At 56.9% G+C, this 49,058-nt stretch carries 41 protein-coding genes and 3 tRNA genes (1 of these 44 only partly in view); 21 read left to right on the top strand and 23 right to left on the bottom strand.

All coding sequences use genetic code 11. The features are described from left to right. Positions 1–264 precede the first annotated feature (264 nt). Positions 265–816, bottom strand: a complete 552-nt coding sequence (locus tag EYB53_RS11775) for a GNAT family N-acetyltransferase (protein ID WP_135478375.1) — start codon at positions 814–816, stop codon at positions 265–267. A gap of 385 nt (positions 817–1,201) precedes the next feature. On the opposite strand from EYB53_RS11775, the gene EYB53_RS11770 reads away from it, so the two are divergent. After that, on the top strand, positions 1,202–2,389 hold the full coding sequence (locus EYB53_RS11770) for an acetyl-CoA C-acyltransferase family protein (RefSeq protein WP_135478374.1): 1,188 nt from the start codon (positions 1,202–1,204) through the stop codon (positions 2,387–2,389). Between the two features lie 186 nt (positions 2,390–2,575). Then, positions 2,576–3,319: a 3-oxoacyl-ACP reductase family protein gene (locus EYB53_RS11765; RefSeq protein ID WP_135478373.1), complete on the top strand. Its 744-nt coding sequence runs from the start codon at positions 2,576–2,578 to the stop codon at positions 3,317–3,319. 73 nt (positions 3,320–3,392) lie between these two features. Here the strand turns inward: EYB53_RS11765 and EYB53_RS11760 are convergent, their stop codons facing one another. Further along, positions 3,393–3,692 carry a hypothetical protein gene (locus tag EYB53_RS11760; RefSeq protein WP_135478372.1) on the bottom strand — a complete coding sequence of 100 codons (300 nt, stop codon included), beginning with the start codon at positions 3,690–3,692 and terminating at the stop codon, positions 3,393–3,395. Positions 3,693–3,787: 95 nt separating this feature from the next. Here EYB53_RS11760 and EYB53_RS11755 point away from each other — a divergent pair, with 95 nt between their 5' ends. Beyond that, positions 3,788–7,078: an AfsR/SARP family transcriptional regulator gene (locus EYB53_RS11755; RefSeq protein ID WP_135478371.1), complete on the top strand. Its 3,291-nt coding sequence runs from the start codon at positions 3,788–3,790 to the stop codon at positions 7,076–7,078. A gap of 371 nt (positions 7,079–7,449) precedes the next feature. Further along, on the top strand, positions 7,450–7,848 hold the full coding sequence (locus EYB53_RS11750; RefSeq protein ID WP_135478370.1) for a hypothetical protein: 399 nt from the start codon (positions 7,450–7,452) through the stop codon (positions 7,846–7,848). Positions 7,849–7,881: 33 nt separating this feature from the next. Here the strand turns inward: EYB53_RS11750 and EYB53_RS11745 are convergent, their stop codons facing one another. Further along, on the bottom strand, positions 7,882–8,634 hold the full coding sequence (locus tag EYB53_RS11745) for a LamB/YcsF family protein (protein WP_135478369.1): 753 nt from the start codon (positions 8,632–8,634) through the stop codon (positions 7,882–7,884). Between the two features lie 391 nt (positions 8,635–9,025). On the opposite strand from EYB53_RS11745, the gene EYB53_RS11740 reads away from it, so the two are divergent. The 3 genes from EYB53_RS11740 to EYB53_RS11730 all read left to right on the top strand — a co-directional run bounded on the left by EYB53_RS11740 (position 9,026) and on the right by EYB53_RS11730 (position 13,186). Beyond that, positions 9,026–10,864, top strand: a complete 1,839-nt coding sequence (locus EYB53_RS11740; RefSeq protein ID WP_135478368.1) for a phosphoenolpyruvate carboxykinase (GTP) — start codon at positions 9,026–9,028, stop codon at positions 10,862–10,864. A 230-nt stretch (positions 10,865–11,094) separates the two neighbouring features. Next, the gene (locus EYB53_RS11735) at positions 11,095–11,757 is read left to right on the top strand and encodes a TRAP transporter small permease subunit (protein ID WP_216863633.1); all 663 of its coding nucleotides are present in this window, start codon (positions 11,095–11,097) and stop codon (positions 11,755–11,757) included. Positions 11,758–11,848: 91 nt separating this feature from the next. Then, the gene (locus tag EYB53_RS11730; protein ID WP_135478367.1) at positions 11,849–13,186 is read left to right on the top strand and encodes a TRAP transporter large permease; all 1,338 of its coding nucleotides are present in this window, start codon (positions 11,849–11,851) and stop codon (positions 13,184–13,186) included. A gap of 99 nt (positions 13,187–13,285) precedes the next feature. Here EYB53_RS11730 and gyrA read toward each other — a convergent pair whose 3' ends face one another. Continuing rightward, positions 13,286–16,354 carry a DNA gyrase subunit A gene (gene gyrA / locus EYB53_RS11725; RefSeq protein ID WP_135478366.1) on the bottom strand — a complete coding sequence of 1,023 codons (3,069 nt, stop codon included), beginning with the start codon at positions 16,352–16,354 and terminating at the stop codon, positions 13,286–13,288. Between the two features lie 163 nt (positions 16,355–16,517). On the opposite strand from gyrA, the gene pxpB reads away from it, so the two are divergent. Further along, entirely contained in the window at positions 16,518–17,207 is a 690-nt protein-coding gene (gene pxpB / locus EYB53_RS11720) for a 5-oxoprolinase subunit PxpB (RefSeq protein WP_254151033.1), read from the top strand. Beyond that, positions 17,204–18,199 (top strand): 5-oxoprolinase subunit C family protein, encoded by a 996-nt coding sequence (locus EYB53_RS11715; protein ID WP_135478365.1) that lies wholly within the window; start codon positions 17,204–17,206, stop codon positions 18,197–18,199. Before pxpB ends, EYB53_RS11715 begins: the two co-directional genes overlap by 4 nt. 101 nt (positions 18,200–18,300) lie before the next feature. On the opposite strand, the gene EYB53_RS11710 is transcribed toward EYB53_RS11715, so the two are convergent. Together EYB53_RS11710 and EYB53_RS11705 are read right to left on the bottom strand one after the other, a co-directional pair. Beyond that, positions 18,301–19,014, bottom strand: a complete 714-nt coding sequence (locus EYB53_RS11710; protein ID WP_135478364.1) for a metallophosphoesterase — start codon at positions 19,012–19,014, stop codon at positions 18,301–18,303. 85 nt (positions 19,015–19,099) lie between these two features. Continuing rightward, positions 19,100–19,174: transfer RNA gene (locus EYB53_RS11705), tRNA-Lys, on the bottom strand. 57 nt (positions 19,175–19,231) lie between these two features. Here EYB53_RS11705 and EYB53_RS11700 point away from each other — a divergent pair. Both EYB53_RS11700 and EYB53_RS11695 read left to right on the top strand, forming a co-directional pair. Further along, the gene (locus tag EYB53_RS11700) at positions 19,232–21,154 is read left to right on the top strand and encodes a VanW family protein (RefSeq protein WP_135478363.1); all 1,923 of its coding nucleotides are present in this window, start codon (positions 19,232–19,234) and stop codon (positions 21,152–21,154) included. A gap of 52 nt (positions 21,155–21,206) precedes the next feature. Next, entirely contained in the window at positions 21,207–23,771 is a 2,565-nt protein-coding gene (locus tag EYB53_RS11695; protein ID WP_135478362.1) for a WD40 repeat domain-containing serine/threonine-protein kinase, read from the top strand. A gap of 155 nt (positions 23,772–23,926) precedes the next feature. Here EYB53_RS11695 and EYB53_RS11690 read toward each other — a convergent pair whose 3' ends face one another. After that, entirely contained in the window at positions 23,927–24,544 is a 618-nt protein-coding gene (locus EYB53_RS11690; RefSeq protein ID WP_135478361.1) for an SH3 domain-containing protein, read from the bottom strand. 53 nt (positions 24,545–24,597) lie between these two features. Then, the gene (locus EYB53_RS11685; RefSeq protein WP_254151032.1) at positions 24,598–26,313 is read right to left on the bottom strand and encodes a M14 family metallopeptidase; all 1,716 of its coding nucleotides are present in this window, start codon (positions 26,311–26,313) and stop codon (positions 24,598–24,600) included. A 79-nt stretch (positions 26,314–26,392) separates the two neighbouring features. Here EYB53_RS11685 and EYB53_RS11680 point away from each other — a divergent pair, with 79 nt between their 5' ends. From EYB53_RS11680 to EYB53_RS11670, 3 genes are all read left to right on the top strand, one after another. Beyond that, entirely contained in the window at positions 26,393–27,028 is a 636-nt protein-coding gene (locus EYB53_RS11680) for a uracil-DNA glycosylase (RefSeq protein ID WP_135478360.1), read from the top strand. Positions 27,029–27,038: 10 nt separating this feature from the next. Beyond that, complete coding sequence (locus EYB53_RS11675) at positions 27,039–27,614, top strand: hypothetical protein (RefSeq protein ID WP_135478359.1); 576 nt, start codon at positions 27,039–27,041, stop codon at positions 27,612–27,614. A 269-nt stretch (positions 27,615–27,883) separates the two neighbouring features. Next, entirely contained in the window at positions 27,884–29,560 is a 1,677-nt protein-coding gene (locus EYB53_RS11670; RefSeq protein WP_135478358.1) for a ribonuclease J, read from the top strand. Between the two features lie 140 nt (positions 29,561–29,700). On the opposite strand, the gene EYB53_RS11665 is transcribed toward EYB53_RS11670, so the two are convergent. Both EYB53_RS11665 and EYB53_RS11660 read right to left on the bottom strand, forming a co-directional pair. Then, entirely contained in the window at positions 29,701–30,588 is an 888-nt protein-coding gene (locus tag EYB53_RS11665) for a bile acid:sodium symporter family protein (protein WP_135478357.1), read from the bottom strand. Further along, positions 30,581–32,329, bottom strand: coding sequence for an AMP-binding protein (locus EYB53_RS11660; RefSeq protein ID WP_205712638.1), 1,749 nt, complete (start codon positions 32,327–32,329; stop codon positions 30,581–30,583). Before EYB53_RS11660 ends, EYB53_RS11665 begins: the two co-directional genes overlap by 8 nt. Positions 32,330–32,702: 373 nt before the next feature. On the opposite strand from EYB53_RS11660, the gene dcd reads away from it, so the two are divergent. Further along, positions 32,703–33,269, top strand: a complete 567-nt coding sequence (gene dcd, locus EYB53_RS11655) for a dCTP deaminase (RefSeq protein WP_135478356.1) — start codon at positions 32,703–32,705, stop codon at positions 33,267–33,269. A 58-nt stretch (positions 33,270–33,327) separates the two neighbouring features. Here dcd and EYB53_RS11650 read toward each other — a convergent pair whose 3' ends face one another. The 11 genes from EYB53_RS11650 to hisC form a co-directional block, all read right to left on the bottom strand. Then, positions 33,328–33,762: an NUDIX hydrolase gene (locus EYB53_RS11650; protein ID WP_135478355.1), complete on the bottom strand. Its 435-nt coding sequence runs from the start codon at positions 33,760–33,762 to the stop codon at positions 33,328–33,330. After that, positions 33,759–34,688, bottom strand: a complete 930-nt coding sequence (locus tag EYB53_RS11645; protein ID WP_135478354.1) for a cytochrome c biogenesis CcdA family protein — start codon at positions 34,686–34,688, stop codon at positions 33,759–33,761. Before EYB53_RS11645 ends, EYB53_RS11650 begins: the two co-directional genes overlap by 4 nt. Before the next feature lie 18 nt (positions 34,689–34,706). After that, positions 34,707–35,006, bottom strand: a complete 300-nt coding sequence (locus tag EYB53_RS11640; RefSeq protein ID WP_245860812.1) for a hypothetical protein — start codon at positions 35,004–35,006, stop codon at positions 34,707–34,709. Positions 35,007–35,039: 33 nt separating this feature from the next. Further along, positions 35,040–35,684 (bottom strand): PAP2 family protein, encoded by a 645-nt coding sequence (locus tag EYB53_RS11635; RefSeq protein WP_135478353.1) that lies wholly within the window; start codon positions 35,682–35,684, stop codon positions 35,040–35,042. Between the two features lie 9 nt (positions 35,685–35,693). Next, positions 35,694–36,851: a glycosyltransferase family 4 protein gene (locus tag EYB53_RS11630; protein ID WP_135478352.1), complete on the bottom strand. Its 1,158-nt coding sequence runs from the start codon at positions 36,849–36,851 to the stop codon at positions 35,694–35,696. A 138-nt stretch (positions 36,852–36,989) separates the two neighbouring features. After that, positions 36,990–37,466, bottom strand: a complete 477-nt coding sequence (locus tag EYB53_RS11625) for a zinc ribbon domain-containing protein (RefSeq protein WP_135478351.1) — start codon at positions 37,464–37,466, stop codon at positions 36,990–36,992. A gap of 89 nt (positions 37,467–37,555) precedes the next feature. Further along, a complete protein-coding gene (locus EYB53_RS11620) occupies positions 37,556–38,533 on the bottom strand; it encodes a PrsW family intramembrane metalloprotease (RefSeq protein WP_135478350.1) in 978 nt (325 codons plus the stop codon). Next, positions 38,533–39,126 carry an imidazoleglycerol-phosphate dehydratase HisB gene (gene hisB, locus EYB53_RS11615; RefSeq protein WP_167857360.1) on the bottom strand — a complete coding sequence of 198 codons (594 nt, stop codon included), beginning with the start codon at positions 39,124–39,126 and terminating at the stop codon, positions 38,533–38,535. Before hisB ends, EYB53_RS11620 begins: the two co-directional genes overlap by 1 nt. Positions 39,127–39,130: 4 nt before the next feature. Continuing rightward, positions 39,131–39,457, bottom strand: a complete 327-nt coding sequence (locus EYB53_RS11610) for a nucleoside triphosphate pyrophosphohydrolase family protein (protein ID WP_129673146.1) — start codon at positions 39,455–39,457, stop codon at positions 39,131–39,133. After that, complete coding sequence (locus tag EYB53_RS11605; protein WP_135478348.1) at positions 39,457–40,227, bottom strand: inositol monophosphatase family protein; 771 nt, start codon at positions 40,225–40,227, stop codon at positions 39,457–39,459. Before EYB53_RS11605 ends, EYB53_RS11610 begins: the two co-directional genes overlap by 1 nt. A 153-nt stretch (positions 40,228–40,380) precedes the next feature. Then, a complete protein-coding gene (gene hisC / locus EYB53_RS11600) occupies positions 40,381–41,472 on the bottom strand; it encodes a histidinol-phosphate transaminase (RefSeq protein ID WP_135478347.1) in 1,092 nt (363 codons plus the stop codon). A 201-nt stretch (positions 41,473–41,673) separates the two neighbouring features. Between hisC and EYB53_RS11595 the strand changes: the two genes are divergently transcribed. From EYB53_RS11595 to EYB53_RS11585, 3 genes are all read left to right on the top strand, one after another. After that, positions 41,674–41,750, top strand: a tRNA-Pro gene (locus EYB53_RS11595). 78 nt (positions 41,751–41,828) lie between these two features. Continuing rightward, complete coding sequence (locus EYB53_RS11590) at positions 41,829–42,530, top strand: response regulator transcription factor (protein WP_135478346.1); 702 nt, start codon at positions 41,829–41,831, stop codon at positions 42,528–42,530. After that, positions 42,527–43,771, top strand: coding sequence for a sensor histidine kinase (locus tag EYB53_RS11585; RefSeq protein WP_135478345.1), 1,245 nt, complete (start codon positions 42,527–42,529; stop codon positions 43,769–43,771). Before EYB53_RS11590 ends, EYB53_RS11585 begins: the two co-directional genes overlap by 4 nt. On the opposite strand, the gene EYB53_RS11580 is transcribed toward EYB53_RS11585, so the two are convergent. Next, complete coding sequence (locus EYB53_RS11580) at positions 43,752–45,635, bottom strand: GAF domain-containing SpoIIE family protein phosphatase (protein ID WP_135478344.1); 1,884 nt, start codon at positions 45,633–45,635, stop codon at positions 43,752–43,754. The genes EYB53_RS11585 and EYB53_RS11580 overlap by 20 nt on opposite strands. A gap of 16 nt (positions 45,636–45,651) precedes the next feature. Then, entirely contained in the window at positions 45,652–46,302 is a 651-nt protein-coding gene (locus tag EYB53_RS11575) for an O-methyltransferase (protein WP_135478343.1), read from the bottom strand. A 297-nt stretch (positions 46,303–46,599) separates the two neighbouring features. Here EYB53_RS11575 and EYB53_RS11570 point away from each other — a divergent pair. The 3 genes from EYB53_RS11570 to EYB53_RS11560 all read left to right on the top strand — a co-directional run. Next, positions 46,600–46,673: transfer RNA gene (locus EYB53_RS11570), tRNA-Gln, on the top strand. A gap of 173 nt (positions 46,674–46,846) precedes the next feature. Further along, a complete protein-coding gene (locus EYB53_RS11565) occupies positions 46,847–47,785 on the top strand; it encodes a ribose-phosphate diphosphokinase (RefSeq protein ID WP_135478342.1) in 939 nt (312 codons plus the stop codon). Between the two features lie 117 nt (positions 47,786–47,902). Then, positions 47,903–49,058 carry the 5' portion of a hemolysin family protein gene (locus EYB53_RS11560; protein ID WP_254151031.1) on the top strand. It continues 251 nt past the right edge of the window, so the window shows 1,156 of its 1,407 coding nt (coding positions 1–1,156); its start codon is at positions 47,903–47,905; its stop codon lies beyond the right edge, outside the window.

Below are 49,058 nucleotides of genomic sequence, written 5' to 3'. Positions count from 1 at the left end.
GCCAGGGCAATCAAGGCCAGGGCAATCAAGGCCAGGGCAATCAAGGCCAGGGCAATCAAGGCCAGGGCAAGGAGCGACACGGGCAACGATAACAACAGACGAACTGAGTACGGCACAGCATAGGGAACAGAACATGCAGATACATCAAACCTTTGCGTCTCTGCGCCTTTGCGTCAAATACCCCGCCCCACGACAAAGAGCGCCAGCAATGCTGGCGCTCGGTTGTGGGTAAACAGCAACTAGCCCGAACGTCTGCTACGCCCCTCAGACGCGCACAAACGCCGACATAATCACAATATCGTGCAAATTGCCATCGCGGTCAATCGCGTGGCGAGCAAGCTGGCCTTCAACGGCAAAACCGAGGCGACTAAAGATCGCCTGACCCGCCGTGAGCGCGGCAAGCATATCAACCGTGACCTTGGTAGCACCGAGGTCACGCGCATCCTCAACAATCGCCTGAGCGAGATGCATGCCAAGGCCAGTGCGCCGATAGCTCGGCAATACAATCAAGCGAATATTCGCCACATGATGCGACCAACCGGGAAGGCGCAGCGCAGCAGCATAACCCGCAATCTCATTTTCTGGAGTGACAGCAATCACTTGGCGCCAATTCTCGGCGTGTGCTGCATTCGCCAGACGGGTAATGATTTCGGGATGGGTAAAATCATCCTCAAGGTAGAGCAAATCATTTTTCGGAAGAGCCTGACCAAATCGCGATAGTGCTAACTTATCGTTCTCAATAAGGTTACGGATGGCAACATGACGACCATCCTTCAATGCTACGTTGCTGCTTGCCGCTTCAGTGCGTTGGGCCATGCCCTGCCTCCTTTATATGCTCACACTCAGTGGATTTATATAGGGCCGCCAAGTAATGGAATGAACTATAACATGAATAGTTACAACGTGGTTACTTTAGTTAAAAAATATCTTCGGTATGGAATGATTTCTCTACAGGACATTCGGCATACGCAACGGTTGCGCCAACACACTTAAGTGGAGAGAACGCGCTACAAAAGCAGATAGACCCCAGTTACGCCAAGCAAATGCCGGTAGACATCCCAAAACAGAAGCAGGATTAGCCTGAACAACCCGGCAGAAGGGATGTTTTGCTGTTATAATGTCTCCCATCCTAACGGCCCCAATGAAGATCATACGCCCGTGAGAGTTGAGAACTCAAGGGTGACAAGGAGGTCATGTCGCGATGAGCAACCAGCGAGAGGTAGTGGTACTCAGCGGAGTTCGCACAGCTATTGGCGGATACAATGGTAGTCTGAAAGATCAGGCACCAACCGAGCTTGCAGCGGCAGTAGTGCGTGAAGCAATTGCCAGGGCCGGGATCGAAGGCAAAGAGATCGAGCACGTTGCGTTCGGCCATGTCATCAACACCGAACCACACGATATGTATCTTGGTCGATACGCGGCAGTGAAGGGTGGCGTTCCCGTTGAAGCACCAGCGATGACCCTCAACCGACTGTGTGGGAGCGGGTTGCAGGCGATTGTTTCGATGGCCCAGGCAATCCAACTGGGCGATGCTGACGCGGCTATTGGCGGTGGCGCTGAGGTAATGAGCCGCAGCCCCTACAGTTTGCCAGGGATGCGCTGGGGTGCTCGGATGGGCGACGGCAAAGCCGTGGATATGATGGTTGGAGCGCTGTCAGATCCATTTGACGATGTGCACATGGGTATCACCGCCGAGAATGTAGCCGAAAAGTGGGGCATTACGCGTGAAGCACAGGATGCCCTGGCGGTCATTAGCCACCAGCGTGCCGCCGCTGCCATTGCCGATGGCCGTTTCAAATCGCAGATCATGCCAGTCGAACTGAAGGCCAAGGGCGGTATCCAGATTTTCGACACAGATGAGAATCCCCGTGCCGACACGGCCATCGAGAGGCTTGCCAAACTGCGTCCGGTCTTTAAGAAAGATGGGAGCGTAACCGCAGGCAATGCGTCGAGCATCAATGATGCGGCGGCGGCGGTCGTATTGATGGAACGGGCCACTGCCGAACGGCGTGGGTACAAGCCGATGGCACGGTTGGTCGGCTATGCGCACGCGGGCGTTGAGCCGAAATATATGGGCATAGGACCAGTGCCCGCCGTCCACCGCTTGCTCGAGCGCACCGGGGTGAGTCTCGGCGAGATTGATATTTTCGAAGTCAATGAGGCGTTCGCGGCCCAGGCCCTTGCGGTCTGCAACGATCTGGGCTTGCCCGAAGAAAAGACCAATCCGAATGGCAGTGGCATCTCGCTCGGTCACCCAATCGGGGCCACTGGCGCTATTTTGACGGTCAAGGCAGTGCATGAACTGCATCGTGTTGGGGCACGCTATGCCCTGGTGACAATGTGTATCGGCGGTGGTCAGGGAATTGCAGCGCTCTTTGAGCGGATGTAGCACCAGAACCGGCTCGCTGTTGAACGGGAGAGTCGCACTCCGTGCAGGGAGTGCCGACTTCAGTCGGCTACTGGTTTAGCCGACTGAAGTCGGCACTCCAGTAGGGTCGATTGCATATTTCAGAACGATCTTAGGTGCGACTCGGCGTAAGGTGTGATCTACAACGATAATCAAGGAGGTATGCTGATGGGGCGTCTTGATGGCAGGACGGCACTGGTAACCGGTGCTTCACGGGGAATTGGCCGAGGGATCGCGATTGAACTTGCCCGCGAGGGGGCAAAGGTCGCCATTAATTTTCAGAATAGTCAGGCCCGGGCTGAAGAAGTCGCCGAAGAGATTCGTTCTTTTGGTGGCGAATGTATGCTCGATCAGGCCGACGTGGCCCACCCTGAAGAAGCTCGCGAGATGGTCAAACGGGTCGTTGACACCTGGGGCCGCATTGACGTCCTGGTCAATAATGCAGGCATCACCCGCGATAAATCGATCCGCAAAATGACGGATCAGGACTGGCTCGAAGTCATCCAGACAAACCTCAATGCGGTCTTTTTCTGCACGACCGCAGCGATGCAGCCAATGATTGAGCAGAAGTTCGGGCGGATTATTAACATTAGCTCGATGAATGGGCAGACCGCTGCCTTTGGCCAGGCCAACTATGGTGCCAGTAAAGGCGGTATTATTGCCTTTACCAAAACAGCCGCGCTTGAGCTAGCCAAGTTCAATATCACGGTCAATGCGATCGCACCGGGCTTTACGCTCACCGATATGCTGTCGAAGGTACCCGAAGACGTACAAAACCAGATCAAGACCCGTATTCCGATGGGGCGATTTGGTACGCCTGAGGAGATCGCACGGGCAGTGATTTTCCTGGCTGCTGACGGTGATTATGTCACGGGTACGCAGATCAATGTCAACGGTGGCGCGTACATGTAGAACCGCGCTGCGCTGCCAAGAGAGTGAGCAATGAGCAGGGTATGGGGCCAGATAGCTCATTGCTCACTCTCGCTTAGGCCTTGGTGCTTCGTTCGAGAATCTCTTTGATTTCGCTCGAATAGCCTTCCCAAACCTGGAGCATTTCTTTGTTCATGCGCTGCTGGAGTTTGATGGCATCGGCAATGGCCTGTTCGGCTGAGCCTCGCATGCTGCGGCTGTAGTCCCAGTTTTTGAGCACCACATCAAAGGCAAGATCAGTGCTAGCTGTCATCAATTCATTCCATGCCCGCATCGAACGCATCACTATTTCGGTGGTATCAGTGTATTGTTGGCGCATACGTTCTTGAAGCTGCTCTACCTCATTACTTGCCATGGGGGTTCCTCCGGTGTATACTACGCATAACGCGCTGCGTCAAATTCTAATATGACTAACGCGTTTTCATACGATCTAGATTGCTAATCAAGACGATGGTATCACCGACAGTTACAGGTCAGTTCGGTGACGAAACCAGCCACGATGGGCTTTTGCTCACGAGGCTAACTCCACCTGCACAACAAACACGCCTCTTACGCCGCCAACGGGTAGAGACAACCCTCTCGGCAGCCCTTGATTATCCTATCTGTCTGGTGGTTGCGCCTGCAGGAAGCGGGAAGACGACCGCGATGGCCGCTCTGGCAACCTATGGTGGATGGCCTGCGGCGTGGTGTCGTGCCCGAGCTTCTGATGATCCCGCCCTTTTGCTCCGCCATCTTGCCGCAGCCTTTCGGCCTATTGCCGCACTCGACGAAGGCCATATCGCAACGGCCTTACAGCGTGCAACGGATGATCCACTGGGTGCGGGGATTGATACGTTCGTCAATGAACTGGCAGCTGCGCTTGATGATGATACGCTGCTTGTGGTTGATGATTATCATGTCATCGATCAGAACCCGAACTTACAGGCTATCTTTGACCGCCTCCTGGCGATTCAACCCCTCCGCTTGCATTTAGCTCTCGTCACCCGTGTTGAACCTCATCTCATGGCGGTTGAGACGGCGCGGATCCGCGGGGAACTCTTGAGTATTGATGAGCGTGATCTGGCGTTTACCACTGATGAAGCACGCGCGCTCGCCGTCCTGCTCGGGACAAAGATTCCCTCTGATCTGGACGAGTTGATTCGCGTAACCCGCGGGTGGCCGCTGGGGGTACAGGCTGGTCTGGCGGCTGATAGTTGGCCGGTCGCGCTGGGCTTGCGTGGCTCGGCACCACTTGACACCTATCTCAAGCGTGAAGTGTTCGATCCGCTTGCACCGGATCTGCAGCGCTTTCTGTTGCAAACGGCCGGCTTACGCCAGCTTGAACCCGATCTCTGTGCCTTGCTGGTGGACGATCAACTGGCCGGGCGTCAGCTTGCGCACCTGGAACGAAAACGGCTCTTTATTGAACGCGATGCCGAAGGGGTTGCCCGGATCCAGCCCGTGTTTCGATCGTTTCTGGCACGGGTCGCCGAGCAGGAACTGACGACCTGGCCGCTCTTACACCAGCATGCCGCAACCTATTATCACGAACGCGGTGACAGGGAAGGTGTGATGCACCATCTGTTGCTCGCAGGGGATCATGATGCGGCAACGGCACGCTTGATCGAGGGGGCCACCACGCTACTTGATACCGGACATGCCGAGCAGGTGCTGACCTGGGCCGTGCGTCTGATCCAGACCCATGGTGATCGGCCCGAGTTGCGCGAGATCCAGGCGGCGGCACTGCGCCGCCTGGGGCATTATGAAGAGGCCCTCCAAGCTTATGCTGCCGCTAGCAACGCCTTTGCCGCTGTCGATGATCTCGAAGGCCAGGTACGCTCGCTCCATGGGCAGGCAGCGGTCTATCTTGATACGGTGCAACCGGCCCACGCAACCGACCTGCTCAAGCAAGCCTTTCGCCTCTTGCCCCCTGAACGCACCGTCGAACGGGCTGATTTGCTCCGCATGCAAGCCGAAAATTGGGCCAATCGAGGACGTGCCGATGTGGCGCTGATTCTTGAACAGGCCGCCCGCCGCCAGGAACATGGCAATCAGCGGCGGAACAATGATGAGGCAAAACAACGCCAAGCAAACGGCCCACCGCGCGATCTCTTGCCACCCCGCTTGTTGTTGCGCGCCGGACGCCTCGACGAGGCACGCCAGCAACTTGAAGCCCAGCTCTGGGCAGAAGCAGCTATTTCATCCGATGGGGCGAGACTCTCAGCCCATCGTGAGCCATTACTCTTGCTGGCCTTGATCTATGGCATGCTTGGCAGTGGCACCCGTGCGCTCGCAATGGCGCAACGCGGCCTCGTTGAGGCGCAACAGGTTGGGTCACGTCTGACCGAAGCCATCGCGCTGTTGCGCGTTGGACACGCCTATCAACTGGTGAGCCCGAATGATATGCAACCGGTGATCCAGCGCTATACCGAGGCAATGAACCTCATTCAGTCAGTCGGCGTCACCCGTACCCGCGCCGAGGGCTACATGGGCTTGACGTTGCTCTATGGGCATGCGGGTGACCTGCCTCACGCCGAGGCCGATGCCCGCGAGGGCTTGCAGATTGCTGCGGCCGCCGGTGATGAGTGGACGGCAGCGTTGATTCTGTTGGCCCTCGGTGGGGCCGCCGTTGCCGGTGGCGATCACCGCGCCGGCGAATGGCTCGAACAGGCACGCCAGCGCTTTGCGCGTGGTGGTGATGCGTACGGCCTCGCGGTGACCACCCTCTGGCGCGCCATTGCGGCCTGGCGTGCCGGTGATATGAAAGTCGCCGATCAGGCTATTTCTGAAGTGCTGCACGCCGCCGCCGAGCGTCGCTATGTCGGTATTTTGATGGGGCCAAGCCTCTTTGGGCCGCGTGATATGGCGTCACTGGTGCCGCTCTTGCTGCGGGGTCGGTCGCTGAATGGGCACGCCGAACTCGCCCGGTTGCTGTTGCGCCAAGGCTTTCCGACGATTGCCGCTGATGATACCGTCGAGGATTATCATCCCGGCTATACGCTGCGTGTGCAGATGCTCGGCACGTTCCGCGTCTGGCGCGGTTCCCAGGAGATCCAGGCCCGCGAGTGGCAACGTGAGAAGGCACGGCAACTCTTTCAATTGCTGCTGACCTATCGCGGGCACTGGGTTCAGCGTGAGCAGATCTGTGCGTGGCTCTGGCCTGAGGCCGATCTTGAAGCGGCGGAACGCCAGTTCAAGGTAACCCTCAATGCACTCAATGCCGCTCTGGAACCGGCGCGTCCACCGCGGGTCGCCCCCTTCTTTGTCCGTCGCCAGGGGCTCGCCTATAGCTTTGCCCCGTCGTATGGGGTCTGGATTGATGTCGATGAGTTTGAGTTGCGCGCCGCTGCCGCCTTTGCCAGTGATGATGCCGATTTTGCCCGGCGCAGTGCCCAGATCGCCGTTGGCCTCTATCGCGGTGATTATCTGGCCGAGTCACTCTATGATCCCTGGACAACCGAAGAACGCGAGCGTTTGACGGCGCGCTTTCTGGCAATTGCAGTGCGTTATGCAACCCGGTTGAGCAACGAAGGCGATCAGGCCCGAGCCATTCAGCTCTGTGAACAGGTGTTGCGCCGTGACCGCTGTTATGAAGAGGCCTATCAGGTCTTGATGCGTGCCCACGCCCGTACCGGTAGTCGCTCGCAGGCCTTGCGAAGCTATAATCGGTGTGTCCAGTCCCTCCGCGATGAACTGGGCATGGATGCGCTGCCAGAGACCGAGGCGCTCTATGAGGCGCTCAAACGGAATGAGGCGGTGTAACCGCAATGCTTTGCACCTAAGGTTGGCCCCTGTTTGACACAAAGGCGCAAAGGCGCGAAGCTTAGGGCGATTGCATCTTCCGTGCATGCACCCCACCAGGGCACCCGCAAGGGGTGCCCGTACACCGGGCCCGGCCCCCGGGCCTGTAGGGGCACCCGCAAGGGGTGCCCCTACAGGCCCGGGGGCCGCCGTTTGCGCCGCTGGTTGCATGCACATGCTGCCACATAGGGCGTATTTTTTATCCGATTTCGTATGATGCAATCTCCCTAGCGCGAAGCTTCGGTAGTATGGTGGCTCAAGGTGGGATATGATAAGATATGCACGGGGCATGTCCCCTGAAGAATCATCATTGTTATGGAGTAAGCGAAAGCATGGCAACAGTTTTTTGGGTTCATAGCATCTTTGGTGAGCGTGTCCTGCCTTTTCTCATTATTCTGATGGCGATCTTCCTGACCGTCACCTATAAACCAGGCATTGAGTCACCCCGTTTTGCGCGTTTGTTCCCGGTACTCGTCGATCTGCAAGTTGGTCTTGGCATCATCTACTGGTCTTTTTTACTCTGGAATACGAGTGGGGCGAGTCAAGAACGCCTCTTTAGTTTTCCGTTTATTTTGCACCCGATGCTGGGCATTCTTGCCGCTGGAGTGGGCCATATGTCCATCAGCGCAGAAGGCCCCCTGGCAAAACTGGGGCGGTGGGGCCCGCTGGTCACGTTAACGCTCTTGCTCGTGTTGGTGCTGAGCACCGTCCTCGTAGCGTTGCAAAATTAGCTCACCAGACACGCGCCACGTTCCTGGGTGGCGCTAGAGCGCACACACCTGCACCCCGGCGGCACGCAGACCTTCGCGCAGATACGCAGCGCGGTCAGCGGCCCCCGGGGTGTCGCCATGGAAACAGAGGGTGTCGGCCTCGATGGGAATCGGAAGGCCGTGGGCAGCCGTAACGGTACCTTGCTGGACGATCTGAAGGGCTTGAGCGAGATTGGCGGCTGGATCGGTGATCAGCGCACCAGGTTGATCGCGGGGCAAGAGCGTGCCATCGGCCGCATATCCACGGTCAAGAAAGGCTTCGCGGGCAACTGGCAAACCCAAGGCCTGCGCAGCGGTGATGAGGAACGAACCCGCAAAGCCAACCAGGATCAACGTTGGATCAATTGCAGCGACGGAACGGGCAATGGTCTCGGCTACCACAGGGGTTTGGGCCGCAAGATTATAGAGTGCGCCATGAGGCTTGACATGGCGCAAAGACACCCCTTCAGCACGAGCAACGGCCTGCAAAGCCCCGATCTGGGCCAGCAGGCTTGCCTCGAGCTCCTCGACACTCATCGGCAAGACCCGTCGGCCAAACCCCTCGCGATCAGGGTAGCCTGGATGCGCCCCAATTGCGACCCCAAAGCGCTTGCATAAATGCACCGTTTGCCGCATCACCAGCGGATCACCAGCGTGCGCTCCACAGGCTACATTCGCCGACGTCACATGGGGCAGCACGGCGGCATCATCACCCATAACCCATACGCCAAAGCTCTCACCGCAATCACAATTGAGATCAATGTGCATGTTGTATATTCCTTAATCTATGCTGGGAACCACGTCCCATAACACATGAATGATGTCTAGGGCTGACGCCCTCCAAACCCGTGGCTTTGCTGGTCGAAGCAGGCAGCGTTGCTGCCTGCTTCGACCAGCAAAGCTACCATTCTTGGGGCCGCAGGCCCATACACATGAAGGTACGGGTTGTCGCCCTCCGAGCGAACTGAGGGCGGTAGGCCTCCCATATTCGAGCTAGTTGCCACCTGAACAGTTGCGCTTGCGACAATTAGCAAAATCGGTTACATTTTACCTTACCACATCCCGATTGCTTGTGGTATGATTGAGCCGTCCAGAAGCGTCCTGTCGAATCAATGGTGTCGCAGCGTACGTTTCGACATAGCAAAGAGGGGAGGAACAGATGCAGTTCCCTGATTACATCAAGCACGAACGCCTGAAGCAGTGGGTTAGTGAGATGGTGGATCTGTGTAAGCCAGATAAGGTTCACTTTTGTGACGGTTCACAAGAGGAGTATGACCAACTCTGCGAGCAGATGGTCGAGGCTGGTACCTTTATCCGTCTCAATCCCGAGAAACGTCCGAATAGCTTCCTGGCACGTTCGGATCCTAGTGACGTTGCCCGGGTTGAGGATCGCACCTACATCTGCTCGATCTCCAAGAATGATGCCGGTCCGACTAACAACTGGATGGCACCCAAGGAGATGAAGGAGATCATGGCGGGGCTGTTTGATGGATGTATGCGTGGGCGCACATTGTATGTGATTCCCTTTAGCATGGGGCCGCTTGGTTCACCAATTGCCCAGATCGGCATCGAAATCACCGACTCAGCCTATGTGGTGGTCAATATGAAATTGATGACCCGCATGGGCAAGGCTGTCTATGATGTGCTTGGCGAAGATGGTGACTATGTGCCATGTGCGCATACCGTTGGGGCACCGCTTGAGCCCGGTCAGAAGGATGTGCCCTGGCCCTGCAATCCAACCACCAAGTATATTGTCCACTATCCCGAAGAGCGGGCCATCTGGTCGTATGGCTCGGGGTACGGCGGCAACGCATTGCTGGGCAAGAAGTGTCTGGCCCTGCGTATCGCCTCGGTGATGGCCCGTCAAGAGGGTTGGCTCGCCGAGCATATGCTCATCGTGGGGGTGAAAGAGCCGAGTGGGCGCAAGTCGTATGTGGCAGCAGCCTTCCCGTCGGCCTGTGGCAAGACCAATTTTGCGATGCTGGTTCCACCCAAGATCTTTAAGGATGAGGGCTGGGAAGTTACGACGGTTGGTGATGATATTGCGTGGATCAAACCCGGCCCCGATGGCAAGCTCTATGCGATCAATCCTGAGTCAGGCTACTTTGGCGTGGCCCCTGGCACGTCGAATGAGACCAACCTGAGTGCGATGGAGAGTTGTGCCAAGGATACGATCTTTACGAATGTGGGCCTGACTGATGATGGCGATGTCTGGTGGGAAGGCATGACGAAAGAAAAGCCTGCCCATGCGATTGACTGGAAGGGCAACGACTGGACACCCGAGAGCACGACGCCAGTAGCCCACCCCAATGCACGGTTTACTGCCCCGGCGAGCAACAATCCGGTACTCGATCCGGCCTGGGATGATCCGGCAGGTGTGCCCATTCAGGCCTTTATCTTTGGTGGCCGACGCAGCACGACGGTGCCGCTGGTGTATCAGGCCTTCAACTGGAACTACGGCGTCTATCTCGCTGCCACGATGGGTTCAGAGACAACCGCCGCTGCCTTTGGACAGCAAGGTGTCGTGCGCCGCGATCCATTCGCGATGCTGCCCTTTGCCGGGTACCATATGGGCGAGTACTTTAACCACTGGCTCCAGTTTGGGCGCGAGATCTACAATCCACCCCGTATCTTCAGTGTCAACTGGTTCCGCAAGGACGAGAATGGCAAATTTGCGTGGCCGGGCTTTGGCGAGAATATGCGGGTGCTCAAGTGGATTGTGCAACGCTCGCATGGCGAGGCAGTCAGTGTTGAGAGTCCCATTGGTTGGATTCCCAACTACGAAAACCTTGACTGGCGCGGGCTCGACTTCAGCCGCGATCAGTTCGATAAGGTGATGAACATGAGCCTCAGTGATTGGCAGCAGGAAGTGCTGCTGCACGAGGAACTGTTTATCAAGCTCTATGATCGCTTGCCAAAAGAGATGATCAATGTGCGTGAGTTGATCCTCTCGAGCCTGTGGCGGACGCCGACCAACTGGGGGCCAACCCACGAATAACACTGCATCAAGCTGAGTTGCGATAAAAGGGCTGACCAGGTCAGCCCTTTTGCGATCACGTTGGGTTCCAAAACCCGGTTGTTGGTTCGTTTTGGCGGCTTTGCCGCCAAAACGAACCAACAACTTTGACAGAAGATGCCCTTGCGTGTACCATAGGGGTGAGCCCCTCACAAGTTTCGGTCATATATGAGTCGACTGCCATCATGCGGGAGCATTGCCGAACGAAGGCAATGCAGGTACGTCGTATTGTTTTGTTGAACCAGGCAACATGTGTGCCACTGGATCAGCAGGGAGGTTGCCGCGTGCAAGGATTGCTGCGTCTCTCTAAAGGCATTGATGCCTTTACCGAGTTTGTTGGAAACATTACGATCTGGTTGGTTCCGATTGTGGTTGGCATCGGCGTGTGGAACGTTGGCAATCGCTATATTGGGCTTGCGATTGGACGAACATTAGGCTCAAACCTCTACATTGAAGCTCAGTGGTATGTCTTTTCGGTTATTTTTTTAATGGGTGGTTCATATGCTCTGAAGCATGGTGAACATGTACGGGTTGACGTCTTTTATGGCATGTACTCACCTCAACGCAAGGCATGGGTTGATCTGCTTGGGACATTTCTCTTTCTCATTCCATTCTGCCTGCTGCTCATCTATTTTACGTTGCCGTATGTTCAGAACTCGTGGCGAATCCTTGAAGGCTCACCTGATGGCTCTGCTGGCTTGCCCCGTTATCCTCTCAAGACATTTATTCTTGTCAGTCCTGTGCTCTTGATTATTCAAGGTATTTCCGAGGCAATTAAGAACGCGGCTTTTTTGATGGGCTATAGCGATTCGACCGGAACAGGGAAAGAACATTCGGCAATGATCAAGCAAGGGCGGATAGACAAGGGGAAATAGCGAAGGTGGGGGTTCTGCAACCTCACGTGGGCAACAGAGCTGTGAGGTCAGATACGCGAGCGGGTTCAGACCTTGTCTAACGGAGAATTGTATGGATTACGAGTGGCTTGGACCGTTGATGTTCCTGGGTGCGCTGGTGATTCTGGGCATTGGCTACCCGGTGGCCTTTTCGTTGGGCGGGGTGGCGATTATCTTCGGTTTGATCGGTACGTCGTTGGGAGTCTTTGATCCGATTTTGATTCGGGCGATGCCGTCGCGTATCTTTAACATTATGTCTAACTTTACGCTGCTGGCGATTCCCTATTTTATCTTTCTCGGCTCGATGCTCGAAAAGTCAGGCTTAGCCGAAGATTTGCTTGAAACGATGGGCGTGCTCTTCGGGCCAATGCGCGGTGGTCTGGCCGTTGCGGTCGTTTTTGTGGGGACACTGCTGGCGGCAACAACTGGTGTGGTCGCAGCGACCGTGGTGGCAATGGGCCTGATCTCATTGCCCATTATGCTGCGCTACAACTATGATAAGGGGCTTGCCTGTGGCGTTATCTGTGCCTCGGGGACGCTCGGTCAGATTATTCCTCCCTCAGTGGTGCTGGTCGTGCTTGGTGACCAGATGGGGGTTTCGGTAGGCCGTCTCTTCATTGGTTCGCTGATTCCTGGTCTCCTACTCGCCTTTTCGCTCGGTTTTTATTGCTGGGTGATTGCGCAACTCAGGCCATCCATAGCCCCTGCGCTGCCCCTCTCGGCCCGTACGGTCAAGGGATGGGCGCTGGCGTCGCAGGTGATGCGGGTGATGGTACCACCGCTGTTGCTGATCTTTGCGGTACTTGGTTCGATCTTTTTTGGGATCGCGACTGCTCCCGAAGCTGGTGCCGTCGGTGCTCTTGGCGCTACCTTGCTGGCCCTCGCCAATCGTCGTTTGAGCCTCAGTACGTTTCGCAATGTCGCCGATGCGACGCTACGCAATGTGACGATGGTGCTCTTTATTCTGATTGGCTCGACGGCCTTCGCTCTGGTCTTCCGCGCACTTGAAGGCGATAAGTTTGTCTTTGATATTCTCGCCAACTTGCCTGGCGGTGTTTGGGGTTTCATGGCAGCGAGTATGCTACTCGTCTTTGTACTTGGTTTCTTTATTGACTTTTTCGAGATCTGTTTCATCGTCATTCCGCTCTTTGTGCCTGTGGCCAATGCACTTGGCATTGATATGATCTGGTTTGGTGTGATTATGGGGGCAAATCTCCAGACGTCGTTCCTGACGCCGCCCTTTGGTTTTGCGCTCTTCTATTTGAGCGGCGTCGCACCGCCCGAGATCAAGACAACGGATATCTATCGCGGGGTTATTCCATTCATTCTGATTCAGATCATGGTGCTGATTGTGATCGTTCTTTTCCCGTCACTGGTCACCTATCTGCCCTCGGTCTCCTTCAGCCGCTAGAGCAGGTTTGACGCAAAGGCGCAGAGGCGCGAAGGTTTGAGGTAGCAGAAGAGGCCAGCAATGCTGGCCTCTTTTTGTGTATGCCCGTACCGTGAAGCGCTAATTAGGACTGATCAGCATCGGCGACTCGTGGTCATTGTCGGTCATTTCCGCTTCTTCAACCGAGAGGGCCGCCAGACGGTCATCCCGATCAAGATTGAGCACAATGACACCCTGCGTATTGCGCCCGAGCTGGGCAACCTCATCCGCACTCGTACGCATAACGACGCCTGCCGCGGTGATGAAAGTCAAGAGTGAGTTATCGGTAACGATGGCAGCCCCCGCAATTTCGTCGCCAGGGCGAAGTTTCATGGTGATAACCCCACCCGTGGCACGCCCTTTGGTGGGATATTCGGCCAGAGCGGTGCGTTTGCCCATGCCACGCGCAGTGACCACGAGCAGATCCTGGCCCGGTTGGACAAGTTGCATGCTGATGACCCGATCATTCGCGTCAAGGCTGATCCCGTTGACCCCTGTGGCAGGGCGGCCCATCGGTCGTACTTCGCTCTGCTTGAAGCGTGCCGTCTGCCCACGTATCGTCGTGAGCAGGATATCCTCGCTCCCGTGGCTTACATGCACCCACCCAAGCACATCGCCATCTTCGAGGCCAATGGCAATCAGGCCATTCGAGCGCACCTGGCTATATTCGCGCAAGAGCGTACGTTTGATCTTGCCTCGCTGTGTAGCCATCACAAGATACTCGCCATCAAAGCTGGAAACCGCCAGCATGCTGGTCACCTGTTCGCCTGGTTCAAGCGAGATCAAATTGACCAGTGGCAAGCCTTTGGCTGTCCGTGAACTGTCGGGCACCTCGTGGGCCTTGAGTTGATAGACTTTGCCTTTGTCGGTGAAGAAGAGCAGATTCTCGAGCGAGCTACAGGTAAGCAGGTGGCTGACAATATCTTGCTCGCGGGTCTTCATGCCTTTGACCCCACGCCCGCCACGGCGCTGGGTGCGATACACATCAGCGATCTGGCGCTTGATATACCCACGGTTCGTGAGCGTAATCATCACGCGAATATCGGGAATGAGATCTTCGTCGCTCACCTCGCCGCTCACATCGGGCACAATGCGCGTGCGTCGCTCATCGCCGTACTTCTCTTTGAGCCCGCGCAGATCGGTCTGGATCATATGCAAGACCCGCTTGGGGTTGGCGAGGATATCTTCAAGCTCGGCGATCAGTTTGATCACCTCGTTATACTCATCCTCGATCTTCTTGCGCTCAAGCGCGGCGAGACGACGGAGTTGCATATCGAGGATGGCATTGGCCTGAATTTCGCTGAGCGAGAAATTGCGGATCAAGTTATTGCGGGCGCTATCGGTCGTCCGCGACTCACGAATGGTGCGGATCACCGCATCAATATTATCGAGCGCAATCTTGAGACCCTCAAGAATGTGGGCGCGGGCACGGGCTTTCGCCAGATCAAACTCAGTCCGGCGCCGGATTACCTCCTGCCGATGGTTGATATACTCCTGCAACATACGCTTGAGCGTGAGCACCCGTGGTTGGCGCCCACCATCGACCAAGGCAAGCATATTGATGCCAAAGGTCGTCTGCATCTGTGTATGCTTGTAGAGCGCATTGAGCACCTTTTTCGGCTGGGCGTCCTGTTTGAGCAGAATGACCAGGCGCATCCCGGTGCGGTCTGATTCATCGCGGACATCACGAATGCCTTCGATCTTGCGATCCTTGACCAGTTCCGCCATACGCTCTTGCAAACGGGCTTTATTGACCTGATAGGGCAATTCAGTGACAATAATATTGAACGCCCCCCGCGAGCCCTCTTCGATATGAGCCTTGGCACGCAGAATAATCTGGCCGCGGCCCGTCGAATAGGCCGCCAGGATACCCTCGATACCAAGAATACTCGCCGCAGTCGGAAAATCGGGGCCGGGCAGGAACTTCATCAACTCTTCGATCGTCGCCTCGGGGTTATCGATCAAATGAACCAGCGCATCACAGACTTCATTGAGATTGTGGGGCGGAATATTCGTTGCCATCCCGACGGCAATCCCAGAGGCACCGTTGAGCAAGAGATTGGGGAGCGTTGCCGGCAACACCGAAGGCTCGCGGTACGAACCATCGAAATTATCCCGAAAATCAACGGTATTCTTCTCAATATCAAAGAGCAACTCTTCGGCAATCGCCGTAAGCCGCGCCTCAGTGTAACGCATCGCCGCCGGTGGATCGCCGTCGACACTATTATGCACAACGCAACCGTTGGCGAGCATAAAATTGTGATGCTCATCAACCGTAATGTCGTAAACATCAACCCGCTCATCAAGCCAGCGCACGGATACAACACGGTGATTATGCGTCGCAGCAACCTGGAGCACTTCATCGAAACTGGCAAAATAAGACGTCAGCTTCGTGCTACGGGTAGTAAAGCCACGCTGCTCATTGTAGCGATCAGCCAGGTGGTGAACGAACTCGTATTTGCTAGTACTGGGTTGAAGCACGCGCAAGTAGTCATTCGAGCCATGTCGAACCGGGGCAGTATCAAAGTACCCAGCCATCAGGCTGTCTTCAATCGTCAGTTCGTGGGCCTGCTTCCAGGTACCATCACGGAGCATGAAGCGGTGGTCGGGCGTACAGCGCACGGTCGAGCCATCATCGAAGGTGAGCTCAACCAGTTCTGCATCGCGACGAGTAATGCGTGAGTAGCGACCTTCACCAATAACAATCTGCCCAGTGCTGTTGACTGAATAGACGTAGAAGATCTCGTCAGGCGAAAGCTCTGCTAGTTCAGCAAACGTACGCTCAGTGCCATCGAGCAACTTGATGCGGGTATCCCCAGTAAAGCAACCAAAATTCCCCTGGCCATCTACCAAGGGATACCGCATACTCCACGGCTGGGCCATGCGCGCCAGCGCATCGTAGACGGCACTGTCGCCGTGGGGGTGCATTTTGCCGAGGACGTCGCCGACGATGCCGGCACTCTTTTTGTAGGGCCGATTATTACGATAGCCCATGTCCCACATGCCATAGAGGATGCGCCGTTGCACTGGCTTGAGACCGTCACGGGCGTCGGGTAAGGCCCGTGAGACGATGACGCTCATGGCGTAGCTCAGGTAGGCGGTGCGCACTTCGCTCGTGATACTGATGGGCCGGACAATGCCAATCTCCATGTCATACTCCATCGACTCGAAAACGGGGGCTCTGCGCCCCCGTCAGATTAAGCAATACAATAGGCTCGTTTCCTCGAATTACGGCTTTCTGATGCGCTGTTTATCGGTTATCATTATACTCGATCCGGTGGCTTTTGTCTAGTATTATCAAACATTTGTTTCTATGAATATTTCTTTGACATGGTCAATGCAACCGCTCGGTGAAGGGGCGTTGTTGCTTGAATGTACACCCGTTGATACGCTGACGAATCGTCTCATGCTTGCCCTCGCCGATCAGGTGACGGCCCTCGATCTGCCAGGCATTGAGGTGGCACTGCCAGCGTGGTCGTCGTTGCTGGTGTTGTTTGATCCGCTGTGCCTGACGCGAACCAGGCTTGAGGCGGTGTTGACAGCGTTGGTGCGGGAAGTTGAGCCCGCCCCAGCGCGACCTGCGCGGGTAGTAGACATCCAGGTGCGCTACGGTGGCGAGGATGGCCCCGATCTGCCCGAGGTGGCGGCACGCCTCGGGTTGAGCGAGGCCGAGGTGATTGCGTTGCATACGAGCCAGATCTATCGGGTGATGATGATCGGTTTTGCGCCAGGGTTTCCGTATCTGGGGCCGTTGCCAGCGGCGCTTGATCTGCCGAGGCGCAGCACGCCGCGCACGGCGGTTCCAGCTGGTTCGGTTGCGATCGCCGCCGGCATGACCGGGATCTATCCGGATCGGCTGCCTGGCGGGTGGCATCTCATCGGGCGAACCGAGGCGCAGATGTTTGATCCGCTGCGTGATCCGCCAACGCTCGTTGTTCCAGGGGATGGGGTAAGATTTAACGCAGAGGCGCAGGGGCGCAGAGGCGCGGAGGGGGGAGAATGAGCGGAGGGCCAGGGTTGCGGGTGGTTACAGGGGGGTTATTGACGACGGTGCAAGATCAAGGACGCCTGGGGGCACTGCGCTATGGCGTGCCACGAGGCGGAGCCATGGATCGCTTTGCGCTTTTTGCGGCGAATCGCCTCGTGGGCAATGCCCCCGATGAGGCTGGCCTAGAGATCCTGGTGAGCGAGGTATGCTTCGAAGTCTTGCAGCCGAGTTTGCTCGCCCTCACCGGCGCACCCATCGAAGCATCTTGGAACGATGCGCCGCTGCCGCTCTGGACAACGATCCTGGCGCGACCGGGTGATCAGATCTATCTCACCGGGAAACGCCACGGCTGGGGCGCACGGAGCTACCTAGCGCTCGCGGGAGGCGTTGAGGTTCCAGTGGTACTGGGATCGCGTGGAACGCACCTGTCAGGGCGATTTGGGGGGCTTGCAGGGCGAGTCTTGAGGTCAGGCGACCTGGTGATGCTCCGACAACAGCCGAGTGACCCCTTGCGAAGAGCCGGGCAACCCTGGCCGCCGGCGGCGCGGCCAGCCTATGGGGCCAGGCCGCGCCTCCGTTTCACCGCAGGGCCGCACCAGCGTTGTTTTGGCGCAACGAGCATCGAAGCCCTCGCGCAAGCAGAGCTACGTGTGAGCGACCATGCAAATCGTATGGGCTACCGGCTCGAAGGGCATACCGTGGAACTGACCCGTCCCTGCAGCCTGCCCTCACTCGGCGTCTTGCCTGGTGTGATCCAGGTTCCGCCTGACGGAAAACCGGTCTTGCTCATGGCTGACGCCCAGCCAACTGGCGGCTACCCTATCATCGGGGTCGTCTGCGCCCCCGATCTCGACCTGGCGGCGCAACTCTTGCCAGGCGACAGCCTGCAATTACAGCCCATCGGGGAAGAGGAAGCAATTGAAGCCCGCCGCGACGACGCCAGATGGAAAGCAACACCACTAGAGCCTGACGACACCATCGCGCAACTGGCCCTGGCGGGGGGATGACCCTTGTTGACGCAAAGGCGCGAAGGCGCAAAGCTCCGCATAGAGATGCCTGAAACCTTCGCGCCTTTGCGTCTTTGCGTCAAAACATCAGAAAACGTACGTTACAAACTATTGAGCCCGCGCACCGCGACCGGCCCAAAGCCAATGAAATCGGCTGAGGTGAGTTGATAAGCCACCCCATCGATGGTGTGGTTGATCGCATTCTGGTGATCATGGACACGGTGGAGGTGCCCATAGATGCAAGCGCTTGCCCCGGAAGCCGCGATCCGGTGCGCAAACTCGGTGGGCTGCTGGTTGACAAACGGAGGGTAGTGGAGCATGATGATAAGCGGGCGCTTGTTGGCGGCCAATTGCTGCCCCTGGGCAATCGCCCGATCGAGCATACCCAGTTCACGGCGATAGATGGGCTCATCGGTCACGGCATCATAACCCGGCATTTCGGGTGTCACCCAGCCGCGGGTACCACAGGCAACGGCTGAACCAAGATCAAAGGCATCAGCCCCGATCAAATTCAGCGAGGGAGGCATGTGGCGGCGCATAGAACCGACCTTGCGCGGGCACCAGTAGTCATGATTGCCACGGATCAGAACCTTGCGCCCCGGTAACGTATCAATCCACCGCAGATCCACGAGTGCATCAGCGAGCTTGAGCGCCCACGAAATATCACCAGCGATCAGTACCCAGTCATCAGGTGCCACCCGAGCACGCCATGCCGTCGCAATACGGGTCGCATGATCCCTCCAATGGGCACCAAAGATATCCATCGGCTTGGGGTGAGCATGAGAAAGGTGTAGGTCAGAGATGGTCCAGATCATATGTATTGCTCGCAGACGCAAGGTGAGTTGCGCCCATACCCCGAAGACAAACGCCGCGCTCGATTGCTCGGCGCGGCGCTCAACATGGTGGGCCCCCAGGGACTCGAACCCTGAACCAATTGATTAAGAGTCAACTGCTCTACCATTGAGCTAGAGGCCCCAAGATCGCCTATAATTATACAGAGCTCCCTTCAGACTGTCAAACCAGTATAAAATCATGCCGATTGACGATTACTATCAGGAATATGGCCCGATCCGACGGCGTCGTGGCACGACCGGGATCGGCGAACAAGATCAACAACCGCCAGAGGATCCGCATACACCGCGTGAGCCGCGCCGACGCGAGCCGCGCCGACGTCGCCCAAGGCGCGTTCGGCGCAACTGGTGGGGATGCCTCTTGCCCATTACAGGGCTGGTTCTCGTTGTCCCCTTGCTGGCACTCTACGGCCTCAATTTCGTCTTGCGCGACCAGGCGCTGCCAGGCGTAGCGATTCAAGGTGAGTCGGTGGCGGGCAAGAACCGTAACGAGATTGCGGCAATGATCGAGCAACGTTATGCTGAATTTTTGCATCACCCGATTGCGCTCACCTATCGCGACGAAAGCTGGCAACCGCCCCTGGCCGATCTCGGCGTACGGTTCGACAGCGAGTCGATCGCCCGCCAGGCCCTCGCAGCCGGACGGCAGGGCGACCCGCTCACCCGGGCGCACGAACTCTGGCAACTCTGGCGTGAAGGACTCGAACTCGCACCAGCATTGAGCGTCGACCAGCGCGCCTTGCAGAGCTACCTGCTCACACTGACGCCACGGATCGAGTACCCGCCCCAGGATGCGGCGCTCAGCATCGCCTCGGCCAAAATTGTTGGCACCCCAAGTACACCCGGCGTGCAGGTGCTCGTTGATGCCACCGCCAACGATATTCTGCTTGCTTTGCTCGAGTTGCGCCCGCAGGAAGTGACGATCCGTACCCGCTTGCTTGCGCCAGAGGTTGGTGATGGGGCCCTGGTTGAAGCGCAGGCACGGGTGGCCGAGGTCTTGCAAACACCGCTCGAATTGCAACTCAACGAAGAGCGTTGGATCTGGGCACCCGAGCGTCTGGCTGAATTGCTCCAGGTCGAACCAGTCGAAGACCGACTCGAACTACGTGTCGATCCGCAACGCCTTGGACGCGCCGTTGAGGGTCTGGCCCAGATTGTTGATACAGGCACAGCCGAACCCCGGTTGCGGTTTGAAGGTGACACGGTGCGGATTATTGAAGAAGGCCGCCCGGGATGGCGCCTCCGGCAAGAAGATGCCGCCAACGAGATTGCGAACGTGCTCTTGAGCAGCGCTCCCACCACGCGAACGCTCGCGCTCCCTGTCGATCAGCTTGAACCCGAGATCAAGGCTGACCGCATCACCGAGCTTGGCATCAATACGCTGGTCGCGGAAGGCAAAAGCAGTTTTGTCGGCTCGGCGGCCTACCGGATCACCAATATTCGTGCTGGGGCTGAACGCATGGATGGGGTCTTGATTGCGCCAGGCGAGGAGTTTTCGTTTAACCGCCAGCTTGGTGAAGTTGATGCAGCCAATGGTTTTGTCGAAGGCTACGCGATCATTGGCAACCGGACACAACTTGAATGGGGTGGCGGGGTTTGCCAGGTCTCGACCACGGTCTTTCGCAGCGCGTTCTGGGCCGGCTTGCCGATTACCGAACGCCACGCCCACGCTTTTTATATTAGCTGGTACGATCGCTTTGGTTTGGGACCCAACGGTGATGGACAAGGCCTCGATGCCGCTATCTATACTGGAGTGACTGATCTCAAGTTTGTCAATGATACCGGCAACTGGCTGTTGATGCAGAGCAGGATGGACGAAGCCAACCAGATGCTTACCATTGAATTGTATGGCACCCCGCTGCCGCGTGAGGTACGTTTGGAAGGCCCGTTGATCAGCAACGAAGTGCGCGCCCCGGCCCAACCAGTCTATATTGATGATCCCACCCTGGCCCGTGGTATGGTACGCCAGAGTGATGTAGCCCGCAACGGTCGTGACATCACCATCCAGCGTGTCCTGCTCAGCAACGGGACAGAGCTTAGCCGTGACACCTTTGTGACCCGTTTTCGCGCCTGGCCGAATATCTTTCTGCGTGGCACTGGCTAAGCGTGTCGTGTACCCTTGATTTGAGACAACAACCCAGAGGTACAAGAAAGCCATGAGCCTCGAGCCTGTCAAATGCCGTGCGTGTGGCCATCTCAATCCGCCGGGCTCACGCTTTTGCAATGCGTGCGGCAGTTCTCTGCTCTTCATTCGTCCCCTTCGTTTGCAACGCAAGAACGAAGCGAGTGAAGACGAACGAACACAGAACCAGACGGGATCGGGACAGCATCAGCCTGAAACAGAAGTGAGTGAGCTTGAGGCCGAAACCCTGACGCCCGGGATCACCATTGATCCCGCCGGGCGTTATATGCTCACGAGAGCCATTGGTCAGGGTGGTTTTGGCCATGCCTACCTTGCCTTTGATCGCCAGTTGCAACGCTACTGTGTCGCCAAACGCCAGATCACTAATCCTGAATGGGATGTGCGCACCCGTGAGCAAGCCCTGCGCAATTTTCATCGCGAAGCCCGCTTGCTCGTCACCCTCAATACCCCCGGCCATCCCAATATTCCCGAGATTTATGAGTATCTGCCCGAGCAGCGCTTTCTGGTGATGAAGTATGTCGAAGGCCGCGACCTCGGGCTGATTGTGCATGAACAGGGCGGGCGGCTCACCGTCGAAGAGAGCCTGACGATTGCCCGTGATGTCGCCGATGCCCTGGTCTATATGCATGCACGCGAACCCGAGCCGGTGCTCCATCGCGATATCAAGCTGGCAAATATCTTGATTGACAGCGCTGGACGGGTCTGGCTCATTGATTTTGGCCTGTCACGCGTTGCGCCGGTACAAGGCGAAATCAAGCCCGATGACACCCAGTTGGCTGGCACCCTCGGGTTTACGCCGCCTGAACAATGGCACGGCAAAGCCGAGCCACGCTCAGATATTTACGCGCTCTCGGCAACGCTCTATATTCTGCTCACAGGCTTTCACCCAGAGTTGACGCGTGAGAACCTGAGCGAATTCCTGCTTGGCAAGGTCCAGCCCTATCCTCCGCTGCGCACAATTGATGCGGAACTCCCCCTCGGAGTTGAAGCGCTCTTGATACGTGGACTCGCCCTGGAACCTGAGCAGAGGCCTGATGCAGAGAGTTTCCTTGCGACCGTGCGCGAACTCTTGATGCCCATCAGTCATACCGACTTGCAGGCCCCTGATGGCAGTGAACTTGCCGACGAAACAGCCCTGCGGCAATGGGCCGAAGCCCACTGGACAGATGCAGCGACCTGGCTCTACAGCACCTTACCTGACCAGGTTGAGCAATTGTGGGGGCGGAACAAGCTTGCGGCTGATATGCGCCGGGCCGTTGCCACCCATAGTGATGATATGCACGCAGGTCTTGACACCTTGCTCGCACACCTCGACACCGAAAACTTTGGTGCCGAGCGTCCCCACCTGGTGACTGATCAACGGAGCATTGACTTTGGAGCGTTGAGCCTGGATGAACGTCGCGATGTGTGGCTCAAGCTGAGTAACAAGGGGCGACGTTATCTCCAACTGACAATTCAAACCCCGCGCTGGATCATCGCAGGCACAAAGAGCGTCAGTTTGCCACCCGGCACGCATCAGCGCCTGAAACTTACCGCCGATATGCGGCGGGTTGAAGATAGTGGCATCTTCCATGACATGCTGATCCTGAGAGATGCGACGGGGGCTGGTTTTCAGATTGAACTCCATGCCCACCTCTCGCGCTGGCGGGCCTTTCTCCGCAGTGTCGCTGGTACCCGTAACAACGACTGGACAGCCGGCAATGCACGGCTGCTGCGCACCCTCCAGGCCCACCGCGGTGGAGTCTGGGCGCTTGCCTTCAGTCCTGATAATAGCAATCTGGTCTCGGGTGGCGTCGATGGGATGGTACGGATCTGGCGGGTTGCTGACGGAAGCCTGGTGAGCCACCTTGACGAACAGGCCGGCAATGCCTTGAATGCGAGCTATAGTCCCGATGGCCTGTTGATCGCGATCACGGCAAGCGATACCGGCATCAAAATTTGGCGATCCCACGAGCGCAAACTGGTGCTGACGATACCCAGTCACGTCAGTTATCAAGAGAATATCTACTTTAGCTACGATAGCCAGGCGCTGATCAGCAATGGCAATGATGGAACCATTCGCTACTGGCGACTGCGCGATGGCAAGCAGGTGAAGCTAATCCAGACCGTCAAGAGTGCCCTTTCGTTTACGTGCCGTCCCGATGTGCAAGTGCTGGCTGTTGGTTGCAGCGACGGGGTGATCCGGCTCTATGACGGGAAAGAAGGGCATCTGCAAGCGAGCCTGAGCGGGCATCGGAGCGAAGTGAATTGTGTGACGTATAGTCGTGATGGGAGCATGTTTGCATCGGGGGGCAATGACGGAATGATTTGTCTCTGGGACGGTGAGCGTGGCACATTGGAACAGACGATCCAGGCACACCAGAATGCGATCCGTACGCTGGCAATCCATCCTGATGGCTTGTTGATCGCGTCAGGTGGCGTCGATGGAAGCATCAAGCTATGGCGGACAAACGACGGCCACCTGTGCCAGACACTCAGCGGGCATAGTGGGGGCGTCTTACGCACCACCTTTAGCCCCGAGGGCGATCTACTGGCGTCGGGGGGGAGCGATGGGAAGGTTTTGTTCTGGCAGGCGTGAGCCTCTTGACGAGGCTCACGCCTGCCGGGTGACAGTTGGACTTTAGGGCTGTCGCCCTAAAAAACCGGCTTCTTTCGCAAAAAAAGCCAGCTACGCTGGCTTTTTTTGTGAACCGCAGGCTTAAGCTAATACGTGTGGGCCGCAGGCCCTATAAGCTATTCAGGTTGCAAAACGAGTTCGCTTCCGGCGACCCAACCTTCGCGACCGTCGGCGGCACGAATACGCCACCAGGGGTAGCCATCGAGTTGCGTCGGACCTTCGAGCAAGGTCATCTGGGTACCAGGGACCAGGCCATCAAAGGCATTGGAATTGAGCCCAGGTTTATCACGGAGGCGCAGGTTCTTGCCGCCAGCCTTTTGCACCCAGGCGGTGACGCCAACGGCAAGTACAGCCGGTTTTGGCGCACCACCAAGGACAACGCGACTACCTTCGGCAACAGCCTGTGACGCAGCCGACGCGGTGCTGGTTGCGGCTGCTGTGGCAGCGGCTTTGGCTTTGTTCGCCTCTTGCTGAGCCTTGTTGAGGTCGGCCTGCATCTGACGCATCTTCGCCTGAGCATCGGCAACTGCTTTGTTGGCCACATCAACTTTCTCGGCATCCTTCCTGGCTGCCTCCAGCTTCTTTTCGAGTTCAGCAACCTCTTTCGCTTTGGCCTCAACCTGGTCGCTCATCTCGCGCATCGCCTTCGACATCTGCTCCTTCTGGGCCTCGAGTTCGGCACGGGCCTTCTCTTCCTCTTCCTGCTTCTTCTTGTTGTTACCAAAGTTGATCATAAATCGATCCTCCTGTTGTTAGGTAATGGCGGATTCCAGTATTCTCGATGGACTTATAACGCAAGTTCAACGACAACGGTACCAGCGCGTTGGGAGGTAGCGGTAAGCGTGATGACGCCACCCTCAGGCGCACGCACGACCCACTCGACCTTGCGGAGATTATCGGTGGGATAATCGCTCCCCCAGACACTACGCTTATTGGCACGGCCCTCGAGCTGGCCGATCTCCATCAAAGCCTCACCAGCCTCCAGGCTTGCCCCGTGCGGCAGCGCCAGGCGCACCTCGACAGGCCGAACGGTGCACAAATCTTGCGCACGCTTGCTGCCATAGGTCGGCAAATAGCCACTATTGACCACCAGCGCCCGCACGCGGTAGAGCGCATCGCCGAGCGGTTCGGCTTCAACGCGGCGCACCTCAAGGCACGGCCCCATCAGGGCATGGGCAAGCACAAATTCCGTATTTGGTTCAAGCGTCTTGAGCAAAAACTGCTCGGGAGGATTACCAAACGTGCGCCGTTCGATCCAGCCGCCGAGCTCCACCTTGCCCAACTGGGGATGATCAAACGGGCGCCAGGGGACAAAACCACGGCCACCGAGCTGTTCATCGTTCCACTGCAAAAGCTTGAGATCATCTTCTTCGGGATGCGAGCGGAACCACTCAATAAAATTACGCTCTTTGATCCCCGCCTCGCCGATCATATCCCAGAGTTCGACCGTAAAAGCAAAAATGCCCAACTGGTCATAGGCCCAATCATCAAACGCCCCGGTCATCACCTTGCGAGGATGGTAACGAAAACCGTGATAGACCGACAGATGAGGATACCCCGTCAACGCTTTGCCCCGCTCACCGATCTCCTGATAGGTCCAGAGATCATCAATCAACATTTGCTCATCGGGGCGATCCGAGAAGGGGCGCAGAATAGCGCCCGAAAAGGTATGGTAAGAGATCGCACAACTGACATTGAGGTGCGCCGCGAGGAACGCCACTGCGGCACGCACCTCGGGCTCAGAGGCGGGAAACGGGCCGGCCCCTTGCTGCTGGCCTTCGGGGAGCCAATTGAACGGGAAGTTACGGTTGAAATCAAGGCCCTGCACAGCGGGGGCCAGCTTGAGCTCATAGCCATCGTAGTTGCGGATCAAGCCTTCGGTATAGACCCGATAGTAGGTACCACCGAACTCATCGGGGTCGCGACGGCGCATCAACCGGGGATCACGTTCACTGACCTTCCAGCTGCCATCGGGGTCCTCGATCCGCATATCAAGAATCAGCCCGTCGCCATCAAGATCAACGGGATAGAGGCCATCGCGTTCATCAGCATACGGATAGCGCCGAGTACCAGAACGCACATAGAGCGGCGACGTGAGCGCCTGCTCCATCCCATCAGGATTGAGACAGGGCACCACATACAAGGCCCGTTCATCAAGCAGACGCGTGACCCGCGCATCGGTACCGTACGATGAAAGAACTGTCTGAATCACATGCAAAGCCCCCATACAACCTGTCACTTCAGTTGCATGGATATTCGCATCAAGCCAGAAAGCAGGCTTCGCGAGATCAGGGCCAGTCGCCTGATTAGTAAGTGTAGCGCACCAAATAGCCCGTCCCTCGTGGCTTGTGCCAATGCTCGTGAGCGAACAGAGCGTCGGATAGCGCTCGGCAAAAGCATGGAGCGCAGCTTCGACGTCGTGAGGACGCAAATAGCTCGTAAATTCAATCATGCGGGCATGGTAGCACAGCCAGCAGGCAACGGCAAGATGCGAGTCTGACAATCTGCCTCTTGTCTCATTCACCTCTGATCGCGTATAATGGAAAGAGTACAATGTGGCTTTCAGCTTAGTGGATAGAACATTGACTGCTGTTGACATCCTGCAACTCATCACTCACGAGGTGCAGACCTGTACCCGTTGTGCCTTGCATACCGGGCGGACGAGGGCTGTGCCAGGTGAAGGGCCGCCAACCGCCGAGGTCATGCTGATCGGCGAAGGGCCTGGATACCATGAAGATCGTCAGGGGCGCCCCTTTGTCGGGCCCTCTGGTCAATTGCTTGATGATCTGCTGGCCCTAGCAGGGCTGCAACGCGCTGATGTCTTCATTGGCAATGTAATCAAGTGCCGTCCACCCAAGAATCGTGACCCGTTACCAGATGAAGTAGCAACCTGCACGCAGGCTTATCTCTTTCGCCAGATCGAAGCGCTCAACCCTAAGGTCATTGTCACTCTTGGGCGCTTTTCGATGAATCTCTTTCTCCCTGGTGAAAAGATCTCACGCATCCATGGGCAACCGCGGATCGTTGAGGGACGCCTGATTGTGCCAATGCTCCATCCAGCAGCGGCTTTGCACCAGCCACAGAATCGTCCGCTGCTCGAAGCTGATTTTCGCCGCCTGCCCGAGTTACTGGCAACCGTTGAACGTGAGGCTCCTGCACCTGCACCAGTCACGCCTCCCAACGAAGAACCACCACTCGAGCAGCTTAGCCTGTTTTAAGCTGTTGTTCATGAATACCTATCGTCTCTCTGCTGCTGGTCGGCGTCTAGTGCTTATTCTGTTAATTGCCGCCCTGCTGATCTGGGCCTTTGCGATCTGGAGTTTTGCGAGTACACTCCGCCTGAGTTATAACCCACTGGAGTTCTGGTCAAGCCTGCAAGCCACCCTGGCGTCGGGGCCTGGTATTGGGCAGCTTGTACCTGCTTTGCTGATGTTTGTTTTGATCATCGCCACGCCTTTTTTGATCTGGAACCTGCTGATCGAATGGTCCGCCGCGTATACGCCGACCACTGATGGGTTGCGGTTTGCATCCCTTGGAGTGCAGATCGAATATCCCTGGGCTGCCGTGAGTGACCTCCGGCGTACTGATGATGATCGCGAAGAGCCTTTTGATGAATTGGTGCTAACGACCGATTGCACAACCCAAATCCGCAATCCGCTCGTACGTCTGCTCTATCGTCAGGCCTATGGGTCACTGCGCCTGCCTATCTATGCGGGTGTTGAAACACGCGATGAACTGCTCGCCGAGATTCGCCGTGCGACCCGGATGGCTAGCCCGCTGGCTGAAACCGCGCCAGCTGTTTGATCAATGTTGGAAGCATTGCCACCAGCCGATCTGGTGACAATAGTAAAATAGGTGTTGCTACGCTCGTACAAAGGCAATAGTGACGAGGTAGCATCCTTAGGATGGCTCACTGGTAGAGGACATCGGTTGTCTTGATCACGCAACATTGATTGGTTTGTTGTGGATCGATAACCGCAGGGGGTTGGATATCTGATAACCCCTCAATTGCGAAAGGAGACGAAGTTTGCTTCCAGCCTGTGGACTGGTTCTGGCGACTTCAGCAACGACTTATGGCTAAAAACAAAGTTCGCGTCCTGCCCCTCGGTGGTGTTGGTGAGGTCGGACGGAACATGTGGGTCGTTGAGTATGACGATGAAATTGTCATTCTCGACTGTGGAGTCATGTTCCCCGAAGCCGATATGCTCGGTGTCGATCTGGTGCTGCCCGATATTACGTATTTGCGCGAAAAGACGAGCAAAATTAAAGGCATTTTGCTGACCCACGGCCACGAAGATCATATCGGAGCCGTGCCCCATTTGATCAGTGATCTCGGGTTTCCCCCGATCTTCGGCACACGCCTCGCGCACGGTCTGCTCAGCAATAAGCTCAAAGAGCATCGCCTGCTTGATAAGGTGACCCAGGTAGTCATTAATGATACCGACACCTTCCAGGTTGGCTCTTTCACTGTTGAGCCGTTCCATATTGCTCACTCGATTCCCGATGCCGTCGGTTTTGCGCTTACGACCCCGGCAGGGATGGTGATCTATTTGACCGACTGGAAACTCGATCATACGCCGGTTGACGGTAAGCCAACCAATATTCAGAAACTGTCGGATCTGGCGCAGCGGAAGCCCCTGGTGTTGATTACCGACTGCGTGCGCGTCGAGTCGAAAGGTTACACGCCAAGTGAGTCGACTATTGGTGAAGCCTTCGATAATATCTTTGCCGTTGCCCCCGGGCGCATTATCGTGGCAACCTTTGCGTCAAATATTAGTCGCGTGCAACAGGTAATCGATTCAGCTGAAGCCTATGGCCGCAAGGTGATGCTCGCCGGGCGGAGTATGGAGAATAACTCGCGCATCGCGCTCGAAATGGGCTTTCTCCGCGCCGAACAGGGCACTATTATTCGCCCCGGTGAACTCGGTGCCTATCCCGATGACCAGATTGCCGTCGTCTGTACGGGTAGCCAGGGTGAGCCGATGGCCGCCCTGAATCGTATGGCGAATCGCGATTATAACCACCTCAAGATTAAAGAAGGCGATACAGTTGTCGTCTCGGCAACCCCGATTCCCGGCAATGAGGTGAGTGTCAGTCGGGTGATCAATAACCTCTTCCGCCTCGGCGCCGATGTGATCTATGGCGGTCAGGCGAATGTCCACGTCTCGGGGCACGCCGCGCAGGAAGAACTGAAACTCGTGCTCGCCCTGCTCCAGCCCGAGTTTGTGATCCCGTTCCACGGCGATTATCGCCATATGGTGCTCTATCGTAAACTGGCGATGAGCATCAGTGGCAAGTTCACCGAAGAGAATGTCATCATTCCCGATCCTGGCTCGATTATGGAGTTTTCGCACGGCTCGGGCAAGGTGGTCGGCAAGGCTCCCGTTGGTTATATCTATGTTGATGGCACGACCGTCGGCGATGTTGGCAATGTGGTGGTGCGTGACCGCCAGATGCTCGCCAAGGATGGGATGCTGATTGTTGTGGTCGGGATTGATATGTCTTCGGGCGAGCTCGTCGCTGGTCCCGATGTGGTGTCACGTGGCTTTGTCTATATGCGCCAGAGCCGCGATCTCGTTGAGGCAACCAAAGATGCGGTGCGCGCGGCCCTGACGGTGCGCAATGGGGCCATGCCAGGGAGCATTGATGGTGCGTTTGTGAGCCGGAAAATCAAGGATGTCGTAAGTGAGTTCCTCTATCGCGAGACAAAACGCCGTCCGATGGTGCTCCCCGTCGTGATGGAGGTCTGAGCCAGGTTGCTCTGGTGCGCAAGACAAGGTTTCTCGGAGTGCCGACTTCAGTCGGCTTCCAGTTCAGCCGACTGAAGTCGGCACTCCCCATACAAAAAAGCCAGCAATGCTGGCTTTTTTGTATGAGTTGTAGGCTCACCCTATAAGAGCGCCACGGCACGCTGCTGCAACTGGTCGTTGATCCGGCGGTAGATCATCGTGACCCCCGATGAGATGATCACGATGAAGAGTGAGTAGAGCACTGGGATCAGGACAATTTCGTTGGCAAGTGCGCCAGTGAAGCTGAGCAAGACAATCGAGAGGGCGAGCGGCCCGTTCTGGATGCCGGTCTCGAGCGAGACGGTCGCTGAACGACGAAAGCCAAGTTTCGAGAGGGTGGCCGTCGTCAAGCCGAAGAAGAAGCCAACTGCCCCGATCCCCGCCGCCGCCACATAGACCTGCCACGGCGTCGTGGCGAGCAAGCCAGCGTTGCGTGGCACCCAACTCAGGATCAGCACCAGGATGATCACAACGCCCATGATCCCGCCGATCAATTCAAGCACGGCCCCAACATTGGCATTGCGCCGACGAATGAACATGCCAATGATGACCGGGATGAGCATGACAATGAGGCCGCTGATCACACTGCCCATGCCAACGCTGATCTCGCTCGTCATAAACCGACTCGCATAGAGGAAGAGGGCGAGCGGCGTCATCACAAAGGCCGCCAGGGTCGAAAAGGTGGTCATCGTGACGCTGAGTGCCAGGTCACCCTTCGAGAAGTAGGTGAAGATATTCGAGGTCGAGCCACCCGGCATGCTGGCAATCAGGATCAGGCCAACTGCCAACGGCGGCGGCAACTGCAAGACAATCGCCAGGAGAAAGCCGATCAGTGGCATCAAGACGTACTGCGAGCCAAAGCCGATCAGGATCGCCTGCGGGCGTTTGAAGGCGCGACGGAAATCACGCCAGGTGAGCGAAGAACCCATGCCGAGCATGATCACGCCGATCATGAGGGCAAGCAGCAACTGTTCGGTCTGACTAACCATTGGTTCCTCCTACGACGCGAGCGGGCACCGCCTGGTGCACTTCGTCGCGCAAGGCACGGCGCAATACTTTACCAACATTTGTCTTGGGGAGTTCGTCGCGCAGCTCAACCAGTTTGGGTACCTTGTAGCCGGTGAGGCTGGCACGGCAATGCTCGCGTACCTGGTCGGCGGTGATCGTTGCCCCATTGCGGGGGACGATGAAGGCCTTGACTGCTTCGCCGGATTTGGCATCGGGTACACCGATCACGGCGACTTCGCTGACCCCATCGAGGCGGGCGATGCAATCCTCGACTTCGTTGGGGTAGACATTGAAGCCGCTGACAATGATCAGATCCTTCTTGCGGTCGACGATGCGCAGGAAGCCATCATCATCCTGTTGGGCTACGTCACCCGTAAGCAACCAGCCGTCACGCAGCGTCAGGGCGGTCTCGTCGGGGCGCTGCCAGTAGCCACGCATGACCTGCGGGCCACGCACCGCAAGCTCACCGGCCTCGCCGGACGCAGTGTCTTCGCCGAGCGGATTGAGCAGGCGCACCTCGGTGCCGAGCACGGGGCGTCCAATGCTGCCGGCACGACTGCCAACAAACGGGTTGAGCGTAACCACCGGCGAACTCTCGGTGAGGCCGTAGCCTTCGATCACCGGTGAACCAGTGACCTTCTCCCACCGCTCGGCAACGGCAGCGTGCAGCGAGGTTCCACCGGCAATGCTGCCCTTGAGTTGAGGCGGCGGATAGTCAGTAAACCACTCTTCGTTGAGGATGCCATTGAAGAGTGTATTGACCCCGGGGATCCACGAGACGGGATAATTCTCGATGGCGCGTTGCAGGTTCGAGAGGGGGCGCGGGCTGGCAACGAGGATGTTGCGCGCCCCGGCATGGAAGAAGTAGAGCAGATTGGCGGTGAAGGCAAAAATATGATAGAGCGGCAAGACCGCGAGCGCCGTCTCTTTGCCATGCTCCACATTGCCAGCGACACGCTCTTCGATCTGGGCGATATTCGCCAGCAGATTGCCGTGGGTCAGCATTGCGCCTTTGCTCACCCCGGTTGTACCACCGGTGTACTGGAGCGCAGCGAGTGTCTCGGGGCCAAAGTCGGCGGTATACGAACGGACGTCAGCTTTGCCGTCGCGCAGGATCGCGTCACCCTTCGCCATCCCCTCAAGGCCCGTCGTCACCGGAACGGTGCAAGGAGGAATAATCCGGTTCCAGTACTTCATAATATTATGGGCAATGAAGCCAATCAGGCGCGGGAAGAGATCGGTGATGCGCACTAGCACCACATGCTCAACCTTCGTCTGGGCCAGCACCTCGGGCAACTTGTCCGCGAAGAGATCGACAAGCACTAACACGCGTGCGCCACTGTCGTTGAGCTGGTGAACCATCTCGGGCACGGTATAGAGCGGATTCATATTGACGAGCACGCAGCCGGCCTTGAGTGCCCCAAACGACCAGAGCGGATACGCAAGGCTATTGGGCAACTGAACGGCCACGCGATCACCGACCACCAGGCCAAGCTCGACTCGCAGATACGCAGCGACCTGATCGGTATAACGGGCAACCTGATCAAACTTCAGATTGCCATACATACCATTGGGCAACACCGCCGTAAAAGCATTCTGATGTGCATAACGCGCACAGGTCGTTTCCACCAACTCGGCGATATGGCGAGCAGGCAGCGAAAAAGAGGGGGACAGCGGCGTAGCGCGGCTCTCCACAAGTGCATCGATCTCAAGCATAGACATAGGCCTCCCAACTGACGCTGTTGCGAGTAGCACAAACTGGCGAGAGCCGCCTTCAGAGGCAGCGCTGACAAGGTATCTGAACTTTCCAATACATGGCTAAATACCAGTATAAAGCGGCAGCGAAACGCACCCTAGAGAGTTTCTTCGCAGGGGAGGGAGGGAAATTTTACCCTCCTGGAAGCGAGGGCGTCCCGCCCTCGCTTCCAGGAGACAGGGCTGAGGCACAAAGTCCGCCTCCGGCGGTGGGATGTGGAGCGGCTTCGCCGCTCCACGAGAGTTTTTGGTTCGTTTTGGCGGCTTCGCCGCCAAAACGAACCAAAAACTTCTGGTATCATAGGCCAAATCATGTACATCAGGTGGAGTAGACCAACCTATGTCAATCAAAGCCGATCACTGGATCCGCAAAATGGCGCTCGAACAGGGGATGATCGAACCATTTGTCGACCGGCAGGTGCGTGAAGGCATCATCTCGTACGGGCTCACCTCATACGGCTACGACATGCGGGTCACCAACCAGTTCAAAGTCTTTACCAACGTCTTCAACGCCCTGGTTGACCCGAAAAACTTCAACCCGCGCTCGTTTGTGGACATCGAAGCCGACTACATCGATATCCCGCCCAACTCCTTTGCCCTCGCGCAATCATACGAACTCTTTCGCATCCCGCGCACCGTCAGCGCCCTTGTCATCGGCAAATCAACGTATGCACGTTGCGGAATCATTATTAACGTAACGCCGTTGGAACCAGAGTGGCACGGTTTTGTGACGATTGAGATCAGCAATACAACCCCGTTGCCAGCACGGATCTATGCCAATGAAGGCATTGGTCAGGTGCTCTTCCTTGAGAGCGACGAGGCCTGCGAGGTTTCGTACGCTGACAAGCGAGGCAAATACCAGGATCAGCATGGCATTGTCTTGCCGCGCATCGATCGCAAGGCGTAGAGTCTGACACCAAAGGCGCTAAAAAAACCGGCAGAGCCGGTTTTTTAGCGCCACTAACTTAGCGTTCACCCTGGGTTTTAATCATGGCGAGGGCGCGACGCACGACCTCGCGCACCTGGGCGTAGGCCAGCGTGGTCAAGGCAGTTTCAGGAGAAACCCAGGTAGCCTGGATGATGCCCTCGTCAACGGCAGGGATAGGCGGATCGTAAGGGGCCTGGGCGAGGAAGTAAGCAACCTCTTTGTCGCGCCAGACCCCACGTTTATAGATGGGATAACGTACCCGCGAAAGGGGGCGCTCGATGACACAGGTAATGCCCGTCTCTTCGACAATCTCGCGGATCGCCGCCGTCTCGTCATCCTCACCCGGCTCAACGTGACCCTTGGGCAATGTCCAGGTCTTATAGCGATCGCAGATCAACAGCAACTGCAGCGACCCATCAGGCGCATGGCTGTAGACGACTCCCCCTGCGGCGCGAATCGTGCGGTTACTCATTGCAGCCCAAACAGCCGACTGATGCCCGTCTCGAGATCGGCAAACCAGACCCCGAGGCTACTATTGCCCGCCATCTGGGTCAGGATCTCAAGGCGTCCGGTGGCGAGCATCGCGCCAATGAGAATCATCAGCACCCCGCCAATCACACCAACCGTATGGAGATAGAACTGGCGGCCAAAGAGCGTCACTTCATAGCCCTTGCCGCTGATCATCTTCCAGAAGGTTGAGCCACGCCCAAGACGATTGAAGAAGGTAGCAAGAAAGATTAGCGGAAGACCGAGCCCCGACGCATAGATGAAGGCAAGCACCGCGCCCTGAAGCACTGCCACATTGCCCGACGCGGCGAGCATCGTCATAAACGAGCCAAAGAGCGGCCCGGCACACGCCGTCCAACCGAGAGCAAAGGTTGCACCATAGAGGTACGAACCGAGCAGCGTCGTCGCGGGGCGCTCGTTGATCTGCACCCCGGCAAAGCCGAGCCCAAAGATCCCGAGCACACCAAAGATCATGATCACAATGCCGCCAACGACCATCAACGTATCACGGAAACCAAAGAGCAACCCGCTGAGCGCACTGATCGCCCCACCGAGCAGGGTCAGCGTGGTCGCGAGGCCAAAAAAGAAGGCCAGACTCATCACAAAAATGCTACGGCGCTGGGACTGAAACGTCACGGCAAAATAGGCGGGCAAGATTGGCAGCGTACAGGGTGACAGAAAACTGAGCAACCCCGTCAAAAAGACAGGGATGGCGAGAATCAACACACTTGAACCACCGGTCAAATAGCCAACCTCGTCACTGGTATTGAGACTCAGAATAATGACAATCAGCGCAAGCGCACCGATCAGGCCAAGTGCAAGCAAACCCCGCCGTGAACGGAGAGGCTTCTCAACCACCTGAGGTGGAGCCTCAATCGGCTGAAACGACATAACGATCCTTCCTCATAGCTAACGCACAGCCAGTCGCCGACCCTTGCGTCGAGCGGCCAGCAACTCTTGTTCATTGATTGGTTGTGCCCCGGCAAAATGGAGCGTATCACTCGGAATATCATACCGATAGCGGCGCCGCACCCACTGGCCTGTCGGCTCCTGGCAAACCAGGGTCACCCGCCACAGCGGGCCACTGGCATCGTAATGCTCATCAACAATCCAGACCAGCGCAGGAGCAGGAAAGATCGTCTTGAGGCGCTCATCACTTGCTGCAACAATCGCCTGCACATCGTCGGGTGGGGGCTGCATCGTCACCATACCATACTCCTCGGCTTTATCGCTGATATTCTATTATAACAAACCAAAGGCCATAAATGTACCCACAACACAGAGCGCCGAAAGAGCCAGACCAGTCACCACCTGCATCACCGTATGGTTGCGGGTACGTACCCGTGCCCAGCCAAGGGCAAGAGCGCAGAGCCAGAAGAAGAGGCCGAGCGGTTCGGCATAGAGTGAGGCAAGGGTTGCCGTCGAACCCATCGTCGAGGCATGCACACTGATCTTCCAGTAGAGATTGATAAACCAGGCTATGACACTCAAAATCAGTGCCGACGTTACCATCGCCAGCATTGGCAACGGGGCACCGGCAAAGAGCAGGATCAACAAACTAACCAGCAGATTGATAATGCCAAAGAGGTAGAGTTCGTTGCGCTGCGAGCGTACCGAAATATCATCGTCGGTGTAGACCCCTTGACGCAAACGCATAGCAAAAAAGATCAGCGGCGGGACGACCTGCAAAAACGTCGCAAGCAAGGCCCAGAGCAAGCCGGTGCGCAGCGGACTTATGCCAAGCAGACCAACAATGAAGATGCTGACCACCCCAAGGATCACCGGGTGCAGCACCTGTGAAATAAGGCGAGCGACGATATACCCTCGACCTGGCATTGCCCCTCGACGCAGTGCCTCGGCGGACAGGTCGTTGTGTTGTAGTGACATAAGAACTCTCTATCCCGTAGCTATACGGCGTCTGGCACCCAGTTCAGCATAACAGGTGAGCAAGGTCTGGGCCGAGGCTTGCCAGGTAAACTGGTGCGCCTGCGCTGGCCCCTTACGCCGGAACAACGTGGCCTGCTGCAATGCCTGTTGGATACCCTCAGCGATTGACGGCACACTCAACGGATTAACCAGCACCGCCGCATCGCCAACCACCTCGGGCAAACTTGATCCATCTGCCGTGACAACCGGCACACCACATGCCAGTGCTTCCAGCACAGGCAACCCAAAGCCTTCATAGAGCGATGGGTAGACAAAGGCTTCTGCCAGATTATACACTGCGGGAAGAGTTTCATCAGCAACAAAATCAACAAAATGAACCCGCGTTGTGACACTGCAACGCTCAACCGCCGCAAAAACCTCTTCATAGAGCCAGCCGCGCCGTCCGGCAATCACAAGGTTCATCGCGGGCGACAGATCCGCCTGCGCAAAGGCCTCAACCAGGCGCACCAGATTTTTGCGCGGCTCAAGGGTACCCACAAAGAGCAGGAAATGTGCTGGCAGGCCCAGCGCAGCGCGCACCGGAGCAAGTTCAGCCTGGGGAAGCGGACGAAAGCGCGGGTCAACCCCGGGATAGAGCAGGCGGACCTGCGGGCCACTGACGCCCAGCAAGCGTTCCAGGTCACCTGCGGTAGCCTGCGAATCAACAAGCACCAGATCGGCGCGGCGCAACGCACGTGGCACTGCACGGGTAAGGTAACGACGCAACCCGGCTTCGGCACACTCGGGATAGACAAGAAAGGTGAGATCGTGAACCGTTACGAGCGTGCGGGTACGGGTAGGCGGCAAGACAAAATCGGGCGCATGCAAAAGATCCATCGGCCCAATAAGCCATTCAGCATAAAGGGGCAAGTGCAACCGTTGCCAGAGGATGGTCAACAGACGTGGCGTAAGCGGTATCGAGTACGCACGCACATGCGGATACGCGACACAGAGGGACTGCAACTCGGCGAGGTACGGTGCATCTGGAGGAAGGCCGCCCGCAGCATACAAAAGCTTGAACTGCACCCCGGTGGCCTGTTTGACCGTAGCGCGGATCAACTCACGCGTATAGCGCCCGATCCCGGCCCCCTGCCATACTGCAGCCGTATAGTCTACACCAATGATCATATGGCTAGCGCCCTCTAACCCGTAATGAATGTTCGGGCTGCTGCCCTAAAAACCCATAGTATGCTGGCACAAACAGCCCGCTAAGCGGGCTGTTTGTGCCAGCATACTACGCTTCCTGAGGGCGTAGCCCCCATCCAATCACGCTACGCGTGACCCACAATTCGGACAAAACATCGCCGTCGCCGGCATCTGAAAACCACAGGCCCCACAGACTTTTGTTGGTGGCGGTGGCGTATTCGGGTCGGATGTAGGCGGGGTTTCGTAGCTGATCGGCACCTGTTGCGATGATGGCGGCGGAGTGTATGCCGGTGCAGGTGGTGGCTCGACAAAAACCTCGGCCTGAGCCTGTTTCAATTCCTCTTCTTTGCCAATCAATGAGGATCGCAACTGATCAATGGCCGCCGAGAGTTCATTCAGGCTGGCCGAATGAATCTGTCCAGCCCGCAATAATTCATAGGCCCGCTGCCCCAGTTCATACATCCGTGTATCAACCTGACGCTGCACTTCATTGACTTCGCCCTGCAGCCGTGTCGTCTTTTGAAACTTTTCAGCCTCAAATTTCGCCCGATCAACCCCCTGGGAAATCTGTTTGCTGATCTGATCAAGAAAGCCCATCGGGATACCTCCCTTGTTGTTAAGCCGTTTCTGCTTGTGATATGACGACGGTGATCTTCGCCTGGATGCAGGTATTGTAGCATAGCCCTTTAGCCAACCTGGGGCGAGAGATCAGCGAGGCGGTTGCGCAATTGCAAAATCATAGCCGAGTTCCCTCGTTCTTCACCCATCCTGGCAAGTTGATGTTTTTTCTGCGCCAGTTCGGCACAGGTCTGGTAGAAGAGTCGGGCTTCACGGCTGCGCCAGCGAGCAAACATTTGTTTGCGCAACGATGAGGCCGTTTCGTACTGCGCAACACTGATCGTGCCACGCGCCGCCTCTTCACGCAGGTAGGTCTTGAGCCAGCGTCGCTCGCGCATGAGCGCCCAGATCACGACCCCCAGCGCCACCAACCAGCCGATCCAGTCAACCATCAAGATCAACGCCAACCCGGCCAATCCAAGTGCTTCACCAAGCAGTACCGCCATGCCATTGTGCAAGGCATGCAAAAAGATCGCAATGAAGAGCCCCAGCAAGGGAAAGAAGATCCGACTGAAGGTTCCGCGCCGCAAACGCGCCAGCGCAAGGCCCATGCCAAAAAAAGCCGTGTAGACAGCATGGCCCCATCCACCCAGGATCACGCGCAAGATAAAGAGCGCAAACATCGACTCATAGCCACCATCCTGGTAACCAAGAAAATAGAGGTAGAGTACATTTTCGGTTGCCGCAAAGCCCAGCGCGGTAATCGCCCCATAGACCATGCCATCGAGCACTGAGTCAAATTCGTAGGGCGCAATCAAAAAGATCAGCCCCACCGCAATCCCCTTCAGTACTTCTTCCACAATCGGGGCCAACAAGGCGGTGCCAGTAAACTCAAGCATCAATTCATCGGCAATCAACATCGCAACACCAACTTCAAGTGCCGATGTCCAGATGATCGCCCCGATGGTCGCAACGAGCGCCCCCCATAAAAAGGCACCCACCAGGAGACGCTTCGGCTCTTTCTCAAAACGATCGAGCCAGTAGACGATCGAGGCATAGAAGAAGGCCGGAATGAAACTCAGCAGTACCGCGATCAAAAACGCCATTACAAGACTCCCTTGGTACTCGGCACGATCCCGGCAAGCCGGGGATCAAAGCGGGTCGCAGCATCAAGTGCTCGCCCGAAGGCTTTGAAGAGCCCTTCGATCTTGTGGTGATCGTTCCGCCCATAGAGCACCTGGGCGTGCAGGTTCATGCGCCCGTGGAAGGCAATGCTCTCAAAAAGATGAAAGATCAGATCGGTGCCAAGTTGGCCCACCCGCGGCGTAACAAATTCCGCCTGCACCACACAGTAGGGACGGCCTCCTAGATCGACCGCGACCAGCGCGAGGGCCTCGTCCATTGGCACAAAACTATGCGCGGTGCGCGTGATGCCCCGCCGTTCACCCAGTGCCTGGTCAAGTGCGCGCCCCAGGCAGATGCACGTATCCTCGGCTGTATGGTGCTCATCAATCTGCAGATCGCCACGGGCGTTGACCGTCAAATCAAAGAGGCCATGCTTCGCCCAGAGCGTCAACATATGATCGAGAAAACCGATCCCTGTATCAATCGTAGACTCACCGCTTCCATCAAGGTTGAGGGCAAGTGTAATCTCGGTTTCGCCGGTCGTCCGGGTAATGGTGGCAATACGTTGTTCCATAGGCTTATTCACTACGTTCCAGGCTGCGTTCACGGCTAAACCCCTCGGGGTAGCGTCGGCGCAACTTGGCAATATTCGCCTCCATAATCTCCTCAAGGGTCAACCCGAGCGCATCAGCCGCCAGGGCGACATACCAGAGCACATCGCCTAGCTCATTGCGCAGGGCCGTTTCGTCAAGTGGATGCCCGTGAAAGGCCCATTTCTTGAGTGTATCGGCCACTTCGCCGGCCTCGCCACTAAGCCCCAGGGCTGCATTGAGCAACCGGTCGTCACGTTCACGTCCGGGGGCCTCGGTACGCAGGGCCAGACGCTGATAGTCATTCGCTTCCATCAGCCGATCACCTCCATCAACTCGTCAAGGACGAGGCCATTGGTACTGATGCCATCGCCACGTTCAATCGTTGTCACACCCTGCCAATCGGTAAACGTACCGCCCGCTTCTTCAAGAATTGGCAGCAACGCCGCGTTATCCCAGATATTCATGATCGGATCAAGCGCCACCTCGGCGCGCCCCGTCGCAACGAGCAGATGACCGTAACAATCGCCCCACGTCCGAAAGAGCCCACTCGCATCGATGATGCGGGCAAGCGCAGCATCTTTGCCATACTGCTCGTACCCGTGCGCAATCGTCGCGACTACCAGGCTTTCACGCAGGCGACTGACCGATGAAACCCGGCACGGCCTACCATTCCACCAGCAACCCGCGCCCCGCGCCGCGTACACAATTTCGCCGGTTGCAGGCATATTGACGACCCCCACAACTGGCTCGTGCTCACGCAAGAGGGCCATCATCACCCCATAGAGCGGCACCCCCCGAATGAAGCTTTTGGTTCCGTCAATTGGATCGAGGATCCAGCGATAGCTGCTCGTCGCCACGCCAGTCAAACCCTCTTCTTCGCCAAGAATCGCGTGATCGGGATAGCGCTCGCTCAGCGCAGCCCGCAGAAAGGCCTCAGTCTCACGATCGGCAATCGTCACCGGTGAATCGTCAGCCTTGCGATCAACCAGCAGATCACTCTGGAAATAGCGCAACGTAATCTTGCCCGCCTGCCACGCCAGCCGATGGGCAAAATCAAGAATGTCCTGCAACTCGTTGGTCATAGCTTCTTCCTCATTAGAGATGGTTCGTAGGAACGTTACCGTTTGTGCCGTAGGTAGTGCGGACTTCAGTTGGCTGAGCCAGAAGCCGACTGAAGTCTGCACTACCATCTAATGGTTTTTAAGCAACAAAACCCGCCTGAGACCTCACAGATCTTACAAGCGGTGCAACGCCTCAAGCAAAATCTCGCTCTGAGCCGGTGTACCGATACTGATGCGAATGTAGTCGCGCAACAGGCTCGTATGATAGTAACGCACCAGAATGCCCTGTTGCTCAAGGGTTGCCTTGACCTCGCGGGCACTGCGCCCTTCGACCCGACAGAGAATGAAATTGGCCGCACTCGGCTGCGGATGCAGCCAAGACACCTCGGCAAGCAGGGGGAGCAACCGTTCACGCTCGTTGACCAGATGGGCAACCCGTTCAAGCAGCAATTGCCGATCTTCAAGCGAAGCAACGGCGGCCGCCTGGGCGGCAACACTCACATTGTAGGGTTGCTTGATCTTCCAGAGGTGCTCGGCGAGCCAACCCGGAACAAGCGCATAACCCACACGTAACCCCGCCAGACCGGCCCACTTGCTAAAGGTGCGCAGGATTACCAGGTTTTCGTGGCTGGCAACCCACCCGGCAAACCCTTGACCAACACCGGCGAATTCGATATAGGCCTCATCAACCACCACCAGCAACGGCAAGCGCAGAAGCCGCGCAAGCTCCTCGGGGGCAAGCAGATTGCCCGTGGGATTATTCGGGCTCGTCAAAAAGAGCACTTTGGCCTGGCTTGTTGCGGCGGCAGCCTCGATGGCGTCAAGATCGAGTTCAAAAGCGGCCCCACGTGGCACCGTGATCACGCGCCCCCCACAGACCTGGGTATCAAACCGGTACATCCCGAAGGTTGGCTGGCAATCAATGATGGCATCACCCGGATTGAGGCAGAGACGCAGGATCATATCAATCAACTCGTCGGCACCCGCTCCACACACCAGCGCCTCCTCAGGCTGACCAGTGTAGCGTGCCAGCGCCTGCCGTAATGCCGTATGGCCGGGGTCAGGGTAGATATGGTAGTGATGCTCACTCGTCAGGGCTGTCAGCGCTGCTGGCGAAGGCCCGTACGGATTCTCATTGGCATCAAGTTTGACCAATCGCTCGACCGGCAACCCGAGGCGGCTTGCCAGCACATCAAGCGGCAAAATTGGCGTATATGGCTCGAGATCAGCAATCTCTGTACGCAACCAGCGAGCAGCAAGGGTCATAGACGTGTACCATTACCTGTTCTCTTCATCATCGCACTATGCGCCCTTAGTATACCATCAGGGAGTCTGGAAGCCTGCGGCCCTCAAGGAACATGGTTCTGTTGGGGTACGCTACCCGCTTTGTGGGTAGCGTACCCCAGCAGAACCAGCTCCCATTTCCCGAATTGACATTCTGCACGCTTCCTGCTACTCTTAGAGAGACGGGGCGTGGCTCAGCCCGGTAGAGCACCGCGTTTGGGACGCGGGGGTCGTGGGTTCAAATCCCTCCGCCCCGACCATTTGTCCTCTTCGTGAGGATGTACCGGCACCGGTGCCAGCGCTAAAGATGCTGGCACCGGTTTTTTGTGGAGAAATCGATGCCAACCATCTTGCTCGTCGAAGATGAGACAACCCTCGCCGAAACGCTACGCTACAATCTTGAACGCGAAGGCTACACGGTGCTGACGGCGACCGATGGGGTTCAGGGGCTGGAACTTGCCCGACGAGCACAACCAGATCTGATGGTGCTTGATATTATGTTGCCCCGGCTGGATGGCTTCTCGGTCTGCCGCATTCTGCGACAAGAGAGTGATCTGCCGGTGATTATGTTAACTGCCCGGCAGGATGAGGTTGACCGGATCGCAGGGCTGGAACTAGGGGCCGATGATTATATCAGCAAGCCCTTTAGCCTCGGTGAGTTTCTCGCCCGTGTGCGCGCAATTATGCGGCGCACCGAACGGCAGCCACGTACGTCCGCACGCGAGGTGCTGGAAGCAGGCAGTATCAAGGTTGATACAAGTAGCCGCCGAGCCTGGTGTGAGAGCAGCGAATTGACGTTGCCGCAGAAAGAGTTTGACCTGCTCACCTGCCTGCTCCGTAACCGGGGCATCGCCCTCTCACGTGACCTGTTGCTCGAACGTGTCTGGGGGCTCGATTTCATTGGTGACAGTCGTACCGTCGACGTCCACATCCGCTGGCTGCGCGAGAAGATCGAACCCGATCCCGCACGTCCGCGCTACATCCAGACCGTGCGGGGCATTGGGTATCGCTTTGAAGCCCCGGACGAAACACCCCTATGACCCCGGTTGAACTCGTTCTTGCCATCGCCCTGTTGCTCAGTCTGGGACTGAATGCTTGGCTCTTCTTCCGTGTCAGACAAATGGCAGACCACAAGCCTCGGAACCAGATTGCCCCAGACAAGGTTGAGCCATTGCCCCAGACTGCGCCCCAACCTACCCCACGCCATGGGCCAGGTGATCCGATTGACCAATTGAAGCATCCCCTTTTTCAAGCAGTCGCGGCAACCATTGACGTTGGCCTCGTCGTCGTGGATGGCAACCGCCAGGTGCGCTACCTTAACCGCAGCGCCAATGAAACCTTTGAACTGAACCGCCCGGTGCTCGGCCAGGGCTTGATCGCCCTGCTTCGTGATCATCAGGCCGATCTGCTGGTTGATGAAGTCTTGCGCGATGGCGAACCACGTCAGATGACCATGAAGCCAATCATCAGCGGGCGCATCCTGCGCCTCTCGTGCAACGCGCTGGAACCAGGTCAACCCGGATCAGGGGCCTTGATCTTGATTCGCGATCTGACTCAGATCAGCATGCTCGAGCGCTCGCGCCGCGATCTCGTTGCCAATGTCTCGCATGAGCTACGCACCCCACTTGCTTCACTCAAACTCCTGGTTGAGACCGTGCAATCCGAGCCACCACCCGACGTAACACGGCGGATGCTCGGGCAAATGACCGAAGAGGTTGATGCCATCACCCAACTCGTCGACGAACTGCACGAACTCTCGCAGATCGAATCGGGGCGCGTGACGTTGAAACTGGCCCCAACCCCGGTCAGACCCGTGATCGAGCGTGCGATCGAGCGCATCAAACCGCAGGCCGAGCGCAAACAGATCGAGGTCTCGGCAGAATATAGTCACGAGGATCTGCAGATCTTGATGGATGGGGATCGCATTGGGCAGGTCTTGCTCAACCTGCTGCACAACGCCGTCAAGTTCAGTTCACCCGGGGGCATTGTCATCATCTGCACCCACCTCTTGAACAATGACGAAGGCGCGAACAATGGAACCCCAAACACATGGCTCGAGATCAGCGTGCGTGATACCGGAGTGGGCATTCCGGCGCAGGATCTGCCGCGCATCTTTGAGCGGTTCTACAAAGTTGATCGAGCCCGCACGCGCAATGCCGGCGGCACCGGGCTGGGCCTAGCGATTGCCAAACACCTCGTTGAGGGTCATGGCGGGCGATTGAGTGTTAACAGCATCGAAGGCCAGGGCAGCACCTTCAGCTTTACGCTGCCGACGGCGTAGCATTGCGTTTGATAACAACCATCGTGATATCATCAGACTGGTTCTGCCCACTGGCAAAAGCCGTCACGTGGGCGAGGACGGCCTGAATAATCTCTTCAGGACTCCGCTGATGATTGGCAATCAAGATCTCGGTCAAGCGCTCATCACCAAAGAGCTCACGGGCCTGATTCATTGCCTCAGTGATGCCATCGGTATAAAAGAGCAGCACATCACCGGGGGCCATCACAAACTCTTGCAACTCAAAGGTTGGTTCAGGCACAATGCCGAGCACAATGCCCTGGGCACGTAGCGGGCGTACCGTACGTGTAGCCGCCTGCCAGAGCAACGGATAGTTGTGGCCGCCATTGGCAAAACTGACCAACCCGGTATCGATCTCGATGATCGCATAAAAACAGGTCACAAAAAGCCCAGCCCGTGAGTCGGCGAGGATCAGACGATTGGCCCGCTCGAGTACCTCATCGGGGCGGCGTCCATCAATCGCCGTCGCTCGAAGCAGCGTCCGCGAGAGGGCCATAAAGAGGGCCGCTGGCACCCCTTTATCGGTCACATCGGCAATCACAATCCCTATGCGCTGTGCCGTCGAGAGGTCGGGCGCTTCAGGTGTTGCGATACGCGTGCCACCGCGATAGACCACCGAAGACGACTGCGCTCGCACAGAAGGTACGGCGGATGGTGACGCAGAACGTGCAGGCAACGGGATAAAATCGTAGAAATCGCCTCCAACCTGACGGGCCGCCCGGTAATAGGCCTCGATTTGATAGCCAGCCATGACCGGGCAACAATTGGGCAAAAAACTTGCCTGGATCTCACGGGCAAGCTCAAGCTCTTGCTCAAGCTTTTCGCGGGCCATAGCCTCATACTGGAGGCGTTCACGTTCAAGGGTCTGCACCAGCAAATTAGAAAGAATGCCAAGTAACTGCGCTTCATCATCAAGAAACAGTCGCGGGCTACGGCTCGCCACCATCAGCGTCCCAACCGGGACACCACCCAGTTCCACCGGTAGCCCAAGATAGCCTTTGAAGTGTTGCTGGCGCAGCAATGGCGGCAACTCGGCCAGTGCCTCATCACTCAAACTAGTTGCGCGTTCGGGCAAATACCAGAGGTGGGGACTAGAGGGATCGAGGGGCAACGGCCAGGGTGCATGCGCGGGAAGCTGCCAACCATGCGCCGCCCGCAGCACCGCACGGCCTGCGAGTTCATCAGCCTCGACAAAGGCACAGGCATCGGCCTCGAGCAAACGGGTTCCCACCCGAGTCAAACGTTGCAGCGCAGGCTCAAGTGACTCACTCATCAAGAGATCCTGCGAGAGAGAGAGCAGCGCACGTTGCTCTTGCACCCGACGCACCTTCACCTGTTCGTAGAGATGAAGGCGAGCCATCGCCATTCCAAGCATGTGCCCCGCAATGGTAAGCAACTGCAGATCGGCAGGGGCAAGACGGCCCCAGCGAGTTGTGGCGACATTCAACAAGCCCAGCAACCCATCGGTACTGGTGATCGGAACCGAAGCGTGCTGAGCAAGGCCACGTTTATCACCGACGGCATCACGGAGGCGCGAACACTCAAGCATTGCCACCGAGTGGTCGAGTTTACCAGCCTGACAAAGATCCTGGCATGTGCAATCGCCATCCCAGGCCGGACCAGGATAGGCAAGCGCTGGCGGCACATGGTGACGCGCCGCCAGCGTATAATGATCACCCTCGTCTTTGAGAAAAATCCAGCCGGTTGTCAGACCCATCAGGTCAACAATATGGCCCAGAGCAATGTCAAGCGTCTCGCGCAGATCCACCGCATGATGCAGTGTCGCGGCCAAAGCACTGAGAATCGCGAGATCATTGTTGCGTTGTTGCCTATCAAAAGGAGGCATGCTCAACTCAACAGCATTACTTCTTACGGCTAAGCGCGACCCCATCACGCAGCGGCAGGATCACTGACTCGAGCTGGGGATGGTTCATCAATGTGCGGTTGAACTGCTGAATACCACGCACCAGCGGTGGGGCATCCTCTTCAAGCACCTGAGCGCTACAAAGCACATTATCAGCAATGAGTAGCCCGCCCGAGCGCAGCAACGGAACACACAACTCAAGTGACTCAAGGGCATGGCCCTCACTCGAAGCACTTCGCAGCACATCAAGAAAGATCAGGTCATAGTCATGGTCAAGCGTGGGCATCACCTCGGCCCATTCACCATGATGGATGGTCACCTTCTCACTGAGGCCCGCCTGACCAATCAACTGCGAAGCAAATTCCACGCGATCAGCATGGCGTTCAATCGCCGTCAGATGCCCATCGGTCTGCACCATGGCACGCAGCAGATACATCGCGGCATAGCCCGTCGTAATCCCAATCTCTAGCGTCTTGCGGGCCTGCATAGAGAGCGCCTGCAGATAGAGAAACTGGCCCTGCACGGGACCAACCAGCGACAGCCCTTGAACACGCGCACGTTCTTCAAGGTTAGCCAGAACCTGATCACGGGGCGGCATCAAATCGAGCAAATAGTCCTCAATCGCAATATTCGTAATGTCGTAACGCACAAGCTCACCTCACTCCATCTTTACTGTTTTTTCAGGCATACACACCATCCAGGCTTGCCGATGAGACAAAGAACCGCGAACAGTCCAGTAACAAAACAGCACCGCTGGTTGATTTTGTACGCGATGATTGTATCACACTCCGCCCTGCCCTGCGTGAGAGGTACGTGTTCACCCTTCGCCTGGGAGCGAGGGCGTCCCGCCCTCGCTCCCAGGCTTGCCTGTTACCCCAACTGTGAATCCTTACCGTGAGGGAATGCGGTGAGGTCCTTGGCAGAGTGTGTTATAATGGAAGCGTGGTGCCGGGTTGTGTAATGGTAGCACGGCGGACTTTGAATCCGTCTGTCCAGGTTCGAATCCTGGCCCGGCAGCCACTGTATGTTGTCTGACTGGCAGAATCAAAGGTGGAGCGTGGAGCACAATGCCCTACGGCATTTCCGATGACCGCCAGTACCGCTGATCACCAACGCAGTGGAGCATGGCTTTGCTGTGTTTCTTTTTTTTTGCTTCTGGTTGTGGATCAGTCATACAGATAAGGAACGAAGTGATGGACGGTCGGCTACTCATCTTTAGCGGATCAGCCAACCCCGAGTTAGCAAAAGAGATTGCAACGTGTCTGCGTATGTCAGTTGGACGTGCGTTGGTTGGTCAATTTAAGAACGGTGAGACCAGGATCAAGATTCATGATAATGTCCGGGGCTGCGATGTCTTTGTGATTCAACCAACGTGCAATCCTGTCGATCATCACTTGATGGAGTTGCTGCTGATGATCGACGCCCTGCGTCGGGCTTCAGCCAACCGGGTCACCGCGGTCATTCCTTACTATGGGTATGCCAAACAAGAGAAGAAGACGGCCGGACGTGAGCCTATTTCGGCCAAACTGGTCGCAAACCTGATCCGTACCGCCGGGGCTGATCGCGTATTGACAATGGATCTGCACACCCCGGCCATCGAAGGTTTTTTTGACATCCCAGTTGATCACTTGCAAGCTGGACCGCTCCTGGCCGATTATATTCACACCATGAACTTATCAAATCCGGTTGTCGTTTCGCCGGATGCCGGTGGGGTGGGGCGAGCAAATCGCTTTCGTGAGCGCATGGGGGCGAACCTGGCGATTATTGCCAAACAACGCCCCGAGCCTGATACCTCCGAGGTGCTCGAAATGGTTGGTGAGGTCGAAGGCAAAACAGCGATCATTGTTGATGATATGATCTCGACTGGGAGCACGCTCGTTGAAGCCGCCGAGGCATTGATCGAGCGCGGGGCAACCAAAGTCTATGCCTGCGCAACCCACGGCGTCTTTTCAGCTGATGCCCTCTCAATTATTGGACGCTCGGATCTGATCGAGACCTTGATTACCAATACGATCCCGCAAAGTAGCGAGGCTTCGTCGGCCCGCGTGCGCACGATTAGTGTCGCCCCGCTCTTCGCCGAAGCAATTATGCGTATTCATAAAGATCTCTCGCTGAGCGCACTCTTTTCATAAGTTTGACCAGTTGAGCGCCCCTCGGAGGGGCACCCTGGCCTCTGTTTCATTGCTGCACGCGGCTTGATGCCGCGCACGCTGCATTGCACAAGCTACAACTGGTCATTAGCAGAAGGAATGATCTTGTTGGAGGACCCTGGCCCTAGTTTGTTGCTCGTTGGTATCGGCCTCTGCCTTGTGCTGCTGGCCTTTACGTCGGCGGTTGATGCTGCCTTTACCTCGATCAGTCGGCACCGCTTGCATACGCTCCTCGATCAGAGTAGCCCTCGGACGCATCGCACCATTACCCACCTGCTTGATGATCCCTATCGCTTCAAAACGACGATCCTGCTGCTCAATATCAGTCTGACTATTCTGGCAACCAGTCTGACGCTTGGTGTGGTCGGGACATCTGGTCTGTGGGCCACGGTCGCCGGCTTACTCGGCTTGTTGGTCGTGATGCTGACGATGAGCGAAGTGGTACCCAAAGCACTCGCAACACGCAATCCAGCTGCAACCGCACGCCTGCTTGCGACACCGATGAGTCTGCTTGTCTTGCTCCTGACACCTTTGATTGGCCTCGTCAGTCTGCCCCTCCGCCCACTTTACCGCTGGCTCAGCGGGAAAGAGTCGCCAGCCACCCCGCTTGTCACCGAAGAAGAGCTACGGATGCTGGTAAATGTTGGGGAAGAAGAGGGCTTCATCGAGCATGATGAGCGCGAGATGATCGAGAGCGTCTTTGAATTTGGCGATACGCTGCTGCGCGAGATTATGGTGCCCCGGGTCGATATTGTGGGGATTGAGCTTGAGTCCTCGCTCGAAGAAGCGCTCGATATGGTGAGTAACAGTGGCCATTCCCGTATTCCCGTCTATACCGAGACGATTGACCAGATCGCGGGTATCCTCTATGCCAAAGATCTTATCCCGATCCTCCGCCAGGGCAAACTCGATCAAACGATTGAAAGCGTGCTCCGTCCAGCCCACTTTGTCCCTGAGACAATGAAGGTCAACGCACTCCTCGAAGATTTGCAGCACCGCAAGGTGCATCTGGCCGTCATTGTCGATGAGTACGGCGGCACGGCCGGTCTGGCGACCATTGAAGACCTGATCGAACAGATTGTCGGCGAGATCCAGGACGAGTACGATACCGAAGGCCCGTCAGTGCAACCGCTGGCCGATGGAAGTTATCTTGTCAATGCGCGTGTCCCAATCTATGATATCAACGAGTTGCTTGACCTCAACATCACGTCGACTGCGGCTGAGCGCATTGGTGGTCTCGTGTACGAGACCTTAG

This window comes from Candidatus Chloroploca mongolica (assembly GCF_004762035.2).
GTDB classification, from domain to species: domain Bacteria; phylum Chloroflexota; class Chloroflexia; order Chloroflexales; family Chloroflexaceae; genus Chloroploca; species Chloroploca mongolica.
This window is presented reverse-complemented; position numbering and strand designations above follow the sequence as displayed.

What these genes read in the sequence shown, in the direction of transcription:
- EYB53_RS11775 (WP_135478375.1), bottom strand. Translation starts at nt 816, where the DNA reads ATGGCCCAACGCACTGAAGCGGCAAGCAGCAACGTAGCATTGAAGGAT.
- EYB53_RS11770 (WP_135478374.1), top strand. Translation starts at nt 1,202, where the DNA reads ATGAGCAACCAGCGAGAGGTAGTGGTACTCAGCGGAGTTCGCACAGCT.
- EYB53_RS11765 (WP_135478373.1), top strand. Translation starts at nt 2,576, where the DNA reads ATGGGGCGTCTTGATGGCAGGACGGCACTGGTAACCGGTGCTTCACGG.
- EYB53_RS11760 (WP_135478372.1), bottom strand. Translation starts at nt 3,692, where the DNA reads ATGGCAAGTAATGAGGTAGAGCAGCTTCAAGAACGTATGCGCCAACAA.
- EYB53_RS11755 (WP_135478371.1), top strand. Translation starts at nt 3,788, where the DNA reads ATGGTATCACCGACAGTTACAGGTCAGTTCGGTGACGAAACCAGCCAC.
- EYB53_RS11750 (WP_135478370.1), top strand. Translation starts at nt 7,450, where the DNA reads ATGGCAACAGTTTTTTGGGTTCATAGCATCTTTGGTGAGCGTGTCCTG.
- EYB53_RS11745 (WP_135478369.1), bottom strand. Translation starts at nt 8,634, where the DNA reads ATGCACATTGATCTCAATTGTGATTGCGGTGAGAGCTTTGGCGTATGG.
- EYB53_RS11740 (WP_135478368.1), top strand. Translation starts at nt 9,026, where the DNA reads ATGCAGTTCCCTGATTACATCAAGCACGAACGCCTGAAGCAGTGGGTT.
- EYB53_RS11735 (WP_216863633.1), top strand. Translation starts at nt 11,095, where the DNA reads ATGCAGGTACGTCGTATTGTTTTGTTGAACCAGGCAACATGTGTGCCA.
- EYB53_RS11730 (WP_135478367.1), top strand. Translation starts at nt 11,849, where the DNA reads ATGGATTACGAGTGGCTTGGACCGTTGATGTTCCTGGGTGCGCTGGTG.
- gyrA (WP_135478366.1), bottom strand. Translation starts at nt 16,354, where the DNA reads ATGGAGATTGGCATTGTCCGGCCCATCAGTATCACGAGCGAAGTGCGC.
- pxpB (WP_254151033.1), top strand. Translation starts at nt 16,518, where the DNA reads ATGAATATTTCTTTGACATGGTCAATGCAACCGCTCGGTGAAGGGGCG.
- EYB53_RS11715 (WP_135478365.1), top strand. Translation starts at nt 17,204, where the DNA reads ATGAGCGGAGGGCCAGGGTTGCGGGTGGTTACAGGGGGGTTATTGACG.
- EYB53_RS11710 (WP_135478364.1), bottom strand. Translation starts at nt 19,014, where the DNA reads ATGATCTGGACCATCTCTGACCTACACCTTTCTCATGCTCACCCCAAG.
- EYB53_RS11700 (WP_135478363.1), top strand. Translation starts at nt 19,232, where the DNA reads ATGCCGATTGACGATTACTATCAGGAATATGGCCCGATCCGACGGCGT.
- EYB53_RS11695 (WP_135478362.1), top strand. Translation starts at nt 21,207, where the DNA reads ATGAGCCTCGAGCCTGTCAAATGCCGTGCGTGTGGCCATCTCAATCCG.
- EYB53_RS11690 (WP_135478361.1), bottom strand. Translation starts at nt 24,544, where the DNA reads ATGATCAACTTTGGTAACAACAAGAAGAAGCAGGAAGAGGAAGAGAAG.
- EYB53_RS11675 (WP_135478359.1), top strand. Translation starts at nt 27,039, where the DNA reads ATGAATACCTATCGTCTCTCTGCTGCTGGTCGGCGTCTAGTGCTTATT.
- EYB53_RS11670 (WP_135478358.1), top strand. Translation starts at nt 27,884, where the DNA reads ATGGCTAAAAACAAAGTTCGCGTCCTGCCCCTCGGTGGTGTTGGTGAG.
- EYB53_RS11665 (WP_135478357.1), bottom strand. Translation starts at nt 30,588, where the DNA reads ATGGTTAGTCAGACCGAACAGTTGCTGCTTGCCCTCATGATCGGCGTG.
- EYB53_RS11660 (WP_205712638.1), bottom strand. Translation starts at nt 32,329, where the DNA reads ATGTCTATGCTTGAGATCGATGCACTTGTGGAGAGCCGCGCTACGCCG.
- dcd (WP_135478356.1), top strand. Translation starts at nt 32,703, where the DNA reads ATGTCAATCAAAGCCGATCACTGGATCCGCAAAATGGCGCTCGAACAG.
- EYB53_RS11650 (WP_135478355.1), bottom strand. Translation starts at nt 33,762, where the DNA reads ATGAGTAACCGCACGATTCGCGCCGCAGGGGGAGTCGTCTACAGCCAT.
- EYB53_RS11645 (WP_135478354.1), bottom strand. Translation starts at nt 34,688, where the DNA reads ATGTCGTTTCAGCCGATTGAGGCTCCACCTCAGGTGGTTGAGAAGCCT.
- EYB53_RS11640 (WP_245860812.1), bottom strand. Translation starts at nt 35,006, where the DNA reads ATGGTGACGATGCAGCCCCCACCCGACGATGTGCAGGCGATTGTTGCA.
- EYB53_RS11635 (WP_135478353.1), bottom strand. Translation starts at nt 35,684, where the DNA reads ATGTCACTACAACACAACGACCTGTCCGCCGAGGCACTGCGTCGAGGG.
- EYB53_RS11630 (WP_135478352.1), bottom strand. Translation starts at nt 36,851, where the DNA reads ATGATCATTGGTGTAGACTATACGGCTGCAGTATGGCAGGGGGCCGGG.
- EYB53_RS11625 (WP_135478351.1), bottom strand. Translation starts at nt 37,466, where the DNA reads ATGGGCTTTCTTGATCAGATCAGCAAACAGATTTCCCAGGGGGTTGAT.
- EYB53_RS11620 (WP_135478350.1), bottom strand. Translation starts at nt 38,533, where the DNA reads ATGGCGTTTTTGATCGCGGTACTGCTGAGTTTCATTCCGGCCTTCTTC.
- hisB (WP_167857360.1), bottom strand. Translation starts at nt 39,126, where the DNA reads ATGGAACAACGTATTGCCACCATTACCCGGACGACCGGCGAAACCGAG.
- EYB53_RS11610 (WP_129673146.1), bottom strand. Translation starts at nt 39,457, where the DNA reads ATGGAAGCGAATGACTATCAGCGTCTGGCCCTGCGTACCGAGGCCCCC.
- EYB53_RS11605 (WP_135478348.1), bottom strand. Translation starts at nt 40,227, where the DNA reads ATGACCAACGAGTTGCAGGACATTCTTGATTTTGCCCATCGGCTGGCG.
- hisC (WP_135478347.1), bottom strand. Translation starts at nt 41,472, where the DNA reads ATGACCCTTGCTGCTCGCTGGTTGCGTACAGAGATTGCTGATCTCGAG.
- EYB53_RS11590 (WP_135478346.1), top strand. Translation starts at nt 41,829, where the DNA reads ATGCCAACCATCTTGCTCGTCGAAGATGAGACAACCCTCGCCGAAACG.
- EYB53_RS11585 (WP_135478345.1), top strand. Translation starts at nt 42,527, where the DNA reads ATGACCCCGGTTGAACTCGTTCTTGCCATCGCCCTGTTGCTCAGTCTG.
- EYB53_RS11580 (WP_135478344.1), bottom strand. Translation starts at nt 45,635, where the DNA reads ATGCCTCCTTTTGATAGGCAACAACGCAACAATGATCTCGCGATTCTC.
- EYB53_RS11565 (WP_135478342.1), top strand. Translation starts at nt 46,847, where the DNA reads ATGGACGGTCGGCTACTCATCTTTAGCGGATCAGCCAACCCCGAGTTA.